General features: G+C 68.7%; 57 protein-coding genes (1 of these 57 only partly in view). 29 read left to right on the plus strand and 28 right to left on the minus strand.

Features of this window, described 5'->3' with window-relative positions; genetic code table 11:
• Positions 1 to 227 precede the first annotated feature (227 nt).
• Entirely contained in the window at positions 228 to 1,034 is an 807-nt protein-coding gene (locus RCR19_RS40980; protein ID WP_331270179.1) for an SDR family oxidoreductase, read from the plus strand.
• 156 nt (positions 1,035 to 1,190) lie between these two features.
• Here the strand turns inward: RCR19_RS40980 and RCR19_RS40985 are convergent, their stop codons facing one another.
• Together RCR19_RS40985 and RCR19_RS40990 are read right to left on the minus strand one after the other, a co-directional pair.
• On the minus strand, positions 1,191 to 1,751 hold the full coding sequence (locus RCR19_RS40985) for an SUKH-4 family immunity protein (RefSeq protein WP_331270180.1): 561 nt from the start codon (positions 1,749 to 1,751) through the stop codon (positions 1,191 to 1,193).
• A gap of 146 nt (positions 1,752 to 1,897) precedes the next feature.
• Entirely contained in the window at positions 1,898 to 2,317 is a 420-nt protein-coding gene (locus RCR19_RS40990; protein ID WP_331270181.1) for a nuclear transport factor 2 family protein, read from the minus strand.
• A 172-nt stretch (positions 2,318 to 2,489) separates the two neighbouring features.
• On the opposite strand from RCR19_RS40990, the gene RCR19_RS40995 reads away from it, so the two are divergent.
• Complete coding sequence (locus tag RCR19_RS40995) at positions 2,490 to 3,758, plus strand: FAD-dependent oxidoreductase (protein WP_331270182.1); 1,269 nt, start codon at positions 2,490 to 2,492, stop codon at positions 3,756 to 3,758.
• A gap of 89 nt (positions 3,759 to 3,847) precedes the next feature.
• Here RCR19_RS40995 and RCR19_RS41000 read toward each other — a convergent pair whose 3' ends face one another.
• From RCR19_RS41000 to RCR19_RS41015, 4 genes are read right to left on the minus strand one after another with little or no spacing between them, the layout of a single operon-like run.
• Positions 3,848 to 4,840: an ABC transporter substrate-binding protein gene (locus RCR19_RS41000; RefSeq protein WP_331270183.1), complete on the minus strand. Its 993-nt coding sequence runs from the start codon at positions 4,838 to 4,840 to the stop codon at positions 3,848 to 3,850.
• A gap of 10 nt (positions 4,841 to 4,850) precedes the next feature.
• On the minus strand, positions 4,851 to 5,873 hold the full coding sequence (locus RCR19_RS41005) for an amidohydrolase family protein (RefSeq protein WP_331270184.1): 1,023 nt from the start codon (positions 5,871 to 5,873) through the stop codon (positions 4,851 to 4,853).
• Positions 5,863 to 6,558: a 4-carboxy-4-hydroxy-2-oxoadipate aldolase/oxaloacetate decarboxylase gene (locus RCR19_RS41010; RefSeq protein ID WP_331270185.1), complete on the minus strand. Its 696-nt coding sequence runs from the start codon at positions 6,556 to 6,558 to the stop codon at positions 5,863 to 5,865. The genes RCR19_RS41005 and RCR19_RS41010 overlap by 11 nt, the downstream gene beginning before the upstream one ends.
• Positions 6,555 to 7,670: a zinc-binding dehydrogenase gene (locus tag RCR19_RS41015; RefSeq protein ID WP_331270186.1), complete on the minus strand. Its 1,116-nt coding sequence runs from the start codon at positions 7,668 to 7,670 to the stop codon at positions 6,555 to 6,557. Before RCR19_RS41015 ends, RCR19_RS41010 begins: the two co-directional genes overlap by 4 nt.
• Positions 7,671 to 7,754: 84 nt before the next feature.
• Between RCR19_RS41015 and RCR19_RS41020 the strand changes: the two genes are divergently transcribed.
• Entirely contained in the window at positions 7,755 to 8,702 is a 948-nt protein-coding gene (locus RCR19_RS41020) for an ABC transporter substrate-binding protein (RefSeq protein WP_331270187.1), read from the plus strand.
• Positions 8,703 to 8,734: 32 nt separating this feature from the next.
• Entirely contained in the window at positions 8,735 to 9,187 is a 453-nt protein-coding gene (locus RCR19_RS41025; protein WP_331270188.1) for an RpiB/LacA/LacB family sugar-phosphate isomerase, read from the plus strand.
• Between the two features lie 48 nt (positions 9,188 to 9,235).
• On the opposite strand, the gene RCR19_RS41030 is transcribed toward RCR19_RS41025, so the two are convergent.
• The 5 genes from RCR19_RS41030 to RCR19_RS41050 form a co-directional block, all read right to left on the minus strand.
• Positions 9,236 to 10,090 (minus strand): alpha/beta hydrolase, encoded by an 855-nt coding sequence (locus tag RCR19_RS41030; protein WP_331270189.1) that lies wholly within the window; start codon positions 10,088 to 10,090, stop codon positions 9,236 to 9,238.
• Positions 10,091 to 10,142: 52 nt separating this feature from the next.
• Entirely contained in the window at positions 10,143 to 10,976 is an 834-nt protein-coding gene (locus RCR19_RS41035; protein WP_331270190.1) for a 3-methyl-2-oxobutanoate hydroxymethyltransferase, read from the minus strand.
• A gap of 172 nt (positions 10,977 to 11,148) precedes the next feature.
• Positions 11,149 to 11,625 (minus strand): 3-methyl-2-oxobutanoate hydroxymethyltransferase, encoded by a 477-nt coding sequence (locus RCR19_RS41040; RefSeq protein WP_234381226.1) that lies wholly within the window; start codon positions 11,623 to 11,625, stop codon positions 11,149 to 11,151.
• Positions 11,626 to 11,641: 16 nt separating this feature from the next.
• Positions 11,642 to 12,928 (minus strand): Rieske 2Fe-2S domain-containing protein, encoded by a 1,287-nt coding sequence (locus RCR19_RS41045; protein WP_331270191.1) that lies wholly within the window; start codon positions 12,926 to 12,928, stop codon positions 11,642 to 11,644.
• A gap of 90 nt (positions 12,929 to 13,018) precedes the next feature.
• Complete coding sequence (locus tag RCR19_RS41050; RefSeq protein WP_331270192.1) at positions 13,019 to 13,342, minus strand: 2Fe-2S iron-sulfur cluster-binding protein; 324 nt, start codon at positions 13,340 to 13,342, stop codon at positions 13,019 to 13,021.
• Positions 13,343 to 13,485: 143 nt separating this feature from the next.
• Between RCR19_RS41050 and RCR19_RS41055 the strand changes: the two genes are divergently transcribed.
• The 10 genes from RCR19_RS41055 (at position 13,486) to RCR19_RS41100 (ending at position 25,825) form a co-directional block, all read left to right on the plus strand.
• Positions 13,486 to 14,250: a 2,3-bisphosphoglycerate-dependent phosphoglycerate mutase gene (locus RCR19_RS41055; protein WP_331270193.1), complete on the plus strand. Its 765-nt coding sequence runs from the start codon at positions 13,486 to 13,488 to the stop codon at positions 14,248 to 14,250.
• A 99-nt stretch (positions 14,251 to 14,349) separates the two neighbouring features.
• The gene (locus RCR19_RS41060) at positions 14,350 to 15,483 is read left to right on the plus strand and encodes an ethanolamine ammonia lyase-activating protein (protein ID WP_331270194.1); all 1,134 of its coding nucleotides are present in this window, start codon (positions 14,350 to 14,352) and stop codon (positions 15,481 to 15,483) included.
• A 25-nt stretch (positions 15,484 to 15,508) separates the two neighbouring features.
• A complete protein-coding gene (locus RCR19_RS41065; protein WP_331270195.1) occupies positions 15,509 to 17,176 on the plus strand; it encodes an ethanolamine ammonia-lyase reactivating factor EutA in 1,668 nt (555 codons plus the stop codon).
• A gap of 181 nt (positions 17,177 to 17,357) precedes the next feature.
• Positions 17,358 to 18,461 (plus strand): extracellular solute-binding protein, encoded by a 1,104-nt coding sequence (locus RCR19_RS41070; RefSeq protein WP_331270196.1) that lies wholly within the window; start codon positions 17,358 to 17,360, stop codon positions 18,459 to 18,461.
• A 40-nt stretch (positions 18,462 to 18,501) separates the two neighbouring features.
• The gene (locus RCR19_RS41075) at positions 18,502 to 19,611 is read left to right on the plus strand and encodes an extracellular solute-binding protein (RefSeq protein ID WP_331270197.1); all 1,110 of its coding nucleotides are present in this window, start codon (positions 18,502 to 18,504) and stop codon (positions 19,609 to 19,611) included.
• 6 nt (positions 19,612 to 19,617) lie between these two features.
• On the plus strand, positions 19,618 to 21,423 hold the full coding sequence (locus RCR19_RS41080; RefSeq protein WP_331270198.1) for an iron ABC transporter permease: 1,806 nt from the start codon (positions 19,618 to 19,620) through the stop codon (positions 21,421 to 21,423).
• Between the two features lie 18 nt (positions 21,424 to 21,441).
• A complete protein-coding gene (locus RCR19_RS41085; protein WP_331270199.1) occupies positions 21,442 to 22,578 on the plus strand; it encodes an ABC transporter ATP-binding protein in 1,137 nt (378 codons plus the stop codon).
• A 3-nt stretch (positions 22,579 to 22,581) separates the two neighbouring features.
• Positions 22,582 to 23,811: an MFS transporter gene (locus RCR19_RS41090; protein WP_331270200.1), complete on the plus strand. Its 1,230-nt coding sequence runs from the start codon at positions 22,582 to 22,584 to the stop codon at positions 23,809 to 23,811.
• 42 nt (positions 23,812 to 23,853) lie between these two features.
• Positions 23,854 to 24,921 (plus strand): cupin domain-containing protein, encoded by a 1,068-nt coding sequence (locus tag RCR19_RS41095; protein WP_331270201.1) that lies wholly within the window; start codon positions 23,854 to 23,856, stop codon positions 24,919 to 24,921.
• A 16-nt stretch (positions 24,922 to 24,937) separates the two neighbouring features.
• Entirely contained in the window at positions 24,938 to 25,825 is an 888-nt protein-coding gene (locus RCR19_RS41100; RefSeq protein ID WP_331270202.1) for an AAA family ATPase, read from the plus strand.
• Positions 25,826 to 25,896: 71 nt separating this feature from the next.
• Here the strand turns inward: RCR19_RS41100 and RCR19_RS41105 are convergent, their stop codons facing one another.
• Positions 25,897 to 26,907, minus strand: a complete 1,011-nt coding sequence (locus RCR19_RS41105) for a cupin domain-containing protein (protein WP_331270203.1) — start codon at positions 26,905 to 26,907, stop codon at positions 25,897 to 25,899.
• 118 nt (positions 26,908 to 27,025) lie between these two features.
• Entirely contained in the window at positions 27,026 to 27,814 is a 789-nt protein-coding gene (locus RCR19_RS41110) for an FCD domain-containing protein (RefSeq protein WP_331270204.1), read from the minus strand.
• 112 nt (positions 27,815 to 27,926) lie between these two features.
• On the opposite strand from RCR19_RS41110, the gene RCR19_RS41115 reads away from it, so the two are divergent.
• The 3 genes from RCR19_RS41115 (at position 27,927) to RCR19_RS41125 (ending at position 31,033) form a co-directional block, all read left to right on the plus strand.
• Positions 27,927 to 28,679 (plus strand): class II aldolase/adducin family protein, encoded by a 753-nt coding sequence (locus RCR19_RS41115; RefSeq protein WP_331270205.1) that lies wholly within the window; start codon positions 27,927 to 27,929, stop codon positions 28,677 to 28,679.
• 62 nt (positions 28,680 to 28,741) lie between these two features.
• Positions 28,742 to 29,839 carry a hypothetical protein gene (locus RCR19_RS41120; RefSeq protein WP_331270206.1) on the plus strand — a complete coding sequence of 366 codons (1,098 nt, stop codon included), beginning with the start codon at positions 28,742 to 28,744 and terminating at the stop codon, positions 29,837 to 29,839.
• 279 nt (positions 29,840 to 30,118) lie between these two features.
• A complete protein-coding gene (locus RCR19_RS41125; RefSeq protein ID WP_331270207.1) occupies positions 30,119 to 31,033 on the plus strand; it encodes a hypothetical protein in 915 nt (304 codons plus the stop codon).
• Between the two features lie 138 nt (positions 31,034 to 31,171).
• Here RCR19_RS41125 and RCR19_RS41130 read toward each other — a convergent pair whose 3' ends face one another.
• The 6 genes from RCR19_RS41130 to crcB form a co-directional block, all read right to left on the minus strand.
• Entirely contained in the window at positions 31,172 to 32,218 is a 1,047-nt protein-coding gene (locus RCR19_RS41130) for a Gfo/Idh/MocA family oxidoreductase (RefSeq protein WP_331270208.1), read from the minus strand.
• Positions 32,219 to 32,655: 437 nt separating this feature from the next.
• Positions 32,656 to 34,353: a hypothetical protein gene (locus RCR19_RS41135; protein WP_331270209.1), complete on the minus strand. Its 1,698-nt coding sequence runs from the start codon at positions 34,351 to 34,353 to the stop codon at positions 32,656 to 32,658.
• Between the two features lie 40 nt (positions 34,354 to 34,393).
• Positions 34,394 to 35,287, minus strand: a complete 894-nt coding sequence (locus tag RCR19_RS41140; RefSeq protein ID WP_331270210.1) for a hypothetical protein — start codon at positions 35,285 to 35,287, stop codon at positions 34,394 to 34,396.
• Between the two features lie 275 nt (positions 35,288 to 35,562).
• Positions 35,563 to 35,937 carry a CrcB family protein gene (locus RCR19_RS41145; RefSeq protein WP_220296032.1) on the minus strand — a complete coding sequence of 125 codons (375 nt, stop codon included), beginning with the start codon at positions 35,935 to 35,937 and terminating at the stop codon, positions 35,563 to 35,565.
• Positions 35,934 to 36,284 carry a DUF190 domain-containing protein gene (locus tag RCR19_RS41150; protein ID WP_331270211.1) on the minus strand — a complete coding sequence of 117 codons (351 nt, stop codon included), beginning with the start codon at positions 36,282 to 36,284 and terminating at the stop codon, positions 35,934 to 35,936. The genes RCR19_RS41145 and RCR19_RS41150 overlap by 4 nt, the downstream gene beginning before the upstream one ends.
• Entirely contained in the window at positions 36,281 to 36,766 is a 486-nt protein-coding gene (gene crcB, locus RCR19_RS41155) for a fluoride efflux transporter CrcB (RefSeq protein WP_331270212.1), read from the minus strand. The genes RCR19_RS41150 and crcB overlap by 4 nt, the downstream gene beginning before the upstream one ends.
• A gap of 351 nt (positions 36,767 to 37,117) precedes the next feature.
• Here crcB and RCR19_RS41160 point away from each other — a divergent pair, with 351 nt between their 5' ends.
• The 4 genes from RCR19_RS41160 (at position 37,118) to RCR19_RS41175 (ending at position 41,546) form a co-directional block, all read left to right on the plus strand.
• A complete protein-coding gene (locus RCR19_RS41160) occupies positions 37,118 to 37,612 on the plus strand; it encodes an inorganic diphosphatase (protein WP_331270213.1) in 495 nt (164 codons plus the stop codon).
• A 117-nt stretch (positions 37,613 to 37,729) separates the two neighbouring features.
• Entirely contained in the window at positions 37,730 to 38,530 is an 801-nt protein-coding gene (locus RCR19_RS41165; protein ID WP_331270214.1) for a GNAT family N-acetyltransferase, read from the plus strand.
• 623 nt (positions 38,531 to 39,153) lie between these two features.
• Entirely contained in the window at positions 39,154 to 40,881 is a 1,728-nt protein-coding gene (locus tag RCR19_RS41170) for an ATP-binding cassette domain-containing protein (protein WP_331270340.1), read from the plus strand.
• Between the two features lie 209 nt (positions 40,882 to 41,090).
• On the plus strand, positions 41,091 to 41,546 hold the full coding sequence (locus tag RCR19_RS41175) for a TerB family tellurite resistance protein (RefSeq protein WP_220296027.1): 456 nt from the start codon (positions 41,091 to 41,093) through the stop codon (positions 41,544 to 41,546).
• Between the two features lie 56 nt (positions 41,547 to 41,602).
• On the opposite strand, the gene RCR19_RS41180 is transcribed toward RCR19_RS41175, so the two are convergent.
• From RCR19_RS41180 to RCR19_RS41190, 3 genes are all read right to left on the minus strand, one after another.
• The gene (locus RCR19_RS41180; protein WP_331270215.1) at positions 41,603 to 42,535 is read right to left on the minus strand and encodes a M56 family metallopeptidase; all 933 of its coding nucleotides are present in this window, start codon (positions 42,533 to 42,535) and stop codon (positions 41,603 to 41,605) included.
• 6 nt (positions 42,536 to 42,541) lie between these two features.
• The gene (locus tag RCR19_RS41185) at positions 42,542 to 42,931 is read right to left on the minus strand and encodes a BlaI/MecI/CopY family transcriptional regulator (RefSeq protein WP_331270216.1); all 390 of its coding nucleotides are present in this window, start codon (positions 42,929 to 42,931) and stop codon (positions 42,542 to 42,544) included.
• A gap of 129 nt (positions 42,932 to 43,060) precedes the next feature.
• Entirely contained in the window at positions 43,061 to 43,282 is a 222-nt protein-coding gene (locus RCR19_RS41190; protein ID WP_331270217.1) for a twin-arginine translocase TatA/TatE family subunit, read from the minus strand.
• A 164-nt stretch (positions 43,283 to 43,446) separates the two neighbouring features.
• Between RCR19_RS41190 and RCR19_RS41195 the strand changes: the two genes are divergently transcribed.
• The 3 genes from RCR19_RS41195 to RCR19_RS41205 all read left to right on the plus strand — a co-directional run bounded on the left by RCR19_RS41195 (position 43,447) and on the right by RCR19_RS41205 (position 46,427).
• On the plus strand, positions 43,447 to 44,367 hold the full coding sequence (locus RCR19_RS41195; protein ID WP_331270218.1) for an ion transporter: 921 nt from the start codon (positions 43,447 to 43,449) through the stop codon (positions 44,365 to 44,367).
• Positions 44,368 to 44,691: 324 nt separating this feature from the next.
• Positions 44,692 to 45,162 (plus strand): TrkA C-terminal domain-containing protein, encoded by a 471-nt coding sequence (locus tag RCR19_RS41200; RefSeq protein ID WP_331270341.1) that lies wholly within the window; start codon positions 44,692 to 44,694, stop codon positions 45,160 to 45,162.
• 5 nt (positions 45,163 to 45,167) lie between these two features.
• Positions 45,168 to 46,427 (plus strand): cation:proton antiporter, encoded by a 1,260-nt coding sequence (locus tag RCR19_RS41205; RefSeq protein ID WP_331270219.1) that lies wholly within the window; start codon positions 45,168 to 45,170, stop codon positions 46,425 to 46,427.
• 777 nt (positions 46,428 to 47,204) lie between these two features.
• On the opposite strand, the gene RCR19_RS41210 is transcribed toward RCR19_RS41205, so the two are convergent.
• On the minus strand, positions 47,205 to 47,417 hold the full coding sequence (locus RCR19_RS41210; protein WP_331270220.1) for a hypothetical protein: 213 nt from the start codon (positions 47,415 to 47,417) through the stop codon (positions 47,205 to 47,207).
• A 1,768-nt stretch (positions 47,418 to 49,185) separates the two neighbouring features.
• On the opposite strand from RCR19_RS41210, the gene RCR19_RS41215 reads away from it, so the two are divergent.
• Positions 49,186 to 49,596 carry a hypothetical protein gene (locus RCR19_RS41215; protein WP_331270221.1) on the plus strand — a complete coding sequence of 137 codons (411 nt, stop codon included), beginning with the start codon at positions 49,186 to 49,188 and terminating at the stop codon, positions 49,594 to 49,596.
• Positions 49,597 to 50,229: 633 nt separating this feature from the next.
• Here RCR19_RS41215 and RCR19_RS41220 read toward each other — a convergent pair.
• The gene (locus RCR19_RS41220; protein WP_331263111.1) at positions 50,230 to 51,381 is read right to left on the minus strand and encodes an ISAs1 family transposase; all 1,152 of its coding nucleotides are present in this window, start codon (positions 51,379 to 51,381) and stop codon (positions 50,230 to 50,232) included.
• A 314-nt stretch (positions 51,382 to 51,695) separates the two neighbouring features.
• Here RCR19_RS41220 and RCR19_RS41225 point away from each other — a divergent pair, with 314 nt between their 5' ends.
• From RCR19_RS41225 to RCR19_RS41240, 4 genes are all read left to right on the plus strand, one after another.
• Positions 51,696 to 52,235, plus strand: coding sequence for a winged helix-turn-helix domain-containing protein (locus RCR19_RS41225; protein WP_331268430.1), 540 nt, complete (start codon positions 51,696 to 51,698; stop codon positions 52,233 to 52,235).
• The gene (locus RCR19_RS41230) at positions 52,232 to 52,753 is read left to right on the plus strand and encodes an IS630 family transposase (protein WP_331269621.1); all 522 of its coding nucleotides are present in this window, start codon (positions 52,232 to 52,234) and stop codon (positions 52,751 to 52,753) included. The genes RCR19_RS41225 and RCR19_RS41230 overlap by 4 nt, the downstream gene beginning before the upstream one ends.
• A 130-nt stretch (positions 52,754 to 52,883) precedes the next feature.
• The gene (locus RCR19_RS41235) at positions 52,884 to 53,225 is read left to right on the plus strand and encodes a hypothetical protein (protein WP_331270222.1); all 342 of its coding nucleotides are present in this window, start codon (positions 52,884 to 52,886) and stop codon (positions 53,223 to 53,225) included.
• A gap of 761 nt (positions 53,226 to 53,986) precedes the next feature.
• Positions 53,987 to 54,313 carry a hypothetical protein gene (locus RCR19_RS41240; RefSeq protein WP_331270223.1) on the plus strand — a complete coding sequence of 109 codons (327 nt, stop codon included), beginning with the start codon at positions 53,987 to 53,989 and terminating at the stop codon, positions 54,311 to 54,313.
• Positions 54,314 to 54,631: 318 nt separating this feature from the next.
• Here RCR19_RS41240 and RCR19_RS41245 read toward each other — a convergent pair whose 3' ends face one another.
• The 4 genes from RCR19_RS41245 to RCR19_RS41260 all read right to left on the minus strand — a co-directional run.
• On the minus strand, positions 54,632 to 54,979 hold the full coding sequence (locus tag RCR19_RS41245) for a hypothetical protein (protein WP_331270224.1): 348 nt from the start codon (positions 54,977 to 54,979) through the stop codon (positions 54,632 to 54,634).
• Between the two features lie 78 nt (positions 54,980 to 55,057).
• On the minus strand, positions 55,058 to 55,390 hold the full coding sequence (locus RCR19_RS41250; protein WP_331270225.1) for a hypothetical protein: 333 nt from the start codon (positions 55,388 to 55,390) through the stop codon (positions 55,058 to 55,060).
• Between the two features lie 39 nt (positions 55,391 to 55,429).
• Positions 55,430 to 55,666, minus strand: coding sequence for a holin (locus RCR19_RS41255; RefSeq protein WP_331270226.1), 237 nt, complete (start codon positions 55,664 to 55,666; stop codon positions 55,430 to 55,432).
• Positions 55,641 to 55,879 carry the end of a hypothetical protein gene (locus RCR19_RS41260; RefSeq protein ID WP_331270227.1) on the minus strand. Its footprint extends 457 nt past the window's final position, so 239 of the gene's 696 nt are visible here — the last part of the coding sequence; its start codon lies beyond the right edge, outside the window — the gene reads right to left on this strand; it ends in the stop codon at positions 55,641 to 55,643. Before RCR19_RS41260 ends, RCR19_RS41255 begins: the two co-directional genes overlap by 26 nt.

Raw genomic sequence — 55,879 nt, forward strand, 5'->3', positions numbered from 1 at the left:
GCCGTTCAATGCAACTGTCCGACGCCTCCATTTTATCGAAGTCGGCTGTTGCCTCAGATGGGGCTTCGGCCCCTGCGGTCGCCGATCGTTCGGCGCGCGTGGTCGCCGGACGGTCAGCGAGACCTCTTCCCGACACCACGGGGACGGCACCCGTCGACGTCCGACAACGAGCCGAGGCGGATGACTACTCTCAGTCAGCGAATGAAGCCGCGGTCCGAAAGGTCACCATGCACAACCACCACGGACAGGCCGCGCTGATCACCGGTGCGTCCTCGGGAATCGGCCGCGCGTACGCCGAACACTTGGCGCGGCGGGGTTACGACCCCGTACTGGTCGCCCGTCGCCCCGATCGGCTCGCTCGGTTGGCAGAGACCATCCACCATGACACGGGTCGGCGAGCCACCGTCCTGCGGGCCGATCTGGCGGACGCGAGCGACCTCGCCCGCGTCGAGACGGCCGTTCTCGAGCACAAGGGCCTCGCCGTCGTGGTCAATGCCGCCGGCCTGGGCGGACTGGCGCCGCTGCGCGAGGCGGACCCCGGGACGCTCGACGACCTCATCGCTGTCAACGTGACGGCCCTGACGCGTCTTTCCCGCGCCGCGCTGCTCGCGTTCGGCGGGAACGGCTCTGGAACGCTCATCAATGTGTCCTCGATCGGCGCCTTCCGTCCGCCGCCGCGTGGTGCCGCCTACGGAGCGTCCAAGGCTTACGTCCTGCACTTCTCCCTCGCCCTGCAGCAGGAGGTGGCGGCCACCGGCGTCCGTGTCCAGGTCGTGCTGCCCGGTCCCGTGCGCACCGAGTTCTTCGAAGCCGCGGGGACCTCGTCCCTGTTCCCCGACGAGTCGTTCGTCGATGCGGACGATCTGGTGCGGGCCGCGCTCGACGGGCTGGACCAGGGGGAGCTCGTCTGCATTCCGACACTTCCCGATATGGCGTCGTGGGAGGAAGTGGCCACACTTCAGTTCGCTCTGCGGGATGCGGCCGGGCTGCGCGGCGTCATCGCCGGGCGTTACGCTCCGCGGCGCAGCGGGTGACCTGTGCTGTCGCCTCCCCGCTCGCGGAGAGCCGGGAATCGGGTACGCGCGAGTGGAACCGCCACTCATGTCGACGTCCTGCCCTGCCTCCGGCGAACGAGTTGTCCTCCTGAGAGATGTCCCCCGATGACGTGTGGCGTCGGCGTCGACCAGTGGTCAGTAGAGCCACCGGTCGAGGTGTGCCGGCCAGAGGAACCCTGTATAGCCCTTGAAGGCGGCCGGGTCGATCTCTTCGAGCGCTCGAGCAAGGTGGCTCAACTCGGCCAGGGCCCGTTCTTCCTCGTCTTCGGAGAAGTATTCCTCGGGGTCGTCCGGCTCGCTCAGGAGTTCAGAGGCCGTAACGTGGCCGCCGTAGCAGTGGAGAGTCTGAAGCCATAGATCGACAGTGGAGTTGGCGAAGCAAGCCGCGCCATCCCGCGCAACGTAGTAGACCGCTCCGGTCTCCGGCTCGACGCCGAACGACGACCGCTCGGTCGGCACACCAAGGTCGGCATGCTCCGTCAGACGGTAGAGCGGGCCGCGAGGCGTCTGGAGAACCGGCTCATCCTCGCGCTGAATCACGACTCGCTCGATCAGGCGGGGAGTCACCGGGACACCTACCGCGATGAGCAGCGCCTTCATGCGCTCGGGAATGCGCCACCGAGCCACGACCTCTGGGTCCGCCCGTATGACGTGGCCACTGCCGGCCCACCTCGTCAGCCCGTCATGCGTCACCATCACACGCCCCTCGTCGGTCGCTTGCGGCGACACGATCCTGTCGGGCCGTCCCGGCTGCATCCACGTGTCGGGCTCGTCCCTGACCGGATGGTGACCGTTGCTTCGGCTCCCCGCGGCTCCCGGAGTACCGGACCCCTCGGCGAACCCTAGACCCGAGGCTCCGTCAATCGCTGGTACAGCTCCCAGGCGGCGCGTTCCACCCAGTTGTGCAGCAGCTTTCCGTCCTCGCGCACGGCCCAGACGGCCGTTCCGGTGAAGGAGATCGGCCGCTGGTCGGGGTCCGTGCCCAGGACGCCGTTGTTCCTGCCGCTCACTCGCCACCGTGATGCGACCCGGCTCCCGTCCTGGTTCTGGAAGGTCTCGATGACGTCGAACCTGAAGTCGTCGATCCTGCCGAGGAAGTCCCGCACCCAGGCCTTGAAGTTCTCCCGGCCCTCGATGCGCTCGCCGCCGCTCGTGATGACGAAGTCCTCGACCACGAAATCGTCGACCTTGTCCGGGTTCCGGGCCTTCCACACCTCGTTCCAGAAGGCTTCCACCACCTCGGTAGAGCTCGAGTACCCCACGAAATCCTCCAGTTGCGCTGTACCGTCGAAATGCTTGACATGCCTGTCAAACATAACTTGCGGCGCCGCGCACGGCAAACGAGCGGCGCAGGCCTCCAGCCGACGGGCCCCACCGACCCAGCATGCTTGGTATAATGGTCTGACATTAAAGGGAGTCGAGAGGGGCCACGCAATGTCGGGCGGAACGCTCATCGTCGGCGCCAGCCAGGCCGGACTCCAACTTGCCGTGTCACTCAGGCAGTTGGGAGACACCGAACCGATCACCCTGGTGGGTGAGGAGATCCATCCGCCGTACCAGCGGCCGCCCCTGTCCAAGGAGTTCCTGACCGGCCAGACGGACCTGGAATCACTCGCCCTTCGCACACCGTCCTACTACACCGATGCCGGCATCGACCTCGTCCCCGGCGAGCGCGTCACCGAGGTCAACCTCTCCCCTTCCGGCCGCCCCGGATCCGGTAGCGCGAAGACCCCGAGCGGACGTGTCTTCGCCTTCGACCGGCTCGCCCTGACCGTCGGGGCCGGACCCCGTCGGCTCGCCGTGCCCGGCGCCGAACTCGACGGAATCCGCTATCTGCGCGACCGTGACGACGCCGCGCACCTCAGGCAACGGCTGACCACCGCGTCGCGGGTCGTGGTCGTGGGCGGCGGCTTCATCGGGCTGGAGGCGGCGGCGGTCGCCCGCGGGTTCGGCAAGGACGTCACCGTCGTCGAGGCCGCCGATCGGCTGATCTCGCGGGCGGTGGCGCCCGTCGTCTCGGAGTTCTACCGGCGGGCACATGTCCGGCGCGGCACCAGGGTGTTGCTGTCCGCGGCCGTGGCGGGATTCGACGGCGAACGCGGGCGCGTCACCGGAGTGCGGCTCGCCGACGGCACTCGGCTGCCGGCCGATCTCGTGCTGATCGGTGTCGGAGTACTCCCGCGTACCGAGCTCGCCGAGCACCTCGGGCTCGAGTGCGACCGCGGCATCGTCGTCGACGCCGGGGCCCGGACCAGCGATCCGCATGTCGTCGCCGCCGGGGACTGCACCGTGCAGCCGCACCCCGTGACGGGCCTCGGCCGGGTACGGCTGGAGTCCGTGCAGAACGCCGTGGCCCAGGCCACGACCGCCGCGGCAACGCTCCTCGGCACTCCGGCGCCGCAGCGGGCGGTGCCCTGGTTCTGGTCGTATCAGGGCGATCTCAAACTGCAGATCGCCGGCCTGTCGGGCGGCTACGACCAGCACGTGGTGCGGGGTGACCCGGACAGCGAGCGGTTCTCCGTCCTGTACTACCGGCAGGACGAACTCCTCGCGATCGACGCGGTGAACAGCCCGGCCGACTACATGGCGGTACGCAAGGCCCTCACCCAGGGCACGACCGTCCCGGCGAGTGTCGCCGGTGACAACGGCACTCCTCTGAAGGCACTGCTGACCACCGGGCGGGCCGTGGTGCCGTCCTCCTGAACACCACACACCTCGCCTTCTTGAGGAGAGGGCATGCGAAGAGGCGTGAGGCTGACTGCCTCACGCCTCTTCTGCTCGAACGACGGCCGTCAGATCACCGCGGATTCGAGCGACTCGGGGGCGAAGAGCTCCTCCGGGCGCCACAGCCGCTCCGAGAGCCCTTGCTCGTGGTGGTAGCGCAGGAACGTGGTCAGCGTCTCGTGGTTGCTCTCCAGGCCGTAGGACCAGTAGTCCTGGCCCAGCAAGGCGCGCGCCTCCTCCAGTTGGGGGGTGAGCCAGGGCAGCATGAAGCGGAGGGCGGAGGTGTCGTACAGGTTGCGGTACGCCGCGTCCTTGGCCGCCAGCATGGCCTTGTAGAGGGACTGCGCGACCCAGGGATGGCGGTCGTAGACATCCCGCCTGATCACCACCACATGCATGATCGGGAAGATCCCGGTGTCGGCGTAGTAGTCCTTCTCGGCGGCGACGACGTCCGGGAACACCCTCCGTACACGCGGGTCCCCGGCGACGAACGGGCTCGGTACCCGCGGCGTGCACAGCGCGTCGATCTCACCCTCGGCGAGCATCTCGGCCAGGGTCCTGTCCTCGGGGATGCGGCTGATACGCAGCGAGTCCGGCAGTTCCACGCCCGCCTTCTCGATGCGGCCGGGCGTCTCCTGCCCGCCGGTCAGATAACTGACCGAGTCGAAGGGCACTCCGTACCGGTCGGCCAGGATCCCCCGCATCCACACACAGGCCGTCAACTGGTACTCCGGCGTGCCGATGCGCTTGCCCCGCAGGTCCTCGGGGGCCGAGATACCCGCGTCGGTGTGGCAGTACAGCGAGCCATGCCGGAACATGCGCGAGGTGTAGACGGGCAGCGCGACGAAGGGTGCCGGATCGGCGCGCAACGACAGTACGTACGAGGAGAGCGACAGCTCGGCCACCTCGAACTCCTGGTGGCGCATCATGCGGAAGAACGTCTCCTCGACGGGCAGCCGCAGATAGGTCAGATCGATGCCGTCGGGACGGACGGTGCCCTCCTCCAGGGCGCGCGTGCGGTCGTAGTCGCCGCAGGCGAAGGTGAGTTGCAGTCGGGACATGGGGTGGTCGTCACCTGCCTTCCGCTGTCAGGCGTGCGTCCAGACGCGGGTACACGCGCCGGGCGTTGGCCTCGTAGACCTTGTGCCGCTGCTCGTCGTCGAGTCCCGCCCGGTCGACGTAGCTCTTGGTGTCGTCCCAGGCGATGCCGGTCTGCGGGTCCGCGCCGCGCACGGCGCCCAGCATCTCCGAGGCGAACAGGATGTTGTCGGCTCCGATCACGCGGTGCAGCAGGTCGATGCCCGGCTGGTGGTACACGCAGGTGTCGAAGAAGACGTTGTTCATCAGGTGGTCGGAGGGGTCCGGCCGACCCAGGCGGACGGCCAGACCGCGGTAGCGTCCCCAGTGGTACGGCACGGCACCGCCGCCGTGCGGGATCACGAACCGCAGCGCGCGGAACCGGGCGAACAGGTCGCCCTCGGCGAACTGCATGAAGGCCGAGGTGTCGGCGTTGAGGTAATGGGCGCCCAAGGCATGGAAGTTGGGGTTGCAGGACGCCGAGACATGGATCATCGCGGGGACGTCCAGTTCGACCATCGTCTCGTACAGGGGGTACCAGAACGGGTCGGTGAGCGGGGGCGAGGTCCAATGGCCGCCGGACGGGTCCGGGTTGAGGTTGCAGCCGACGAACCCGAGGTCGTCCACACAGCGGCGCAGTTCGGCGATGGCGTCGTCGAGCGTACCGCCCGGCGTCTGGGGCAACTGGCACACGGCGGCGAAGTTCCGCGGGAACAGCTCGACGGCCCGGTGGACGAGGTCGTTGTTCACCCGCGCCCAGGTACGTGCGGTCGCCGGGTCCGGGACATGGTGTTCCATGCCGGATGCCTTCGGCGAGAAGAGCATCAGGTCGCCGCCGCGTTCCCGCAGCAGCTTCAGCTGGTTGGTCTCGACGCTCTCCCGGATGGCGTCGTCGCTGATCGCGGCGGGTTCGGGGACAGGCAGCGACGGGTCGGCGAGACGGGCCAGCTGCGCGTTGCGAAAGGCCTGGTGGGGCCGGGGTGCCGTGGTGTAGTGGCCATGTACATCAATGATCATCCGCGGTCTCCCGGTCGACGTAGGTCAGGCCCTTGTGGGCCAGGCGCTCACGCATCGAGTTGACGTCGAGGCTCAGCTCGCCGTTCGCATAGCGTTTGCGGCTGACGGCCTCCTTCTCCTCCCGCGCCCGGCAGCCGTCGAGCACGGCCCGGGCGTCGTGCCGCGGCACGACGACCACACCGTCGTCGTCGGCGACGACGACGTCGCCGGGCCGGATGTGCTGTCCGGCGCAGACGATGGGGGTGTTGACGTCACCGAGGGTCTCCTTGACCGTGCCGAACGCGCTGATGTGCCGCGCCCATACGGGGAATCCCATTCGCTGCAGCTCCGCCACGTCACGGCAGCCGGCGTCGATGACCACTCCGCGCACACCGCGCGCGGAGACCGCGGTGGCAAGCAGGTCCCCGAAGTAGCCGGCCTGGGAGGGCGAGGTCGGGGAGACCACGAGGATGTCGCCGTCCCGGCACTGCTCCACGGCGACATGGATCATCCAGTTGTCGCTGGGCGGCACGCTCACCGTCACGGCGGTGCCCGCGATGTGCGCGCCCGGCCACACGGGACGCAGTGCGGGGTCGAGGAGCCCGGTGCGGTGCTGGGCTTCGTGGACGGTGGCCACGCCGAACGCCGCCAGGGCGTCGACAGTGGCCCGCTCGGCGCGAACCGGGTCGCGTACGACGATGCTCATGCGGCCGCCCAGGGCAGGAGCGAGACGTGCACGGCGTCCTCGCCGCTCTCGCCGCCGACCGTGCGGATGGCACGGTCGACCTCGGTGAGGGGGAAGCTGTGGGTGCTGAGTTTCTCCAGGGGGAAGCGGCCCGATGCGAGCTGCTCCAGGGCGAGTTCGCAGGAGCGGTAGCTGTGGCCGCGAGCGCTTTTCAGCGCGATCGACTTCTCCGTCAGCTTCTTCATGGGGAAGTCGGGGAACGCGGCCAGTTCGCCCTGGACCACCATCGTGCCCTCACGCCGCTTGAGTGCGTCGATGCCGAGCAGCACGGGTGCGGTGCCCGCGCCCGCGGTGCAGTCCAGGACCACGTCGACCCCGCGCCCGCCGGTGATGTCCAGGACGCGGGAGAGGGCGTCCTCCTGGGTGATGTCGATGACGTGGTCGGCACCCAGCTCGCGGGCCAGGGACAGGCGCGCCGCGTCCCGGGTGGTGCCGGTGACGATGATGAGGGAGGCACCGGCCTGCTTACATGCGACGACTTGGGACAGCCCCTGCTGTCCGGGGCCCTGGATGAGGACGGTGGAGGCGTAGCCGACGCCCGCGGTGACCAACGCCCACTCGATGCCGTTCGACAACGGCGTGACGAGCCCTGCGAGTTCGGCCGACACCCCGTCGGGCACGCGGTGGGTGACCGAGTTCCACGGCAGATAGAGGTACTGGGCGAAGCCGCCCCACAGGTGGTACGGGTGGTTCGCCGATGTGTAGCCGTAGCGGCGGGCGTCGGTGTTGGTACGCCAGTCGGTGGCCTCGCAGTGGCGGTACTCGCCCCGGTGGCACCACTCGCAGCGATAGCAGCCGACGTAGTGCTCGACGAACACCCGGTCCCCTTCGGCCAGGCCCTTGCGTTCGGTGAAGGTGCGGCCGGCCTTCGCGATGACGCCCACGTTCTCGTGTCCCATGATCACGGGGTCGGTGAACGGCGGCTTTGCGTACATCTTCACGTCGGTGCCGCAGATCCCCGCCACCTCGACCTTCAACAGGGCTCCGTCTTCGGGTATGTCCGGCATCGGGAACTCCCGCAGCTCGGTCCGGCCGGGCGCCGTTCTTACCGCCGACAGCACCTGTTCCGCCATGACGTCGTCTCCTCACGTTCGGGGATGTCCCGCCGGAACGACAGTCTATGGACTTATGGACTAACCATGCTACCTTTTCGAGTCATGGCCGTACCTCAACTCAGGACCGTGACCCGGACGCAGGGCAACAACGAGGCGCTCAAGACGGGGGTGGTCACGCCCCGCGGCTTCCGCTTCGAGTTCGAGGAAGTCCCCGTTCTCGTCGACGCCTTCCGGCGCATGGTGCGCGGGCTGGAGTTCGACGTCAGCGAGATGGCACTGACCACGTATCTCGTCGCCAAGGCGCACGGCGCACGGTTCACCGCCGTGCCCGTCTTCCTGGTGCGCGGTTTCCACCACGGGGCGGTCTTCCATGACCCGGCGTCGGATGTGCGCAGCCCCAAGGACCTCGAGGGCCGCAGGGTCGGCGTCAGCCGGGGCTACACGGTGACCACCGGCGTCTGGGCGCGCGCGGTCCTCCAGGAGGAGTATGGCGTGGACCTCGACAAGGTCACCTGGGTGCTGTCGGGCGACGAGCACGTCGCAGCGTACCGGCCCCCGGCGAACGTCGTCCCCGTGGACTCCGGTGGTTCGCTTGAGGACGCGCTGCTCGCCGGGGACCTCGCCGCGGTGATCGGACCCAGGCCGGCGTCCTCGGCCCTTGCTCCGCTGATCCCGGAGCCCGCAGAGGCGGGCTTCACCGCCCTGCGTGAACGCGCCCTGTACCCGATCAACCACCTGATCGTCATCCGTGACGAACTGCTCGCGGAACAACCCGAGTTGGGTGCTCTGGTCTTCGACGCCTTCGCCCGGGCCAAGCAGCTCTACGTGGACCGGCTGCACAGCGGAGGCGTCAACTCCCCCACCGCTACGGACCGCATGTACCGGCGGGTCCTGGAGGTGACCGGCATGGATCCGCTGCCGTACGGCCTGGAGCCGAACCGCGCCGTGCTGGAACAGCTCATGCGGCACGCGGTGGACCAGCACATCCTCGAACGGCCGCTTCCCCTGGAGGGGTTGTTCGCCGAGAGCACGCGCACGCTGATCGCCTGAACGCACGCTCACCGTCAGCCGAAGGGACCCGTATGCGCATCGCCATCGCCGCCGACCACAACGGCTACGCCCTCAAAGTCCGGCTCACATCCTGGCTGACCGCGCAGGGGCACACCGTCGACGACCGCGGCAGCCACAGCGAGGATACGGTCGACTACCCGCTGCTGTGCGCGGATGTGTGCCGGCAGGTGACCGAAGGTCACGCCGAGCGCGGGATCGTCCTCGGTGGAAGCGGACTCGGAGAGACCGTCGCCTGCAACAAGATCCGGGGGATTCGGGCGGGGCTGTGCCACGACCTGTGGAGCACCCGCATCTCCCGCGGAAACAACGACTCCAACGTCCTTGTCCTGGCCGCCAAGATCCTGGCACCCGAGGACGCCGAGGACATCGTCGGGACATGGCTGACGACACCCTTCAAGGGCGGGGTGCACGCACGGCGGCTCGAGCAGATCGCCGCGCTGGAAGAGGAGTCGGCGCGCACCTGAGCCAGGGGCCCGGCCGCGCCTCCCCTCCCGGCCGGGCCCCTTCATCTCTTAAGTCCGCACTCCCGCCAGGAACTTCAGCACCCGTGTCGGCGCCGACTCCTCGGTCTGCTCGGCCACCGGAACGTCCCAGTACTCGTTGTCGGGCAGGCATTCCTGCAGATACCTGGCGGCCGACGGCGCGTGCGACGTGTCCTCGCCGGGGACGATCAGCACCGGTACGTCCAGCCCGAGCAGATCTTCCGGTTCGGGACCCGGCACGGTGTCCCGGTCGAACAGCAGCCGCGCCATGCCGGTGACCGTCGCCCGGTAACGGTCGAGGTCAGTCCGTGCGTAGGCGTCGGCGAACCCGGCGTCGGTCCGGATCACCCGGGCCCAGGGGCCGACCCGGGGATCCTTCGTGAAGCCTGCGTCCGAGCCACGCGCGAGGGACACCACCTGCGCCAGTCCGTGCTCGTCGGCGTACACCGCATGACTGCGGAATCGATCGTGCTGTTTCATCCGGTACTTCACCCCGCCCGCGGGCGAGTACAGCACCATGCTCAGCACCCGCTCGGGGTGGGCGACCGCGAATGCGGCGACGGTGGAGCAGCCGACGCATCCTCCCATCAGGTGCGCCCGCTCGATGCCGAGGTGGTCGAGCAGGCCGACACCCTGGCGGACGTAGTCGGCCCAGGAGATCCGCTCCAACCGTCCCCCCGACCGACCCGACTCACGCCGGTCGAAGGTCACACAGGTGTAGTTCCGGGCGAGGTGGTCGAGCAACCGCAGGCGCCGGTAGACGCCCACGGTCCGCCAGCCCTCCAGGCTGGAGTCGAAGCCTCCGGGGGAGAACATCAGCAGCGCCGGTCCCGAACCGGTGACCTCGTAGCGTGTGGGAATTCCGTCGATGACGGCGGTGGGCACGGTCGTTCGCTCCTTTCGCGTGATGCAGGCCGACCCGATGGCCGGCCGGTTGTCAGGTCGCCGGCGGGACGGGCACACCGCCGGCGACCTGGCGTGCCGCTCGCACGTCCGCGGTGTAGGCGGTGATCGCGTCGAGCGTGATCCGGGCGACGTTGGCATAGGTGTCCGGGGGATCGTCGAGGGCGGACGCGGCATAGCCGATGGCCGCGTGGGCCATGCGCATCCGCCCGTCGAGCCAGGGACCGCCGCCGAAGCCGCCGAGCACCGGGATGGAGACGGCCTCGGCCACGGCCGCGCCCACCACCGGCCCGGAGTTGGTGAAGTTCAGCAGGGCGGCACCCGCCTCCTGAAGCCGTTCGGCCTCCGCGACGAGGGCGTCCTTCATCTCCACCGGCACCTGGTCGGCACTCGAGGGAATGGCGCTGTACTCCACTCCGTACCGCAGTGCCGTCTGCGGGGTGATCCCGAACTGGGCGAACACCGGGATGCCCGCGCGGGTGATCGCGGTGACGGCATCGGGGAAATCGGAGGCCGCGTCCACCTTGACCATGTCGACTCCGGCCTCCTTGACGAACCGGATGGCCGCCCTGACCGCGCTGTCCGTTCCCTCCTGCAACGGGCCGAAGGGGAAGTCGGCGCTCACCAGGGCCCGTCGCACACCTCTGCGTACCGCCTGGGCGACGGTTATCATTTGATCCATCGTCACCTCGAAGGGGTTGCTCTGCCCCCACAGGTTCACGCCGACGGTGTCGCCGACGGAGACCAGGTCGACACCGGCCCGGTCGACGATGCGCGCGATCTGGTAGTCCCAGGCCACGACACCGACGATCTTGCGCTTCTCGTCCTTCATGCGCTGCAACCCGCGCAGGGTGACCTTCTCGGGCATACGGGTCCTCCTAGGGCCTGTCGTTCGGATCACGCCGACGTCGCGGGCCGCGGCACACGCATCTGCCGCGTTGTCGCCGACCTCCTCCGCCTTGCAACTGCACGCACCACACCCCGCTCGGGCCGGCCGAAAGGCGCAGCCTCTCCCAGCCGACCCGATCCAACGACAGGATCTAGACCCTGAGGGCCGTGAGCAGTTCGAAGGCGTCGCCCTCGTCGGCGGACAGCAGCAGCACGCGGGCATAGGGACGCAGAGCCGCGACGGCGTCGTCGGCCTCGAAACCGTCGCCAAGGATCACGCCCGCCGTGGTGATCCCCCGCCGGCCGCAGATCCTGCCGATCGCGGCCGCCGCGGCCCGGCCGCCGTCCTCCGTGGCGAGGACGACGACCACGTCGGTGCCGGCGAGAACCTCGTCGAGCGGAACGGTGGGGCCGTCCAGCTCGTGCAGCAGGCCGTCGCCGTCCCGGACCTCGCGGCTGGTGTAGAAGCGGGCATGGGCCCAGGACCGCTGGGCGAGACGGCGGACCACCGACGCGGCCCGATCGTCCAGCGCCACGACCCGTGCGGCCCGGGCCGGGGCGATGGGTACGTCGATCCGGAACCGGGACTCGCTCGCCGAGGCCGCTCGGGCGCTCTCACTCAGATGCATCGACGCGGTCGTCATGTCACACCGAGGTCTGAGCGACGCCGGGGGTCACCTTCACCGCGTCACGGCAGGAGTCCAGGAAGGACTCGGCCTGCGGCAGTACCACCGCCGCCGACCGCACCCGTTGGTGCGCCGGATCCACACCGGGCGGCGTGACGCCCTCGTCCCGCAGTGCGATAGCGGCCTTGCGCAGTTTCTGCCGGGCCTTGATGATCCCGCTGTCGGCGGGGACGAGCCGTTCCTTGGAGCGGTCGACGATGGGCCCCATGCTCTCCTGGAGGGAGGCGTCCTGCATGGCGATGCCCGCCACGCCGGAATAGGTCTCACCGCGCTTCTGCGCCTCGCGGTCGATCAGATAGTCGTTGTCCATGTTGGCCATGGGCCGGTACGTGCCGGGGATGTTCTTGCTGTGGACGCCATGACCGTCGATCATGGCCTGCCGTTCGGTCTCGGTGAGGGCCCGCACGGGGTGGTAGTCGAAGGAGTATGTCCAGCAGTTCTCGTCGTCGATCGGCACCCAGAAGTGGCCGTGCACCGGGTGGTCACCGCGCGGCGGGACCATGGTGAAGGCGGGCATGACCCAGGGCGTGATCCGCCAGTAGTACTGTCCCTCCTCGGCGTTGCGCCGAGCGCCCACGAACAGGCCGCCCACGCTGTCGGCGACCTCGAAGAAGGGTTTGGTGTCCTTCAGGTTGTACTCGTTGCCCTTCGCGCCCTTGAACAGCGGGTCGGTCTTCAGTCCGCCGGAGTGCAGGAAGGTGACATGGCTGGAGTCGATGCCGCCTTCGAAGGCCTGGAGCCAGTTGCACTGCTGCCAGCGCTTGGAGGTGTAGGTCTGCTCGGCCGGGACGTGGACCCACTCGAACTCCGGGAGCGGGGGCCGGGTGGCCGCGTCCCCCATGTGGGTCCACAGCACGTCGCCTATCTTCACCAGGGGGTACGACGTCAACTGGACGTTCTGGCAGAAGCTGCTGTTGTCGGCCTCCGAGGGGACCTCGATGCACTGGCCGGTCACGTCGTACTTCCAGCCGTGGTACGGGCAGCGCAGCCCGGATCCCTCGTTGCGGCCGAACCACAGGGAGGCGCCGCGGTGGGCGCAGAACTCGTCGATGAGGCCGTAGCGCCCTTCGCTGTCGCGGAAGGCCACCATGCGTTCGGACAGAAGCTTGACGCGTACCGGCGGGCAGTCGTCCTCCGGGAGTTCCTCCGCGAGCAGCGCGGGGATCCAGTACTGGCGGAACAGTTCGCCCATCGGCGTTCCGGGTCCGGTCTGGGTGAGCAGCTCGTTGATGTCTTTTCTGAGCACGGCCATATCCCTTTCAGGTACTGACCCGCCGGCGGGTCGTGGACATCGGTGCGGAGCTCGGTGTGGAACGGTGCGTCGGCCGCCCGGCGCTCACGGCTGTTCCGGGGGGATGTCGACGGTGATCCCGTCGAGTTCCCGGGTGAGACGGATCTGGCACGACAGACGGCTGGTCTCCCGGCGCTCTGCCACGGCCAGGTCGAGCAGGTCGTCCTCCATGTCGCCCGGCGGTCCGACCAGCGGCGCGAACTCCTCGCGCACCCACACATGGCAGGTGGCGCAGGACTGGTTGCCGCCGCATTCGGCGACGATCCCGGGAACACCGTTCTTCACCGCAGCCGCCATGACCGAGTCCCCGACCGTCGCATCGACGGTGTACTCGGGACCGTCGCTGCCGACGAAGATCACCTTGGGCAAGGTCCCTGTTTCCTCTCGCGATCGGCGGAATCCACTGCGAACGGGCATGCCGCTGGGGCCGCACTCCGTTCGGTGGTCTGTCCATTAGACCAGAATGCGGAAAGGGGGAACAAGAGACGGGACGAGGGATCACAATCGGCGGCATGGGAACACTGATCCTGCTCCGCCACGGCGAGAGCGTCTGGAACGCCAGGCAGCTGTTCACCGGCTGGACCGACGTCGGCCTGACCTCCCACGGAGAACAACAGGCCCAACGATGTGGTGACTTGCTGCGCGAGGCGGGTCTTGTGCCCGACGCGGTGCACAGCTCGGTCCTGACCCGGGCGGTGCGAACCGCCGACCTGGTCGCCGGGAGCGCCGGCGCCCACAGGGCGCGGACCACCGCACACTGGCGGCTCAACGAACGCCACTACGGAGCCTTGCAGGGCCGGGAGAAGGGCGACGTCCTCGAGGAGTTCGGCGAGGAACGCTTCCGGCTCTGGCGCCGCTCCTACGACGCCGCCCCGCCGCCGGTCGCCGAAGGCGCCCCGGGAGACGTGTCCGACGACCCGCGCTACGCGGACGTACCTCGTTCCCTGCTGCCGCGCACGGAGTCGCTCGCCGACGTCACGGCCCGGCTGCTGCCGTACTGGCATCAGGCCGTCGTACCTGATCTGCGCGCGGGCCGCACCACGTTGCTCGTCGCGCACAGCAACTCGCTGCGCGCCCTGGTCGCCCACCTGGACCGAATGAGCCGCGAGGAGGTGCCGGGCCTCAACATCCCCACCGCCATGCCCCTGCGGTACGACCTCGGAGAGGACTTGAAGCCGCGCGTCCGGGGCGGGTGCTACCTGGAACCCGCGGCCGCCGCGACGGCGGCCGCGGAAGTGGCCGCAGAGGGATTCCGATCATCGCGCGCGACTCGTTGACGCCCTTCAGTAGTGGACTTATGGTTCTACCAATCCACACCCCCTATTTCCCTGTCAGCGCACGTCATGTCGCAAGAGCCGACCAGGAAGGGCCGCCGAATGGCCAAGGATGCGCTCGTCAACGACTCCCTGGCGGCGAAGTTCGCCACCGAGAAGGAATCGCCCTACACCCGCTGGGTCGCCGCCGAAGGGCTCGACATCATCGCGGCCCACTACATCCCCGATCTGCGTACCGTCGAGCTGAAGCCGTGGGAACGACGCGGCGGCCGGGGTGTCTTCATCAACCACGAGGCCACCCGCACCTCCAACGACTGCTACGTGTGCGAGATCCCGGCCGGCGGCGCACTCGCCCCCCAGCGGCAGCTGTTCGAGGAGATGATCCTGGTCCTCGAGGGCCAGGGGTCGACGAAGGTCTGGAACGACTCCGGCGCCGAGGTCACCTTCGAGTGGCAGGCCGGATCGATCTTCGCCATTCCGCTCAACGCCCATCACCAGCACTTCAACGGCTCCGGCCGCAAGGCGGCGCGCTTCGTCTCCTCGACGAACCTGCCTCCCGTCATCAACCTCTACGGCGACCCGGACTTCGTCTTCAACACCCCGAGGGACTTCCCGGACCGCTTCGACGGCGAGCCCGACTACTTCTCCCCCAGGGGCGAGCAGAAGGGGCTGCTGCTCGACACGAACTTCGTCGCGGACGCGGTCAACCTTCCGCTGATCGAGGCGAAGGAGCGGGGCGCGGGTGGTGGGCACATCCGCTTCGCGATGGCCAAGGGGTCGATGAACAGCCACATCTCCCAGTTCCCGACCGCCACGTACAAGAAGGGGCACCGGCACGGACCCGGCGCCCACGTCATCATCCTCTCCGGCGAGGGCTACAGCCTCATGTGGCCCGAGGGCGAGGAGCCCCGCCGCTACGAGTGGGGGCCGGGCGCGTTGATCGTCCCGCCGAACATGTGGTTCCACCAGCACTTCAACACCGGTGCTGAGCCGAGCCGTTATCTGGCCTTCAAGCACGAGGTCGTGTCCGTACGCAACGCTCAGGGCGTGCCGAAGGCCTGGATCAGCCGGCGCATCGGTGGCGACCAGATCGACTACGCCGACGAGTCGTCCTATGTGCGTGAGACGTTCCGGGAGGCCCTGGCCAAGCACGGGATGGAGCCCAGGATGGACGCCGTGTACGAGGCGGAGCTCGCCACGCTCCCGCCGAGCCCGGAGCAGTCGGCCACCGTCTGACACAGGAAGTTGAGGAGCGGGAACCGTGCGGCACGCCGAAGACCACAACCATGACGACGGGGTGCGCACGGTTCACTCGGCGTACCTCCCCGACCACGACCACGTGCACGACGACGACGTGGCCGGGGCGCTCGAGGACAACCCGATCTGGCAGCAGGACAACGTCACCCTGCACAGCGTGGGCATCGACATCGGGTCCTCCGGCACCCAGGTCGTCTTCTCCCGCCTGCATCTACGGCGTATCGGCGAGGATCTGACGAGCCGGTACCTCGTGGTGCGGCGGGAGACCCTGCACCGCTCCCCGGTGGAACTCACGCCCTACGCGAGCGACGAGTACATCGACGCCGAGGCCCTCGGCGCGATCATCGACGTGGCGTACAAGGAGGCGGCCGTCGATCCGGCCGACGTCGACACCGGTGTCGTGATCCTCACCGGCGAGGCGTTGCGCCGGCGCAACGCGGAGGCGATCGCCGCCGTCCTCGCCGAGCGCGGGGGCGAGCTGGTCAACGCGAGCGCGGGCCACCACATGGAGGCCATGCTGGCCGCCTACGGATCGGGAGCCGCCAAGGCGTCGTACGACACCGGGCGGCGCATCCTCAACGTCGACATCGGAGGCGGGACCACCAAGCTCGCCGTGCTGGACCGGGGGCGGGTCGTCGCCACCGCCGCCGTGCACATCGGTGGCAGACTCCAGGTGGTCGACGCCGAGGGACGTATCGTCCGGCTCGATCCGGCCGGCCGTGTGCATGCCGAGCGGGCCGGGTTCGTGGGCTGGACGTGCGGTGACACCGTCCGGGGCGAGGAACTGGACCGCGTGGCCGAGGCGATGGCGGACACGCTGGTCGAGGCCCTCACCGCGGCGGCGCCCGGCGCACATGTCCGGGACCTCCTCCTCACCGAGCCGCTGCCCGAACTCGCCCCGGTCGACGGGGTGATGTTCTCGGGCGGGGTCGCCGAATACGTCTACGGCAGGGAGCGTACGGACTTCGGAGACCTCGGTCGCCGACTGGGACGCGCCCTGCGCCGGCGGCTGGACGACGGTGCACTGCCGTATCCCTTGCTTCCGCCGGGCGAGTGCATCCGCGCTACGGCGGTGGGCGCATCGGAGTACAGCGTCCAGCTCAGCGGCAACACCGGGTTCATCTCGGACCCGGACGCATTGCTGCCGCGCCGCAACCTGCAGGTGCTCAGGCCGGCGTACGAGCTCGGCGAGAGGGTCGACAGCGGTGCGGTCGAGTCGGCGGTCCGCCGGCATCTGGTCGCCCTGGACGTCGCGCAGACGGGTGCGGACATCGCCCTCGCCCTGACGTGGAGCGGGCCGCCGAGCTACGACCGGCTGCTGCCCTTCGCACGCGGCCTCCGGGACGCGCTCGCCGAACGGTTCGCGCAGGGACGACCGTTGTACGTCGTGCTCGACGGCGATGTGGCACTCACGCTCGGCCGGCTGTTGCGGGACGAGCTGGACGTCACCGTCGATCTGCTCGTCATCGACGGGCTGAGCCTGCGGGACTTCGACTACGTCGACATCGGACGGGTGCGCTTCCCGTCCCGCACGGTGCCGGTCACGATCAAGTCGCTCGTCTTCGGACCGGATCCCGGCCGACCCCCGCTTCCCCATGACCCGAAGCCCAGGGGTGTGAACCCCTCGTCCCCGGGCCGTAACAATAAAGTAAAGCTCTTGTCCGATGGTTAGACCATAAGACCGACCCTGCTGTTTTATGCAGGAACCCGGCACTCGGACGGACGCGAACCGCAGCCGCAAGCCGCTCCGCCGACGACTCACCACCCGCCGTCGGCGCGACCGCACCGCTCCCCCACACTCTGTGCCCTTCCCGTCCGCCCTCGAGCCATCCGCCTCGTCCAAGGAGTGTGCGATGCGTCAAGGTGCTCTCCCCGTCGGCCTTCTGGTCGGCGGCCTCCTCCTCACCGGCTGCGGCGCTTCGCCGACGACGGGAACCGCCGGCTCCGCCCCCGACAAGAACCCCTACGCCGCGTACGAGTCCCTCACCGGCAAGGAGCGCACGGACAAGCTCCTCGCCGACGCCAAGAGCGAGGGCGGCGTACTGGACCTGTACACCTCCAACACCGACATCCAGGACCTCGTCGACGGGTTCCAGAAGGCCTACCCGGGAGTCAAGGTCCACGCGTTCCGGGCCAACTCCGAGACAGTTCTGCAGCGTGCCCTTCAGGAGAACCAGGCGAACAAGCCGCAGAACGACGTCATGGACACCAATGACCTCGAACTGCGGGCCCTGGACGGCCAGCACCTCCTCCACGCCTACAAGGGCCCCGCCGAAGCAGGTCTGAAGGACACCGCGAAGAACCTCGGAGGATGGACGGCCGAACGGTTCAACGCCTTCGTCGTCGGGTGGAACACCGACAAGGTCAAGGCGGGCCAGGAACCGCAGGACTTCGCCGACTTCGCCGACCCGAAGTGGAAGGGCAAGCTCTCCGTCGAGGTCGGCGACTGGGACTGGTACGCGTCGATGCACACGTATCTGACCGAGGAGAAGGGCATGAGCCCCTCCGCCGTGGACGCCCTGTTCAAGAAGATCGCCGCCAACGTCAAGGTCGTCAAGGGCCACACTGTGCAGGGTGAATTGCTCAGCGCCGGCCAGTTCGCCGTGGCCCTCTCGGTCTACAGCCACACCGTCGACAAGGCGGCCAAAAAGGGCGCGCCCGTGGCCTGGCGGCCCGCCGTCGAACCGGTGATCCTCCGCCCGAACGGCATCGCACTGATGGCCCGACCACGTCACCCGGCCGCTGCCCTGCTGTGGACCGACTGGGTGCTCACCGAGGGCCAGAAGATCATCGCCGAGTCGCTGCGGATCCCGGCGGCCAAGAGCGTGCCCGGCTACAAGGACCCGATCCCGGCCGGCACCACCACCTACAGCCTCTCGAAGACCGCCGAGACCGACACCAAGAAATGGAACACCGCCTACGACGCGCTGCTGCGCGGCGTCCCCACGGCGGGCTGACCGCACTCCCCCTTCACGCCCTTCTCCAGGAGAGCACCGCATGAGGACCCGTAACACCACCCTCGCCCTGGCCGGACTACTGGTCGCGGCCGCCACCACCGGATGCGGCGGCGCCGTCACCACGGCGTCCAACGCCAAGGCGGACGGCACCTACGCGCAGATCGCCGCCCTCCCCAAGGACCAACAGGTCGCCAAAGCCAAGGAGCTCGCCCAGAAGGAGGGCAGAACTCTCTCCCTCTACACCTCGATGACCGCGGACATCGCGACCCCGATCGCGCAGGCCTTCGAGAAGCAGTACGGCATCCACGTCAGCGTCTTCCGCGGCAACTCCGAGACGGTCCTGCAGCGGGCGCTGCAGGAGGCCCAGGCCGGCAAGCCCGGCGCGGACACGGTGGAGACCAACTTCCTGGAGATGACGGCCCTGTCCGACAACAACCTCCTGGCGGACTTCAACGGCTCCTCACTCGACAAGGTCGAGGCTGCCGGCAAGTTCGCGCACTGGACGGCGAGCCGGCTGAACGTCTTCCAGCCCGCGTGGAACACCGACCTGATCAAGCCCGCCGACGAGCCGCACAGCTGGGAGGATCTCGCCCTGCCCAAGTACAAGGGCAAGCTGACGCTCGAGGTCAGCGACAGCGACTGGTTCGAGAACGTCACCAAGTACTGGCTGGACCAGGGCAAGTCGCAGGCCGAGGTGGACAAGCTCTGGAAGGCCATCGTCGCCAACTCCAAGGTGTCCAAGGGGCACACGACGATGATGCAGTTCCTCTCCGCCGGCCAGTCGCCGATGGAGGCGATGAACTACACCTACATCACGGACCGCGCCGCCGAGAAGGGCGCCCCCGTCACCCACCTGCCGCAGGGCGGGGTGTCGAAGATACCCGCCTTCGCCCGGCCCAACGGCGTCGGCATGATCAAGAACGCACAGCATCCGGCCGGCGCCTGGCTCTTCTACAACTGGCTGCTGACCGACGGCCAGAAGGAACTCGTCAAGCTCGGGCTCACGCCGTCGACGAAGGTCCCCGGGGACAAGAGCCTCAACGGCCTCACCCTCGTCCCCTTCGATGTCAAGGGCCTCAGCAAGGACGACGGCTCCTGGGACAAGAAGTACGACGCGCTGCTGCGCGGCGCCGCCACGACGGGGAGCTGACCACCGATGACCCTCGCACCCACGTCCACCACCGCCCGGGACGACGGCCCCGAAGCCCGTCCCGGACGCACACCACAGCCCGCGGAGGACCGCAGGACGCACCGGCTGCTGCGCCTGCTGCGGCGCCCGCTGTCCCTGCAGGGCCTGCTGGTCGGCGGCGCGGTCGTCGTGGTCGGATACCTGGCGATCGTGCCCCTGGGCTATCTGATCCACGACACCTTCCTCAGCGCCGACGGCAGCGGCCTCTCGTTCAACGCGTTCGCACGTGCCTACGGCGGCAACTCGCAGTCCGGCGAGATGATGCTGAACTCGCTGTGGTTCGCCCTCGGTTCTGCCGCACTCGCGCTCGTCCTCGGCACGGCCCTGGCGTATGTGCAGGTACGGACGGACACCCCGTTCAAGGGACTGTTCTTCGCGGCCTCGCTTGTGCCGCTCATCGTGCCGGGCATCCTGTACGCCACCTCGTGGATCTTCCTCGGGGATCCCTCGAGCGGGCTGCTCAACTCACTCGTCTTCAAGCCCCTGTTCGGCACCTCCCCGATCAACATCTACAGCGTCTGGGGCATGATCTGGGTACAGGGGCTGCACCTCGCCCCGGTGGCGTTCCTGCTCATGGTGGCCGCCTTCCGGGCGATGGATCCCTCGCTGGAGGAATCCGCCGCCATGTCGGGGGCCAACCGCCTCACGGTCCTGCGCCGGGTCACGGTTCCGCTGCTGCGGCCCGCCATGATCTCCGCGGCACTGCTGATGTTCGTGCAGTCCCTGGAGAGCTTCGAGGTGCCCGGACTGCTCGGACTGCAGAACGGCATCTATGTGTTCACGAGCCGGATCTACTTCGTCCTGCGTGCCTACCCCATCGACTACGGAGCCGCCGGCGCCTACGCCATCGGACTGCTGGTCATCGCGGCGGTCGGCGTGCTGGTCTCCAGCTGGCTCCAGCGCTCCTCGCGCAACTTCCAGACGGTGACGGGCAAGGCGTTCCGGCCTCGCCCGGTCGAACTGGGCAGGGCGCGTCCGTTCGTGGGCGCCGGAGTGATCCTCTACTTCCTGCTCACGGTGGTCCTGCCGGTCGCCGTCCTCGTGTACGCCTCGTTGCTGAAGTACTACGCCGCACCGACCCGCAAGACCCTCAGCCAGATGAGCCTGGCCAACTACCGTGCCGTCTTCGACATGCCGCTGGCCTTCACGGCGCTGAAGAACTCGCTCATCGTGGGCGTGGGTGCCGCGACAGCGGTGATGCTCCTGACCGCGATCGTCTCCTGGGTGGTCCTGCGCACCAGGGCCCCGGGCCGACGGCTGCTCGACCTGCTGGCCTTCACCCCCATCGTGATCCCCGGTCTCGTGCTCGGTCTGGCGCTGTCGTTCGTCTATCTGCGCATGTCGCTGCCGATCTACGGCACGCTGCTCATCCTGCTGGTGTCGTACTGCACGCGGTACCTGCCGTACGGCATGCGCTACTCCTCGTCCGCGATGGCGCAGATGTCACCCGAGCTCGAGGAGTCGGCGGCGGTGTCAGGCGCCTCGTGGTTCCAGACCTTCCGCCGTGTGCTGCTGCCGCTGATGAGCGGCGGCATCCTGGCCGGCTGGGTCTACATCCTCGTCGTGTCCTTCCGTGAGCTGTCCAGCACGATCCTTCTGTACAGCCCCGGCAAAGAGGTGCTGTCGGTGCTGATCTGGGAGCAGTTCGAGAACGGCCAGTTCACCACCCTGGCCGCCCTGGGCGTCTGCATGGTCGTCCTGCTCGTCGTCCTCGTCTCCATTGCCTACCGCCTGGGTGCCCGCTTCGGGCTGCAGAGCGACTCCGCGAACTGATCGAAGGGACCTTCAGCGATGTTGACGGTCGAATCCCTCAAGAAGAGTTACGACGACACCGCCGGGCGTGCCTCCGGGCGGCGATCCGACGCGGGCACGCGTGTGTTCGCCGTCGGCGGGGTCGACTTCGAGGTGCACGACGGCGAGTTGTTCACGCTGCTCGGCCCCTCCGGCTGCGGAAAGACCACCACCCTGCGCTCCGTCGCGGGACTTGAACGCCCGACGGAGGGCCGGGTGACACTGGGCGGGCGCGTGCTGTTCGACTCCAAGCACGGTGTCAACATGCGCGCCAACCAGCGCGGACTCGGCATGGTCTTCCAGTCGTACGCCATCTGGCCGCACATGTCGGTCTTCAAGAACGTTTCGTTCCCGCTGGAGGTGATGCCCCGCGCCAAGCGCCCCGGCCGCAAGGAGATCGAGGACCGCGTCGGCCAGGTCCTCGAGGTCACCGAGCTCGGCGCATACGCGGCCCGGGCCGCCACCAAGCTCTCCGGCGGCCAGCAGCAGCGCCTGGCGCTGGCCCGCGCCCTGGTGACCCGGCCGGAGCTGATGCTCCTGGACGAACCGCTGTCCAATCTGGACGCCAAGCTGCGCGAGACGATGCGTTTCGAACTCAAGCGTCTTCAGCGGGAGCTGAATCTCACCGCGATCTACGTCACCCACGACCAGTCCGAGGCGCTGGTGATGTCGAACCGCATCGCGGTGATGAACCAGGGCCGTATCGAGCAGATCGGCAAGCCCCGCGAGATCTACACCAAGCCGGCCACGCGGTTCGTGGCCGAGTTCATCGGCACCTCCAACTTCATCGAGGCGAAGGTCGTCTCGGTGTCGGGCGGTGAGGTCCAGGTGGACGCGGCACAGGGCCGCCTCGTGGCACACGGGGTGGAAGCGGCGCCCGCGGTCGGCGACACGGTGCTCATCTCGATCCGCCCCGAGTGCGTCGACCTGTCCCGCGAGCGGCGGGGCGACGTGCCCAACGAGTGGTCGGGTACGGTCCTCACCCGCGCCTTCATGGGCGACGTCGTGGACCACATCGTGGGTGTGGGCGATCTGGAGGTCCGCAACCGTTCCAATCCCAATCTGTCGATCCCGCCGGGAACCGAAGTGCACTTCTCGGTCGCCCCGGACAAGGTGACCCTCGTCCCGGTCGACTGACCGATGGCGATACCCGAGGTACTGCGCAACAGGGACTTCGACCTCTACTGGGGCGGCGTCGTCTTCTCCCAGATCGGGACCAGGGGCGCCGTCGCCGCCAACCTCTACCAGGTCTACCAGCTCACCGGCTCGACCGCGCAGGTGGGACTCGTCGGTCTGGCCCAGGCGGTGGCCCTGCTGGTGCTGTCACCGGTCGGCGGGATCTACGCCGACCGGCTGGACCGCCGACGCCTGCTCCAGGTCACCCAGGGCGTCGCGCTGCTGGTGTCGGCGGCCCTCGCCGCGATCACCCTGGCGGGTGCCGCCACGGTGTGGTCGGTCGTGGTCTCGTCGCTGCTGGCGACGGCGGCCGCGACGTTCGACCAGCCCGCGCGGCAGGCGCTGATCCCGGCGATGGTGCCGCGCGAACGGCTCGTCGAGGCGTTCGCGCTGCTCAACCCGTCGCGCGAACTGGCTATTTTGGTGGGCCCCGCCTTCGCGGGTGTGCTGATCGCCGTCGGCGGCCCGGGGGCGGTGTACGTCTTCGACGCCGTCACCTACGCCGCGCTCGTCGTCGTCCTCGCCCTGCTGCGGGTGCCTCCCCTGGCGGGCGACGGCGAGCGGCGGTCCCTGCTGGGTAGCCTGCGCGAGGGCGTTCGCTACGTGGCGGAACGGCCCGTGGTCTGGCAGTTGATGGGCCTGGACATGACCGCCACGGTGTTCGGCGCCTACCGGGTGCTGCTGCCCGCCTTCGCCGCGGACGTCCTGCATGTGGGCGCCACCGGCTACGGACTGCTGTCCGCGGCCCCCTCGGCCGGCGCGTTGATCGGCTCGGTATGGGTGTTCCGGCTGGTGCGCACGGCGCGCGCCGGCCGGATCGTGCTCTGGGGCACGGCGGCCTACGGCCTGGCCGTGGTGGGCCTGGCCCAGTCGCGCACCTTCCCGGTGGCGGTCGCCATGGCCCTCGCCCTGGGGGCGGCGGACGCCGTCGCGACCACCGTCCGCCATGCGGCGGTACAGGTGGAGACGCCGGACGAGCTGCGCGGCCGAGTCTCCGCCATCTACCAGATGTGTTCGCGCGGCGGTCCGGCGATCGGCGATTCGGTGATGGGCCTGGCCGCGGGCGCGCTCGGCCCGGTTCTGGCACTGACCCTCGGTGGTCTGGTCCCTGCCGCCGTGTCGGGCGCGAGTGCGGCCCGCAGCCGCACGGTACGCGAGTACAGCGTGCCCACGGCCCAGCCGGCCACCTCCTGATCCTCCGACTCCGTGTGCATTTCGTTCTGTTGGGAGACACGCTTGAGTACGCACACCACGACCGAGGTCACTCACTACCACGTACAGAAGCGCCGACGAGCCGCCTTCATCGAGGAGTGGCGGAAGAACCAGCGCACCGTCGTCGCCCTCGAGGACGTCGAGATGCACCCCACCGAGCGGGGCAGCCGTGTGGGCGTCTACGTCGGAGCCGACGGTGACCGGCCCACCCGCACCATGGACGCGCTGGCCCATGAACTGGACCCGGGGACCGTGACCACGCTGCACCGTCACTCATGGGATGCCATGGTGTTCGTGGTGGCCGGCCGGGGCTGGACCGAGATCGACGGCAAGCGCATCGACTGGGGGCCGGGCGACTCGCTGCACCTGCCTGCCTGGTCCTGGCACCGCAGCGGCAACGAGGGCGAGACCACGACGCGCTACCTCACCTTCTCCAGCGCGCCGCTGCTGGAGACGATGGGCATGGCCGTCCTCGAGGACGCGGGCCACACCCCCGTGTCCGAACTGCCGCCGCGCCCGCCGTTCTCGCCGGGTCGTGACGGTGCCGACCCGTACGCCACGCGGCTGCGGCGGCTCGCCCGCGACCAGGAGGCCCGCCGCTCGGGCCGGCTGCACACCAGCTGGGACGAGCTGGAGCTGCGCAACACCCCGCGCGGCACACGCACCACGTTCCTCCTGGACCGCGCCATCGGCTACCAGGCCTCCGGCATCACGATGGCGATGTTCGAGATCGCCCCGGGCCGGGCCCAGTCCATGCACCGGCATCCCGGCGAAGCGTGGCTGTATGTCGTCGAGGGCAGCGGCGAGAGCTACCTGGGCGCAGAGCCGGAAGGCGGCGAGCGGCACCCCTGGAAGAAGGGCGACATCATCGTCGTCGACCACTTCCTGTGGCACCAGCACATCAACTCCGCGACGGACCGCACGGCCAAGGTGGTGCGGATCCATATGTTCGACAGTCTGCTGGAGACGATGCGCGCCCTGTGCGATCCGCTGGTGCTGTTCGAGGAGCCGCCGGAGCACATCCGGGATGCGCAGGCCGGTGACCCCACGACCGTCCAGTGGCCGGCGCTCACGCGCCCCACCTGGCCGTGAACGGGGGGCGCAAGCGGTGAGCACTGCGTTGCCGCACGGCGTCGCCGGGATCCATGCGCTGCCCGCCGACCACCATGACGGGCCGTGGGACTCGGTCATCATCGACCCACGGGTCAAGGAGAGGCTGCTCGCGACCGCCGTCCTGGTGCTCAGGCACGGGCGGCGGCTCGCGGGTTCGCCCGTGGCACCGCACGGTCTTGTCGTGCTGGCCGGACCGCCCGGCACCGGCAAGACGACGCTGGCCCAGGGGCTCGCGCAGGCCGCCGCCCGCACTCTGGCCCCGCACGGTGCGACGACGCTCGTCGAGGTCGATCCGCACGCCTTCCCCAGCGAGATGCTGGGCGAGAGCCAGCGCTCCGTCTCACGGCTGTTCCGCGAGACGCTCCCGGAGCTGGCCGCCCGCCGGCCCCACACCCTGGTCCTCGTCGACGAGGTCGAGGCGCTCGCGGTTCGGCGCCACGCGGCGTCCTTCCACACCAACCCGGTCGACGTCCACCGGGCCACCGACGCCGTGCTCAGTGGTCTGGACTCGTTGCGGGCGCAGCGCCCCGGCACCCTGCTCGTCGTGACGACGAACTTCGCCGAGGCCGTCGACGAGGCGTTCCTCTCGCGCGCCGACCTCGTGGTGCACACCGAACTGCCCGACGAGTCGGTGGTCCCGCTGATCGTGGCCGACTCGCTGCGCGGTCTGGCGGCGCAGTGGCCCGAACTGGCTTCGCTGGCCGAGGACACGGCAGTGCACCAGCGGGTGGGCAAGCTTCTGACCGGTCTGGACGGGCGCCGGATCCGCAAGACCGTGCACGGGGCGCTCGCGCTGCGTCTGGAGACGGCCCGGGAGCCCGCCCTGTTGAGCGTCGACGACCTCGTCGCCGCCGCGGAGGAGGCAGCGACGGCTCGCCCGTGACGGGCATGTGCAAGGAATGACTTCGGCCCCACACTCAGTGGCACGGTGTGGGGCCGAAGTGTTCCGGTCGGTCAGGCGTTCTGCCCGGCCCGGTACTCGGGAGCGTCCTCCATGAAGTGCACCGTGTCGTACCCGAGGTGCTTGAAGACGCGGTTCTGCGCCGACAGCAGCCGCAGCGGCGTGCCGTCGTAGGAGAAGAGCTGGCACACGTGGTTCTGCGGCACATACACCGTGTCGCCCTTGGTGATCTCGTGCCGGGTCGGCTCCAGGGCGACCCGCGCGTAGTACTTCTCGGCGATCTCCGCCTCGACCTCCCACTGGAGGGCGTACCCGCTGCCGTCGAGCACGTAGTACACCTCGTCGGCCATCTTCCAGTACTTGCCCGAGCGGCTGCCGGCGGGGATGTCGAGCTCGAAGGCGTCGATGGAGAAGATGCGGGCGTCGGTGCGTTCCGGCGAGGACATCACCCGGACGCGGCCGAGCGGGGTGTTCTCCCAGGTGGTGTCGGCCAGGGAGATGACCTTCTTGCGGTCCGTGACGCCGGGTGTCCAGATCCGGGACCAGTCCTCGCGGGGCCCGAACTCGGCCTCGCGCTCGACCGGGCCGCTGCGGCCCTGCTGCCACAGGCCCATGAACATCCAGGTGCTCTTGGCCTTCACCACCAGGGCGGTGGCCGTCTCGTCGTAGGGGTTGAAGTGGCGGTGCACCGAGTCGGTGTGGACGAAGACGAGGTCGTCCTTGGTCCAGTCGTAGCGCTGGTCGTCGTGGATCTCGTAGCCCCGGCCCTGGAGGATGTAGAAGGCCGCCTCGTTCTGGTGTCCGTGTCCGTGATTGCTTGACTCGGGCGGCAGTTCGACGAAGTGGACCTGGATCGTCTGGGTGAGGAAGTCCTCGTCCCCGGGGCCGACCCTCCACCACGTCCGGGACTTCTCGCTGTCGCCCGAGTGCGCCACCTTCGCGTCGTCGACGACCACGGAGTCGTCGCGGACCCGCTGGACGGCGAGCTGCCTGCGACGGTACTCACCGAGCCCGTACGTCTCCGAGGTCAGGCCGCGGACGAAGACTCGTCCCTTCTTGCCCATGGTGCCTCCTGTGATGGCCGAAGCCTTTCAATCGCCTTATGGTCTAACCATAATGCCTTCGCCGGGAGCACAAAAGAGCCCCGGGCCCAACCGGACCCGGGGCATGGCGACTTCGGGATCACTTGCGCCGGCCGTCGCCCTTCACCCGGGAAGCGGTCCGCTGCAGGTGCGTACGCATGATCTCCGTCGCGGCCTCGGCGTCACGTGCCGCGATGGCCTCGACGAACTTGCGGTGCTCCTTCGATCCGCGGTGCCCCATCTGCGGTTCGATGCTCTGCGCCTCACGCAGACTCATCAGCAGCGGTCCGTGGAAGGACTGGACGAGCATCTCGATCGCGCCGTTGTGCGTGCACGCGGCGACCCTGGTGTGGAAGTCCGCCGACATCTCCATGTCGTAGGTGCCCTGCTTGACGGCCTCCGCGTGCTCGTCGCACAGGGCGCGAAGCGCGTCGAGGTCCTCCTCCGTGGCGCGCTCGACGATGAGGGGCACGATGCCGAGCTCGAAGACGAGCCGGGCCTCGGTGACCTCGGTGGCGGTCAACGGCGACAGCGACAGCAGATCCGCGAGCCCCTCACCCACGCGCCGCGACGACGGAGCCGTCACGAACGCGCCGCCGCGGGCACCGAGCCGGATCTCGACAAGGCCGCTGGCCTCCAGGCTGCGCAGCGCCTCCCGAACGGTCACCCGGCTCACCCCGAACTGCGTACACAGCTCGCGCTCGCTGGGCAGCCGGTCACCGGGCTGCAGGCGCTCCTCCTTCAGGAGCATCCGGATCTGGTCGACGATCAGCTGCGAGACACGACTGGAGGAGACCGCCTTGAACAGCCCCTCGGCCGGGGCGGCCGCCTTGACGGGGTTCTCGGCTTCGGTGTCAGCACGCTGAGCCTGGCTGGGTCGCGATGGCATGTGCGCATTGTCCCATGACCAGGAGCTTTATTGACGCCCTTCGTCGCAATGGCTTAAAGTCATACCAACAGGCCAATACAGTGGACGCGATCCAAGGGGTGTGCGAATCCAGGTGGAGTCCTACGAAGCACTTCGTGACCGCGTCGCCATCGCCTGCCGTGTACTCGCCGTCACGGGCCTCGTCGAACACATCCTGGGTCACGTGAGCGCCCGGACCGGCCCGGAAACCCTGCTGATACGCGGACGCGGACCCGCCGAGCGCGGGCTCGCCTACACGGTCGTCGAAGACGTGCAGCAGGTCGACCTCGCCGGCACCGGTACGACCCCCTCCGGATGGAAGGCGCCGAGCGAACTGCCCATCCACACCGAGATCCTGCGGTCTCGGCCGGAGGTCACGGCCGTGGTGCACGCCCATCCGCCCGCCGTGGTCGCGGCGTCCGTGGCGGACCTGCCCTGGCTCCCCCTCGTCGGCTCGTACGACATCCCGGCCGCCCGGCTCGCCCAGGACGGGATCCCCGTCTGGCCCCGCTCGGCCCTGATCCGCAGGCGCGACCTCGCCGAGGAGATGGCGGACCACCTCGGGGACCGCCCCGTGGTCGTACTGCGGGGGCACGGACTCGTGGCCGTCGGCACCGGCGATCCCGCCCACGCCGTCGCCGAGGCCGTCACCCGGGCCCTGGCGGTGGACTCCCTGGCGCGCACGACCCTGGCCGTGGCGGCCACCGGGGCACCTCTGCACCCGATTCCCGTCGAGGACATCGACGAACTGCCCGACCTCGGCCCGGCGTTCAACGTATCGGCGATGTGGCGCCATCTTGAGGCCCGGGCGGAGCACGAGGGCCCGAGCGTACCCCTGCGTCCCTGAGCGGCCCCGCGGTACTCACCGGCACCGGCGCACGCCCTCCCCGCACGGCCGAACGGAGGATCATGCTCGTCCTGAACAACGAGGTCACGGCCGCCGTACTCACGATGCCCGACGTGGTGCGCGCCCTCGATGAGTCGTACCGGGACCTGGCCGAGGGGATCGGTGTGTGCCGCCCACGCATCGATCTGGCCCTGCCGGTGGACGACGAGCGCGTCTACCAGTGGGGGACGATGGAGGGCGGCTCCGCGCGCAGCGGCTATGTGGCCATCCGGATGAAGTCGGACGTACTCACCGAAGCCGGTCCCCCCGGCAGTCGCACCCAGGAGAAGTACTGTGTGCGCCCCGGGATGTTCTGCGGCCTGGTGCTCCTGCTGGACGCCCGCACAGGAGAGCCCGTCGCGCTGCTCAACGACGGGCTGCTGCAGCACCTGCGCGTGGGTGCCGACTCGGCCATCGGCGTGCGTCTGGGTGCCCGGGAGGACGCCCGCGTGCTGGGCCTGCTCGGTTCCGGCGGTATGGCGCACAGCCACATCGAGGCCCTCCTGACCGTCCGCCCTCTGGAACGGGTGCAGGTCTACAGCCCGACCCGTTCCCACCGCGAGCGCTTCGCCGCCCGGATGCGGGAACTGCACGGCCTCGAGGTGGTGGCGGTCGACGACCCCGAGAGCGCCCATCACGGCGCCGACCTCGTGGCCGGCTGTACCGACGCGGTCGGCGACGTCGTCCTGGGCCACCGGCTCCGCCCGGGCACACACGTCACCTGCATCGGCGGACGCCCGGACCCCCACGCACGAGAGCGCTTCGACGTGTGGCTGCGGCTCGGCAGCGCCAGCGTGCCGTCGTCGGCGCCCGACTGGGCTACCGACGACGAGTACGTGACCTACCGTGCCCGCCCGGAGGCCGCCGTCTGGGACCTCCATCAGCACGGCAGAGGATCGCGCCGGCCTCCTAACGGCACACGGGTCGTCCATCTCGAGGACGTATTGGCCGGACGTGCCCGGGCCAGGGACGACGACCGCCAGGTGACGTTCTCCGAACGCGGCAACATCCAGGGCGCCCAGTTCCACGCCCTCGCAGCGATCGTCTACGAGCGTGCCCGTGAACGTGGCCTGGGCCACGAGATACCCCGCGAGTGGCTGTTGCAGGACATCCGCGACTGAGGACACTCACCCGCAGCTCCCGGGCGGCCACGGATACTTCCACATGCCGGGCACCGGCTGAAGCAGCCGTCTTCGAGCGCGCCTTCACGTACCCCACGGCGAGTCGGCAGGCCTGCCGAACCGACACTTGCAGCCCACACCGCCGAGACATGACCTGCCGCACAGGCCGTCGGGTCGCTGAGGCACTGTTCGACGGATCATGGACGGGGGCGTATGGGGATCTGCGGATCGTTGCTGCGGCAGTGGGACCTGTCGGAGTGATGTGGCACCATCCCTGCCATGGTCGACCTCCTGGATGACGTGGGCTGGTCCAGGCTCTTCCATGCCATGGGGCCCGCCCACGACACGCCGCGTCATCTGGCAGCGCTTCTCGGCGGCGATGACAGTGCGCTCGTCGACGGGTACTCGCATCTGTGGTCGACAACGCTTCGTCCCGAAGGCAAGGTCTGGCCGGCGACGGCGCCCACCGCGCTTCTTGTTGTCGAACTCTTGAACCATCTGTTGTCGGCGTCCGACGATCCTTCACTGCCGGACGCGATGCTTGCCTACCTGTACGCGGTCGGCGTCGCCGCCGACCTCGGCGACCGGGCCGCGGAGATCCGCGCCCGGGTCGAGGACCGCGCTCAGGAGCTGCGGGCCTGGACCGACAACTACCTGTCCACCGATGCCGACGGCCGGTCCCGGACGTGGCAGGACGGGACCGGCCTGGGCGAACTCGTCCTGGATCAGGCCACGCTCGCCTGCTTCGACCTGATGCCCACGCTCCTGCGGCAAACGCTGCCGCACCTCGCCTCGGAACGGGTCGCCCGCAGGACCTGTGCCGCTGCAGCAGTCGGGGCGCTGGCCCGCCACCCATCTGCCTCGGCGCAACGTCCGGTGTTGCTGGAGCGGTTGGCGTCGATGGCCCGGGCTTCCGAATCCCCCTACGAACTGGCGACGCTGCTGGTCGGCATGGGCCACCTCGGCGGCGACACCCGTTATTGGCTCACCCACCCGAATGCAGGCGTTCGGGGCTGTGCGGCTCTCGCGCCCGTCCTTGCCGGAGACGACACGGCCGAGCGGGTGCTGCTTCGACTGGCCCAGTCACCGCGCGCGTTCAGTCAGTCCTTCGACGACATGGCTCCACCGCTGCAGTTCCAGTTCGAGCCCTATCAGGGCCTTCTCAGAAGGTGGTCCGTCGTCACGGAGGACTGAACCCGCTCCGGCCGACCCTGATGACCGAGGGCCATGCGGCCAGTGACAACTCCCACGTTGCCGTCGGCGTACCTCCGCGTTGGCGCTGCACGGTCGCACCTTGTTGGATACGGCCGTTCAGCAGTCGCCGGAGCACGTTCACCGAGCCGGGGCCTGGCCCTTCGTCCCGCCGCGCAGCGGCAGCCCGGAGGCACGGTAGATGCTGTCGAGGACGCCCATGTTCGTCACCGCGTCCCTGGCGGAAGTGAGGACCGGGCCGCCGTCGAGGACGGCGGCGGCGAACGCCTCCAGTTGGCAGGCGTAGCTCGACGGGTTCCGCGGCACACGCTCATGCCGCACCGTGCGCCCTCCCCCGTCGCGTGGCGCACGGATCGTCAACCGGTGGTAGAGCTGGGGCATCAGAAAGTTGGTCACGCTCAGCTCGCCGCCCGAGCCGACCGCCCGCGCCCGGATCGACAGCACATGACGCGACCACATGGACGCCCGGACCCGTCCGGTCACCCCGTCCGGGAATTCGAGTTCGGCGCTCATGGCACGGTCGATGCGCGGGTCCTTGCGCAGCGTCAGCATCCTGGCCGAAATCACCGCGGGATCGCCGTTGCCGAGCAACCGGGCGACGTGCACGGCGTAACAGCCTGCGTCCATCGTCGCGCCGCCCGCAAGTGCGTAGTCGTACCGGATGTCACTCAACCGGGGCAGCGGAAAGCACACTTCGGCTTCGACGTGACGCAGCTTTCCCAGTTCGCCGCCCGCCACGATCGCCCGCATCCGTTCGGCGAGCGAGTGATGGCGGTAGTGGAAAGCCTCCATCACCACCAGGCCGCTGCGCTCGAACGCGGCGTCTGCGGCGTCCGCGACGCGTTCGGCTTCGGCACGGTTGGCGGCGAACGGCTTCTCGCACAGCACGTGCTTGCCGGCCTCGAGGGCTTTCAGGGTCCATTCGGCGTGCAACCCGTTGGGCAGGGGCACATACACGGCGTCCACCTGCGGATCGGCAAGCAGCGCCTCGTAATCGGCGTGCACCACCGGGACGCCGTGCTTGCGGGCGAACGTCTCGGCGCGTTGCCGGTCCCGAGCCGCGACGGCGGTCACGGTGACGCGCGGCATCAGACGTGCGGGCTTGATCAGCGCGCTCGGCGCGATGGCGGCCGCACCGAGCAGGCCGATTCGAAGGTCCCTGGACACGGGGATCAGTGTGCCAGCCGTGCCGGTGGATGCAGAAGCGGGAGCCGGCGTCGAAAGCGCTCCGGTTACGGGGCGGCTGGCGGCGGCCAACAGCCTTCCCCGGCAAGGCCGTCGCGGGAGGGCGCACATCCGGCCGTCCATTCCCGTTCGTCCGACGTACGAGCCTGTGACTCCGTCGTATTTATAGCGATTTGTGCTTCACTGTCCGCATCGTATGTGCCGCTCCCTGTCCGCAGGGACGAAGGACCCGCGCTACCCCAGCGCCGGATCTTGAACCCGACTGGGGATTGCCCAACACCAACGAAGGGACATGGAGGATGTCGAATCACTTCGCCGGTCTCAGCCTCGGCCCGCCACTCGGAGACCAGCGACTCTACCTCTGCGACCTCTTCGCGTTCCAATCCCTCACCGACTCTCATCCTCAACGCCAACCGTTCTTAGCGTTGTTGGCCAGTCGTGGCCAACTCACCTGAATCCGGACATGAGGTGGTCCGGTGACCTCGCGAACGGTCTTCGAGGTCGGGGAACAGCGTGAGCTGGTCACCTTGGCGCAGTCGGGTCTTGTCACCTCCGTTTGGCGTGCCCGCTGTCCTGGGTGGGCTCACGGTCCCACGCATCCTCCGGACCCGCGCGGTCTGGCCGGTAGCTCTCCGCTGTCCGATCCTCTGATCGGGAGCGGTCACACCTGGCCGTCGCCGTGCTCGGTGCCCGAGTGCGCGTCGTCCAATCGTCACGCCGGCGCCGTGATGCCGCGTGACGGTGATCTTCAGGTGCTGCTGCTGGAGTGGATGCTGCCAGTGCTGGCCGCCCCAGATCGAGGTGTAGGCGGGATCTACTGCGATCACCACAAGGCCCTGGTGGAAGGCCATGCCTCGCAGTCGTTCCCGGAAGCGGGCGGTGGGGATACCGGCCACGGTGCGGCGGAACGTCTTCCCGCGTGCGCCTCGGCCCATGGTCTCCCGGCCGACAGCGCGGGCGTCGTCGAAGCCCAGGTTCTCCACCGCGATCCCGGCGCAGCTGTGCTCCTTGGCGATGCGGATCAGCTCGGTGACCGCGGCGCGGAGCCGTCCGTCCCGTTGCGAGGCGGGGCCCGACATCTCCAGCGGCACGGTAATGGGGGCGCCGAAGGGGTTGCCGTGCGGGTCGAGCAGGTAGGCAGCCAGGTGATCGGCGTTCAGGTCGACACCGAGCAGGCGTTCGCCGGATGCCTGGATCTCCTTGGGTGTGGGCAGCACGACAGGATCGCAGGACCACGAGGCATCCAGGTACCAGCGGTCACGCGCGGGGTCGTACACGATGTCGTAGCGGACGGCCCGGTTGGCCATCGCCCGGTCCAGCCACTCCTCACGGCGGTGCGAGAAGGTCACGGTGCAGGCCAGGTTGTACCGGCCCCGGGGGTTGTTGGCCAACTGCCGCAGCGGCTCGGGCAACACGATCGACACCTGGCCCGTCTCCGGATGGACGCTGATGGTGTAGTTCCCGAAGGGGGCTCCGGATTCTCCGTCGGCGGTGAGGAACAGTCGCTCAGCCACCCAACGCTGCCGCCACTCCTCGACGGTGAGTTCGGCCTTCTCCAGGTTGTGCCGCAGTTTCGCCAGGCGGCGGCCACCCACCACGATCGAGGGGCGCCCGGATTCGATACGGGCCTCCACCACGGTTAGCCGGGTGGTGAGGATCTGTAAACGGCGCTGCTTCTCGTAGCGCTCTGCCTGGTTGGCGTAGCCTCGCGTCGTGCCCGCGCGTTTGCCACAGGGTGCGGAGAGACGGCGGGAGATCGTGCGGATAGCGCGGCGCAGGTAGGCGCGCTCATCGAACAGGACGCGCATGCTGAGCTGGTATTGGTCCTGCGAGGCGCGGGTCATGGCCCCCGCCCAGCGGGACGACGACACAGCGGTGAGGTTCTTCTTCCGGGCAGCGCGCTGGTTGTCCTTCGCGTTCACCCTGCCGACCGACACGCGCTCGGCGAGGTCGGCCCGTTGGTGGTGCCCGAGATGCTCACCGACGCGCCACAGAACCTCGGCCTCTTCGGTGGTAACACGCAGCCGGTCGCGGATACGGGCACCGGTCGGTGCGGCGACGGTGAAGGGGGCCGCGAGCGGGCGCAGCGCGCGCTTGTTCTTACGACGTCGCGACATGCTCGCGGCCCTCCCTCCGGTGCCTTCTCGCGGATCGGTGTCAGTTGTCTACGGGATAGGCGTCGCGGTAGCGGACACCCGGCTCGCGCGGGATCGGTTCTCCGCTCTCGTGGTCGATGCAGTGAGCCTCGAAGGTCTGCTCCTCGGTTAACGGATGGAATGTGCCGTCCGCCAGGTACCAGCAGCGAAGCTCCTTGACGGGGATCTTCGTCCCGTTCGCAGCCGTGTGCGAGATCGCGTGAGTGAAGGTACGGACGGTGATGCCCAGTTCGTTTCTGTCGTGGACCGTACGGTGCAGTCCGGCAGCCACCAAAGGGTTTTCGATCTCGACGGAGCCGTCCTTGCCGATGGTCACGCCGGTGCTCCAGCCATTGCTGAAGGTCACCAGGTGATGACCCGTGCCGGCGGGAGCGACCAGGTTGTTGAGCGTGAGCTGGACGGGGCTGCCGGGTTGGATGGCGAGCGCGGCAGCAGCAAGATCCCGGGCCTTGGTGAAGGAGGCGATCTGCTCGTCGCTGGGGAATTCGTGCCGCCAACCGGTGAACGATCCGACCGCGTTGTGGCCGATCGCGGTAACCATGCCCGCGCTGCGGGGCGGCTCGTAATCGCAGGCACCGCGCCCGCAGTACAGGCCCTCCCAGTCCTTCCGGTGAAGCGCTGTCGTGGGCTTGACCTCGATCGAGAATCCGCAGCCGGGGCAGACGATAGCGACCTTCCCGGCCTGATTCTTGGCCCTGGCACTGGACCGCTTCTGCTTCTCCAGCAGAAACCAGTCTGGTGGTTCCTCATGCCACCGCGCTATGTCCTCCCGGGCAGGAAACTGCTTTCCCTTCCGCTTGAGCAGCCGCCGAGTAACCCACTCGCAGTCGCCACCGAGCGCCTTGCGGATCTCCTCGATCCTTGCGCGGCCCTGATGCAGGGAAGCCTCCTTCATCAAATCGCAACTCGCTATTCAAACAGTACATATGGCCAAACCTCACTAACAACTCTCCATCCTCACGGCCGACTCGACCGGCCCGTCAGCGCACAGGCCTGCGCTGACCTGAAGACGTGCAACCGGCCGGAGAAGGAGGTGACGATCACCAGCATGTCCCGCGCCAGGTCTCCATCTCCGCTCCCGTGCGACCGTGTGTAAGCCGTCGGCACCTTCGCCGGGAAGTGGCTGCCGAGCCGAGGCCTCGCAGCCGGGCGTCGCCCACCGCGTCGCGGTCAGGCCCAGATCGACTGGGCCAGTGCGGCGCCGGTGAAGGCGGCGCCGAGGCCCGCCACGATGCTGGCCACGGCGTTCGCCGCGGCGAAGAAGCGGGCGCCCTCCTCGGCGAGTCGCAGCGTCTCGTAGGACAGCGTGGAGTACGTCGTCAGCGCCCCGCACAGACCGGTGCCGATCAGGAGTTGGAGGTTGGACGAGATACCGCCGGCGAGGACCGCCCCGGTGATGAATCCGAGGGTTGTGGAGCCGACCACGTTGACGGTGAAGGTGCCCCATGGGAAGACCGTGTCGTGCCTCGACTGCACCGCCCGGTCGGTCAGATACCGCATCGGTGCTCCGACGAGGGCGCCCGCGATGACCAGGAGCCAGTTCACGCGCTCTCCTTCTTGTCACGGCTGTAGCGGATGACCTCGCACTCGTCGAGGATCACCAGGCCCTCACCGACCAGTTCGTCCAGCTCGGGCACGAAGGCGCGCACACGGTCCTCGGAATCCACGATGACGATCGCGACGGGCAGGTCCTCGCTCATCGACAGCAGCCGCGAGGTGTGGATCAGGGAACAGGCACCGAATCCTTCGATTCCGCGGAACACACTGGCGCCGGCGAGACCGGCGGCGTGTGCCCGGTGCACGATCTCCGAGAAGAGGGGCTTGTGATGCCAGGTGTCGTTCTCGCCGATGAGAATCGTCATCCGCAGGGCGGTTCCGGTCAGCCTCGTCATGACTGCCTCCACTCGACGACGCGGCGGGTCAGGTTGGCCCCGCTCCACACAGCCGCCAGCGCCGCCAGCATGGTGGCGGCCAGGTAGAGAAGCCCGAGGGGAGCATGGCCGCCGTCGACCAGGCGCTGGATGTCCACCGCGTAGGTGGAAAAGGTGGTGAAGCCGCCCAGGACGCCGGTGCCGAAGAAGGGCCTGACCAGCCGGTGAGCCGCCCACACATCAGTGATGATCACCATGAAGACGCCGATGACGGCGCAGCCGACGACGTTCACCCAGAACGTCGTCCAGGGAAACGCCCCCGGTGCGGTCGGCCACAGCAGAGCCGCCCCGTAGCGGGCGCAGGCGCCGACGGCACCGCCGACCGCCACGGCCGCGACGACCGGCCACTGTCCACGGCGCAGCTCACGCCGCTGCGCGGGCACCCGCAGATCGACGTCCGGATCGGTGGGTTCGTTGATCACGTCGGATCGGGCCTCTCCCATACAGGTCTCCTACTCGCACAGCGCCGGGCATGCCCAGGACGCACTCGATTGCAAGCAGGGACCGTTGGCGGCGACATCACCGCGGTTGGGTACGGCGGGCCCCACCGCCGTGCGGCCCATGGGGCCGCTGTTGCCACCAGGGTAACGTGACGTGGCGGCGTCGCTCGACAGGGCCCCCGAATCCCGCGGCGGAGATGCCTCGGGCCACGACCGGCGCCCTTTGAGGGGATCGCGTCGGCGCGGGACACTGGCGGTGGGACGCGGATCGTGATTAAGGCTTGCCGCAACCGCGTCCGCGAAGCACTGACGGCCTCTACGCGGACCAGGACCTGGTGACCGGAGGTGGTGGCGATGCCCAAGATCGCCATAACGGTGGACGCGACCGTCGCGAGCAGCATCCGGTGCGACGAGGAGATCGCCGGGCCTTCCGCGTACCTCGAGCCGGAGGCGCACGGAACAGCGGGCTGGCCGGTGGGGCACGGTTCCGTCGTGAACACACTCGGTGACGACGGCCGACCCCTCGAAGCGCTGGTGCTGATGTGCGAACCGGCGCTCCCTGGTGACGCCCTTCAAGCCCGGCCTGTCGCGACACTCCACCTCTCGACGCCGGGGCGCGCGGTGAACGAGGTGCTCTGTGTCGCCGAAGCCCCCTGCTTCGGTGACCTCGCGGACAGCCGCGACCTTCCTCGCTGGCACGCGGAACCCGGTGCATGGGCCGAGGCGCTCGCCCGACTCACTCCTGGCCGCACCTATCGGGTAGCCGGATGCGGGCCGGCCCGGGAAACCGAAGAACTGCTCTCCGCTGCCCGCCAGTGCTACCTGCGGCTCACCGGCTGCCTCGAGTGAGAACCCTTCTGGTGCCGGCGAGTCCCCGCCGTGAACCGGATGCTCACGATCGACCTTGGGTGTGCCCAGCGGCGGTGCCCGAAGCGACCACGACGGGCCCGACCATAGGATCGGCACATGAACGCCGATCTCCTCGAGCCGTCGCGTGTGGACGCCGCCGCGCGGGCCTGGGGCGCCGCACTGCTGCACATCGCCGGCGCCGACCCCCGCATGCGCCGGGAGGCCGGCCGGGACGAGACCTGGATGGTCGTCACGGGCAGCCCCGCGCCCTCCGTCAACGGAGTCTTCTGCCTCGCCCGTGTCCCGGCGCCTGACCAGGTCGAACTCCTGGCCGACCGGGCGGCGAGGACGGCGGCGCAGTACGCGGGACCGGTGTCCTGGTCGGTCCAGGTGCGCTCCCACCCCACAGAGGCGATCGTACGGACGGCAGCCACACACGGTCTCACGGCGCAGTCCTGGGAGCCCTTCATGGTGCGCGACCTCGAGGCCGCGCCGCAGAGCGCACCCTCCGACTCGCCGCTGCGGATGCGAGCCGTCGACGGATCGGAAGCCGACCTCTACGCCGCCACGCTGGGCGCCGGCTTCCAGGCACCCAAGGAGATCTTCACCCCCCTGTTCACGGCTGCCGTGCTGGACGCCCCCGGTATCACCGCCTACCTCGGCGAGATCGACGGCATCCCCGTGGCCACGGGGATGGGCATCCTCCTCGACGGTCATATCGGCGTCTTCAACATCTCGACCGCGGCGGCACACCGCAAGCGGGGATACGGGGCCCTCATCACCGAGCACGTGGTGCGCCAGGGCCATCACCAGGGCGCGCGAACCGCGTACCTGCGCGCCAGCGACATGGCGGTGTCCATGTACGCGTCGCTCGGCTTCACCCTCGCCGAACACTGGACGTACCTCACCGCCCCCTGACCGACGGGCGCCGGATCCCGGCGACGCAAGAGCTCGGCCGCCGAAGACGTTCTTCGAAGGCCGACGGTGACACGGCCCTCGAGGCGGCCGGCGAACGGGGGCGGCTCGGCTCGGGGCCTCACCACCGCCTGTTCGGCCGACGCCACCTCCTCGCCAAGTACTTGTACCCGCACCGGGAGTTGAAGAGCCCGGTGCGGTCCGCGTCCCGTGGACCTCCGGCCCGCCGGAACACCCCGCCACCGCCCCACTGGCCCCCTGGGCATCCGCTCCGGCGTTTCGGCCACGCCCTCGTGCGGCAACTCCCCGGCGGATCCCGGGTCCATGCCGCCTACACGGGCCCGATTTCGCTTCTCCATGCGGATTTCGAGCCGACCGAAATACGTGTGTTCGAGTCGCGGGCCGGTTTCGTTGGCCTCCATGTCGCCGCAGCGCGTCCTCGACATCGATCCGGAGGAGCCCCATTGGCCTCGACAGAAACCGCACACGACCAGGCCGGCAGTGTCCCCGCACCACCGCCCGCCGAGATCACTTACACCGGTGAGTACTCCATCAACCCGCTCGGTGAGGCATCGTTCGGCAAACTGTGCGCGCAGATCCCGACCGTGCTGCGCCGCATCGTAGCTATGGCCTGGCGCATCGACCGGACGGCCGTGGCCCTGTTGCTGGCCTGCCCGGTACTCGTCGGTGTCGCCGCCGCGGTCCTCCTGGCTGCGACCGCTCGGGCCATGCACCCACTCCTCACGGACGGAACGGTCACCGACCGATTGCACCAGGCAGCCCCCGCGCTCGTGGTCGTCGGGATCGCCGCGGGCCTCGCGCGCATCGCCGGCACCGTCGCGACCTATGCCGAACGACGCATCACGCCGCGTCTGACGACCGAGACGGACACGGCCCTGGTGGAAGCGGTCTGCCGTGTCGAGGCCTCCGCGCACACCGTCGACGGCTTCTCCGATCGTCAGGAAGCCGCGGAGATGGGCGTCATCCGCACCCACGTCATGGTCACCGACGCTCAGCGCTTCCTGTCCGCGCTCGTGAAGATGGTCACCGCCTCGGCGGCGATCTCCGTGCTCAACCCCCTGCTGCTTCCGCTGCTGCTGCTCGCCGTGCTCCCCGCCGGTGTCGGCGCGATCCTGACCGCGCGGGTGGACTACGAGATCCACTACGCCAACGTGGCCGACCGCAACGTGCGCGGCATGATGCGCTGGTGGTCCACCACCCCGAAGTACGGCGACGAGGTCCGTGCGAACTCGATGACGGACTATCTCGTGTTCTGGTACCGCTCCCTGTCCGAGCGCTGCGACACCCGCACACTGGCAGCCGCGCCCCGCACCCTGCGCATCGGCCTGCTTTCCTCGCTGGCCGCCGGGGTGTTCCTCGTCGCCACATGGGGCGCACTGGCGTGGCTGGCGGTGACGGGCAGGATCGCACTCGCCCTTGCCGCGACCGCGGTGGTCGCCGTGCAGACGACACTCGCCGCCCTCTCCCAAGTGATCATCAACGGCGCCGCCCTCTTCCACACCAGCCTCTACCTGACCGACATGCAGGCCTTCCTCGACGACGCGTCCGCACGCGCCCCGAGGCGCGGGGCTTCCCAAGTCGACACGCCGGTGGCCGAGATCCGCCTGGAGGAGGCCGTCTACCGGTACCCGGGCAAGGACAAACCCGCGGTCGCGGGCGTCTCGCTCACGCTGCGCCGCGGTGACATCCTCGCGGTCGTCGGCGCCAACGGCTCCGGCAAGTCCACGCTCACGCGCCTGATCACCGGGATCTACCTGGCCGACAAGGGCCGTGTCACATGGAACGGCATGGACCTCGCCGAGGTCGACCCGCAGTCCGTCTGGCGACAGACCGGGCTCGTCCCGCAGATCTTCGCACAGTGGCCGCTGCGTGTGCGGGAGAACATCACCCTGGGACAACCCCGCACCCACCACGACGACCCCGTGTGGGAAGCCGTCGACGCGGTCGGCCTCCGCGAGGCGATCCAGGATCTCCCCACCGGCCTGGACACCCTCCTCGCCCGCGAGATCTTCGGCGGTGCCGAACTCTCCGGCGGGCAGTGGCAGCGCATCGCCTGTTCCCGTGCGCTGTACCGGCGTCCGGCCCTGCTCATCCTGGACGAGCCCACCTCACAGATGGACCCGCGCGGAGAGCACCAGGTCTTCGAGCGGATCAAGGCGATCGCGGCCGACCGCATCACCATCGTCGTCACACACCGCCTGGAGAACACCAGACTCGCCGACCACATCGTCGTCCTCGAACACGGCCGCATCACCGAACAAGGCCGCTACGACGACCTCGTCCACGCCGGTGGCCTCTTCGCCGAACTCCTCGCCCTGTCCAGCGATCGCTGACCCTCGGCATCGCGGCGGCCGATGCCGAAGGCGGCGCGGTCGCGGCCGAAATCGTCGACGCAATGGGCGACTTCCCGAAAGACATGCCGAGAGCGAAGGTGGACCCGGAATCGATCTGTCGCCCCTTGCAAGCTTCTACAAAAATGTAGAATCACGGGAGTCCGGGCTGCGCATGCGGCGCGGACTCCCGTTCGAGACCTGGAGCGCTCATGGCCCTGTGGGACCGCATCAAGGAATCCGCTGCCACCATGCAGACCCAACTGGTGGCGAAGAAGAACGATCTGAAAAGTGGCGCCTTCCGCGACGCATCCATGGCGATGTGCGCGCTCGTCGCGGCCGCGGACGGCACCATCGACCCGTCGGAGCGGCAGCGCGTCGCCCAGCTCATCGCCACCAACGAGGTGCTGCAGAACTTCCCCGCCGACGACCTGCGCCGTCGTTTCGAGGACAACCTCGCCAAGCTCACCGCCGACTTCGCCTTCGGCAAGGTCAGCGTGCTGCAGGAGATCGCCAAGGCGAAGAAGAAGCCCGCCGAGGCCCGCGCCGTCATCCAGATCGGCATCGTCATCGGCGGCGCCGACGGCGACTTCGACAAGGACGAGCAGGCCATCGTCCGCGAGGCGTGCTTCACCCTCGACCTTCCGCCGCACGAGTTCGACCTGTAACCGCGACGCACACTCGCGACATGAGCCGTGCCGCCTCGAGCGGCACGGCTCATCTGCTACAAGGGCGTGGCCGCCTTGAGCACAAGGAACAGGGTGACGGCGGAGTTCGCCGACGACAGCGCGGACACCATGGTGCCCGCCGCGGCGGTCCACACCGCCAGGCCCACCGCGGTGAAGACGGGCGGCCAGGCACGCACGGCGGGAGGCGGCCCGAGCAGCGCGGCCACCCGGCGCGGAACAGGACCGGCCGAGGCCACTCCGGCCAGAGTCGCCGCAGGGGCACCCCTCGAGACCAGCGCCGCCCTGCCGATCGTCTGCGCCATCATCCGACGGCTTCCCAGCCGGGCCGCCGCCTCCTCGTCCGCCCACCGCTCCACGGTGTAGGACACCGCCGAACACAACGGCCGAAGAAACCGGTTCGCCTGCGCGGCCAACTGCACCACCAGCAGGAACCGGTGATGGTGAGCGGTCAGATGCACCCGCTCGTGGGCGAACAGCGCTCGCCGCTGCGGCCCGTTCAGGGTGGCGAGCATGGCCGTGGACACCACGACCCGGCCCCGGCGGCCCCCGGGGAGCGCATACGCATAGGGCACCTCGTCCGGCAGCACCGCCACCGACATCCTCGGCAGCCCGGCGAGCGCCTCTTCGGCCCGCCGCCGGACCCGGTGGTGGCGCCAGAGCACCCGCGAGCAGGCGGCCATCACGACGAACAGGGCGGGAATGGCGGCCGTTCCCGCGACTTCGTCGCAGGGGACGGCATCACGGACCTCCTCGTCCGACCAGCCGTCCGGCAGCGGGTTGCCCGGCAGTTGGGCGGTGCCCACCACCATCAGCAGCGCAAGGCACACCGTGCTGCACAGGGCCAGGACCCCCGCCGCCACCGACAACAGCCAAGTCGCGGTCCGCGGGTGCAGATGCTGCTCGGCCAGCCGCGCCACCGGCCACGCGGTCAACGGCAGCACCAGGGGCAGGAAGACGAACACCCCCATGAGGCTTCAGGCTTCTCCTTCCGGGCCGAGTGGGCCCAGCAACTGCCGCAGGAGACGCTCGTCGTCGGGCTCCAGCGAGGTCACGAAGCGAGCCAGCACTGCCTCCCGGTCGCTCTCGCCGTCGAGCAGCTTGCGCATCTTGCGTGCGGCGAGCCCGGCCTGGTCCGAGACCGGCGTCCACACAAAGGACCGGCCCGCCCGCTCCCGGGTCACCGCCCCCTTGTCCAGCAATCGGGTCAGGATGGTGACCACGGTCGTGTAGGCGAGATCTCCGCCGAGACGCTCCTGCACCCAACCTGCGGGCGCAGGGCCGCGCGCCTCGCGCAGGGCCGACAGGACGAGCCCTTCCAGCTCACCCTGCCCTCGCCGCCGGGGACGCTGTCGCCGGTCGCTCACGTCCTCTCCCTTCCGCCGGTCACCACGCCACAAGCTGTAGATGGTAGAGCCCATGGGCGCACCTTCCGCCGAGTTACGGGAGCCAACTCCACGTCAGTTCCGGCCACGTCGGTCCGGTCGGGCGCGGAGTCAGTCCCGAGAGGGCCGGTCGTCGCGGCGCAGAACGGTGCCTTCGACGACCCGTCCGGCGTCCGACGCCGCAGCGGACTCCTGTTCCTTCAGCGCCCTGGCCTCGCTCTTGAAGATCCGTGTGGCCTTGCCCGCGGAACGCGTCAACTCGGGCAGCTTCTTCACCCCGAGCACGACGACCACCACGAGGAGCACAAGCGCCAGCTCACTCAGGCCGAACATCAGATCAACTCCCTCTCCGCGAACGGCGACCGGCCTGCACATCGGCACGAGCCGCTGTCTACTACATTACTGTAGAAGTCTTGCGCAGAGCGTGATCTCTCAACAAGCCCGCCTTCCGGCCCGGATGGCCGGGAACAGGGTGCTGCACGGAGGAACACAGCGGGATGACGGACGGTGCTCCGACGATGCGGCCGACCCCCTTACGGACCTCCACGGCACGATGGTGCCGCACCGTCACCGAGGCACGGTGGTTCGCCGGTACCGTCTTCTGCCTGATCATCGCCAACGCCGCGCTGCTCGGCATGGAGACGTACTCCGGAGTGGCGACCGCCTGGCGCGGCTGGTTGGGTCTGGCGGAGCACGCCTGCGTGGCCGGTTTCACCGCGGAGATCCTGTTGCGTCTGGGCGCACACGCCGACCGACCCCGCGACTTCCTCCGCGATCCGTGGAACCTCTTCGACCTCGCCGTCGTACTGAGCACCTTCCTGCCCGTCGTCCGCGAGAACACCACGGTCCTGCGGCTGCTGAGACTGGCCCGTGTGCTGCGCACGGCCCGGTTCCTGCCCCAGCTCCGCATCGTCCTCGTCGCGGTCGCCCGCAGCCTGCCCGGCACCGTCAGCTTCCTCCTCGTGGGCGCCCTGCTGCTGTATCTGTACGCGATGGTCGGCTGGGTCTTCTTCGCCCACCACGACCCGGAGCACTACGGCTCAGTCGGCCGCGCAGCCCTCACCCTGTTCCTGCTCATGACCCTCGACGGCATCACCGACGCCGTGCACGCGGGCCTCGAGGTCTCCCGCTGGAGCCTCCTCTACTACGCCTCCTACGTCCTGCTCGCTTCCTTCGTCCTCGTCAACGTCCTCATCGGAGTCGTACTGACCTCCCTCGAGGAAGCCCGCGCCATGGAACAGGACCCTTCACCGCCGGCGCCCCGCCCGCCATCCGCCCCGGCCAGGCAGCAGGCGCTGCTCGAGCGCGTCCTCATCGCCCGCCGCGCCCTGAACGACCTCGAACGCGAGCTCGCCGGCACATCGGCGCCCTCACCCGCTGCGGACCGGCCCGTCCCGTCCGCTCGCGGGCACACGTAGCCCGTGCGGGCGGATCCGCGACGACCGCGACCCGGGCCGAGTGAGATAGATCACCTCGATGTCGACGCAGCAGTGTCCGGGAGCCCCAGCCGCGTTGACCGACCGGCAGCGCCCGAAACCGCCGTACCAAGGGTGTCGACGATGAAGCGGCACCTCCTCCGGCCTTCTCGCTCATGAGCCGCGGAGCCCGCTGCCGGCCGACGGTCGGCGGGTGGGCACCCTCGGTGGTTTCCGAGGCAGCCGTTAAGGTGGCATCAAGATTTTCCAAAGAGACGGTCAAGAACATCCGCTCGGACAGGAGGGGCAACCGTGGGCACCACGCGAATGAGCAGTACGCCGTTGCCGGGGATCGGCGTGCGTTACGACCTCACCACGCGAGAACAGCGTCGACTGTCGGTGGTGGCCCACCGAGACGGTTCACGAACGCTGAGTGCCTACCAGGATGACGATCCGGACGCGTGTGCTTTGTCGGTGCGACTGACCTCCGGAGAGGCGGAGACGCTCATCGATGCGATGATGCCGCAGCATCACAGCTCGAGTCTGCTGTCGACCACCGAGCTCGGACTGGTCGCCGAGCGGATCGAGTTGGCGGCGACGTCGTACTGGAACGGACGGGTGCTGGGCGAGACGCGGATGCGTACGGAGACCGGAGTGTCGATCGTGGCCGTGCTGCGCCGCGCCGAGGCGATCCCCTCTCCCGGACCGGACTTCCGGTTGGCCGGCGGTGACACGCTCATCGTGATCGGCACGCGTGAAGGTGTGGATGCCGCGGCCTCGATCCTCGGACGGGACTGATCGCGGTGCACTCCTCTGCGGTGTTCCTGACGGAGTTCGGCGCGATCATCCTCGGTCTCGGCCTGCTGGGCCGATTCGCCGCGCGCTTCCGGTTCTCGCCGATCCCTCTGTATCTACTGGCCGGTCTGGCCTTCGGTGAGGGCGGGCTGCTCCCACTGAACACGAGCGAGGAGTTCGTGGCGACCGGCGCCGAGATCGGCGTGATCCTGCTGTTGCTGATGTTGGGCCTGGAGTACACGGCCAGCGATCTGGTCTCCAACCTCAAGACCCAGTACCCGGCCGGGCTGGTCGACATGGCGTTCAACGCGCTACCCGGCGCCGCGATGGCGCTGTTGCTCGGCTGGGGCCCGGTCGCGGCGGTCGTCCTGGCCGGTGTCACCTGGGTGTCCTCGTCCGGCGTGATCGCCAAGGTACTCGGCGATCTCGGGCGACTCGGCAACCGTGAGACTCCGGTGATCCTGAGCATCCTCGTACTGGAAGACCTGTCCATGGCGGTCTATCTGCCGATCATCACCGCGCTGCTGGCCGGGACCGGACTGGCCGCAGGTGGCATCACGCTGGCCATCGCGCTCGGCGTCGCAGGGTTGGTGCTGCTGCTGGCCGTGCGCTACGGACGGCACATCTCCCGGTTCGTCTCCAACGAGGACCCCGAGAAGCTGCTGTTGGTGGTGCTGGGTCTGACCCTCCTGGTCGCGGGCGTGGCCCAGCAACTCCAGGTCTCCGCCGCCGTCGGCGCGTTCCTCGTCGGTATCGCCCTGTCCGGCGAGGTCGCCGAGGGGGCGCACAACCTGCTGGCGCCGCTGCGGGATCTGTTCGCCGCGGTGTTCTTCGTCTTCTTCGGACTGCACACCGATCCGTCCAGCATTCCACCGGTGCTGCTGCCCGCGCTCGTCCTGGCCGCCGTCACCGCACTCACGAAGATCGCCACCGGATACTGGGCCGCGAAGCGAGCCGGAATCTCCGTCAAGGGTCGCTGGCGCGCGGGCGGCACGCTGGTGGCACGCGGTGAATTCTCCATCGTCATCGCGGGACTTGCGGTCACCGCGGGGATCGAGCCCTCGCTCGGCCCGCTGGCCACTGCGTATGTGCTCATTCTGGTGATCCTCGGCCCCCTCACCGCCCGCTACACCGAACCGGTGGCCCTGCGTCTGACGGCCCGGCTGACTCGGTCGGCACCGAGGGACAGGACACCGGCCGAAGTTCCCGCAGCACGCGAGGAGCTGCGGGAAACGGTGGGCGGACAGGACACCGCGGGTAGGCGCTGAAGACGGTCGCGGCCATCGATCTCCTCGGGGAGTGAGCGGGTCCTCGGCCCGGCGGACGCTGACGGGCCCGTTCCGCAGTGGCGGGCCGGCGTCCACCTCGGCGGCCTCGGCCTCCGCGAGGGCCTGATACGAAGCAGCCACGAGTTTCGCCAGGTCAGAGGGTGGTTCAACGCCGACGGCCGAAGCCCCCGCACAGTGGTCCCTCCACGACGCCTGAGCTGCGAGGATGCTCAGATTCCGCATCTTCCCCGATCGTCACCGATTCTCACGCCTGGATGATCCCTCATGCTCCCGCGGGAACATGAGGGATCATCCCTGCCGCGTCTCCCGCACAATCGGATGCCCACAGGGTTCTGACCTGTGTCTTTCCGCCCCACCCCAGCCCACTCCGGCCAGTACTACGCACCTGACGCCAGGTCGACCGAAATGGGTAGCGCGCACGAGGGATAGAAGCCGACCGAACGCATCGTCGAATCGATGGAGCCCACTGATCCCGTTCCGTGGTCCACATCGCTGCATAGGCCGAGAGGTCCTGTTCACTCATGGCCACCCCCTGAGCGGCACCGTACCGCGCGGCCGGTGCGGAGCCTCAATGTCCCACTCCAGGGTTGTGGAGCACTAGTTTGGAAGATCGCGTATGCGGATGCGGTCTGATCTGGCAAGACGCTGACCTGCGCGTTCCTGGGACGTTCGCCGGTGTTCCCCGCTGTCCCCCGTTGGCCGCCGCCCCGTCGGGCACGGTGGGGACACGAACCGCGACCTGCATGCCGTCGACGGTTACGGACGGTCCGACGGGTCATGACTGGGCGCTGTGAGGTCCACCCATATCCACGGCTTGTGATGCCACGTGCGCACCTCGCCTATGACGAGGTCGACGGTCACTCCCACAGGCGCCAACTCCTGGGCGAGCCGCTGCACTCCCGGCTCGCGGCTGCGGCGATAGATGTCCAGCGAGGCGTCTACAGGCTCGTATCCGTTGAGCTCCGCCATGAGCCCCCATGGTTCGTGACTGGTGATCGTTGCTTGGACTGTCTCGCCTTGGCGAAGCTCTCTGAGGGGGCGCCCGGGTTCATCTGCCATGACGGCATCATCCCTCCTAAACCCACCACTTACTCCAGCTCCCATCCCGTACGCCGTCGACCCACACACCGTGGAGCGGGCGTGGTTCATGGCGTCCGGGTGGAGCGCGCCACTGTGCGAACGACCTGGCCGCCATGGGCCGCGTCTGCTCGGCTCTGCCTGGGCCGATGGCGGACGGGACGGAAGCTCCCCGCACACCACTACGGGCTCACGGTCGGCGACGGCGCCCCCTCCATCCCGGTGCCGGCCGATCCCCCGCCGGAGGCACTGCCTTGACCGCGGGCCGCTCTCTGCGGTGATCGACTTATGGCCACCGACCCTATCCACATGTGGGCGCACGTCGGCGCAGCGCGGGCGAAGCGGGCCGGACGCAGGAGCGTCGCCCGCAGCGGAGCCGGGAAGCGCGCCCGGCGCAGCGGAGCAGAGCAGAGCCGGGGCTTGATGAGGTAGAGAAACCCGTAACAGCCCTCGGCGCCCATCGCCTAAACGCATCGCCTAAATGCAGGGCAGACGGTCTGTTCGGTGTTCGGAGCCAACCGGGTGAAGGGCATACAGGCGCCAACCTGCCCGACTTCTAATAGCATTGACTGACCAGGCCACGCTTGGCTCGTCCCCGATCTACGCCCAAGCCCTGGCCGGCGCCCTCGTTGACCGCGGTAGTGATCTATGGCGGCCAGGCATGCCACCGGATGCACTTGCGTCTGTCTTGGACCACCAGCGGCCCAACCAGGAACTAGTTTCGCCCGTTTGCCGACACCGCGAATGCACTGCGAAAACCTGACGGCATTTCAGTATGGGCCCGTGTCAAGAACCCGGAATGACTGCACGGCTGTCTGAGACATCGCCCAGGAAGGTAGGAACGTACGTGAAAGTCCGACTCAGACGGGAAAGTGGATCCCCAGGTCTGATCTCCCGGTTGCTGTTCGCGATGCTGCTGGCGCCCCTGTTTGCCCTGACGCCCACGCTCGCGAACGCCCAGGGCGTGTGGCTGACGTTGCCTCACCTGAACACCGCCCGCCAAAGCCTGGCGGGGGCCACGGCGCCCTGCCCGAAGGGTGTCGCGGGGCTGAGTGGGACCTGCGTGTACGCGATCGGCGGCAACGACGGAACCGGCGTTGTCGGAACCGTGGAGGCGTACAGTCCCGCTACAAACAGGTGGGTGGCCCTGCCCTCGATGCCCACCGCCCGCCAAAGCCTGGCGGGGGCCGCCGCTCCCTGTCCAAAGAGTGTCGCGGGGCTGAGTGGAACCTGCGTGTATGCGATCGGCGGCGCCGATGGCGCCCAACCGTCTCCTAACCAGCTGAACACGGTTGAGGCGTACAGCCCCGCCACAAACGCGTGGGTGACCCTGCCCCCCATGCACTCCACCCGTGACGGCCTTGCCGGAGCGACCGCGCCTTGTCCAAGGGGCGTGGCGGGGCTGAGCGGAATCTGCGTGTACGCGATCGGCGGCGCCAACCGCAGCGCAGGAGCCACACAGTTGAACACGGCGGAGGCGTACAGCCCAGCCACGAACTTGTGGGTGACGTTGCCCTCGATGCCCACCGCCCGCACCGCCCTCGCGGGGGCGGCCGCGCCCTGCCCGCAGGCGGTTGCTGGAGGTGGAAGTGATACGCCCCGCGAGCCCGGCGGGCGACGCAGAGCAGACCCTGATACCGAGGAAAGAAACGAGACCTGCGTGTACGCCTACGGCGGCTTTCCCGGCGGCGGTGCCCCTGATGATCTGCATCGCGCGGCGGAGACCTACGTTCCCACGGCTAATGTCTGGGCGACGTTGCCCTTGATGCCCACCGCCCGCCAAGACCTGGCGGGGGCCGCCGCGCCCTGTCCGAAGGCCGCGGCGCAGACGTGCGTGTACGCGGTCGGCGGCATTGACAATGGCGTGGCTCTCGCCACGTTGGAGGCTTACATTCCCACGGCCAATGTCTGGGCCACACTGCCCTCGATGCCCACATCGCGCTTTGCGCTAGCAGGGACAGCCGCGCCGTGCCCCGACGACTTGGACCGGACGTGCGTCTACGCCATCGGTGGCCGCAGCGACGGAGTCCTCCCCCAGGACACGGTGGAGGCCTTCGACATCGAAAAGTGACGCCAGCCCGGCCCCTGTAGGCGGCGTCACGGCTAATTCCGGGCGCCGCCGAGCCGGACATCACTGACCCCGCCCGGAACGCAGAACTGTAGCCCCACAGGTTCAGGAAGTCTCACCGAGGCCTACGGCACGAAGAACCGCACGACAGGCTAGGAACCGGAAAGCATCAACTGACACAGGTCCGTCAAAGCTCAACTGATCCTAGACACTCTGCGCCCTACGGGTGTCCGATCTCGGTTGATGCTTGACAGTTCGATCCCAGCTGATGGTTGGCAGTGGCCGTGATCGGCTTTCTGTGCGCGTCGTTGCGGCGTGTGCGGGGAGGCCGGGATTGGCGCTGGTGGAGTTATCCGATTGTCGAGCAGACCTTCGCCCTACTGCACCAGTTCAAGCGCCTTGCAGTCCGGTGGGAACAACGGCTCGACATGCACGAAGCCCTCGCCTCCCTCGCCTGCGGACTCATCTGAAGGTGCGGCGCTTCGGCCGGGGAGCCGGGTCGGACCCGGCGGGGGCGGTGCTGGTCATGAGGGGGTGGTTCTCCTGTCGTGCCCTGTCAGGCTAACCCGACGAAGCGGGATGTCTCCCCCAAGGCCAGGGCGATTGCAAAGTCCGATGATCCGGGGTTGATGCTGGTCAGCTGAGTCCGAGGAGGGTCAGCGGTCGCTCGAAGGGTCGGAGGGCCATCTCCCGCAGTCCGGCCGCGATGTTGGTGTGGCCGGCGGCACGGAGCTGGTTGATGGCGAAGCTACGGAGGGCGGCCATGTTCTCTGGGCCGTGTCCGGTACGGATCTTGGAAGCGTCCTCGCGGTAGGTGGTGTCGCGTACAAAGTGGAGCCGGTTTTCGATCACCCACTGTGATCTGACGATCTTCGCGATCCGTTCCGGGGAGGCTTGCCTGCTGCTCAGATCGGTGATGAGGTAGACGGTCTCGCGGCTGCGTTTGGCGGTCGTGACGCTGGTGCGGTGCCGCACGATCTTCGCGACCTGGACGGCGTGCGGAAAGTCCACGCCGAGCTCGGTGACGGTCAGCGCCTGCACCACCCGGGTCTCCAGGCGTCCGTGTCCTGTGGTCCGGTCGTAGAACTTCGCGGTCGCCTCCTGCCAGGGCAGGGTGCGCAACTGCTCGTACAAGCCCTTCTGGTTCTTCTTCACGGTGAACGCGTAGTGGGCCCTCTTGCCCTCCACCAAGAATCGGGCGTGATCACGCTGGGTGTGCAGGGCGTCTGCAGTCACGGTGATGCCGGTCAGGTCGAAGGGTTCCAACAGGGCGGCGAAGCAGGTGATTTCGTTTGTCTTGTCCGGCACTCGCAGCTGGGTGACGGTCTGCCCGCCGCCGGTCATCGCAGCCAGCAGGTGGGCGGCCGGGGTGGTGCCACGGCGCGAGCCGCGGGCGCTCTTGCCGTCCACAGCCAGCGTCTCGCTCCCATCCGGCTCGCATCCCAGCAGGTCGGCCAAGCCTCCGGGGCAGGTGTGCAGAATGACCCGGCGGATCGTCGCTCCACTCGGTGCCACCCGCACACCGAGCGCGGTGGCAGTGCGGGCCTCGAGCCGGGTCAGGACGTCCTGCGGCGCGTTCTTGGCCCACTGCCCGATGGCCGCGAAAGACTGTGCTCCGGCGGTCACTGCCGAGCAGGCCACCAGCAGCACCGCCACGAACGGGTGACGCTTCCCGCGCCGCGAGCGGGGATCAGCCAGCGTCTGCAGCCGCAGCGCCAGCGGACCGATCGACCGATGCTGACGGCTGGGCGACTTGGTCAGGCAGACGGTGGCAGACTGGCGGCACATCGAAGCTCCGTTGGGCGAAGGCGACTTGGGAAGGTCACCTCCACAACGGAGCTTCGTTGCGTTGCGTCGCGCACCGTAACCTGCACACTTACAAGATCACTCAGACTTTGAAATCGCCCTGCCCCCAAGGCTGACAGAGAGGGATCAGCGACCACACTTCATCCGAAACGATCCACGGCTGCGACTCCCTCTTCCCCACGACAGACCCAACGAGCAACCAGACCGAAAGTCACATGATCAACAGCTTCTGTTACTGACCTTTTCGGAGTGTTGTCGGGGGTGACGATTGGTCAGTTTGGCGATAGGCCAGTGATATGCGGTATGCGCAAGGGGGCGGGCTCCAGCCTCACGAGCAGGTGGCACGGGAGCGGATTCGGATGCTGGCTGCTGATGCGTTCGAACGCGGTGAGGACAACCCCGTCATCGCCAAAGACCTGCGTGTCAGCCGCCGATCGGTGGAACGCTGGAGGCGGTCCTGGCGGGACAGCGGCAGAGACGGCCTGCTCTGTTCCGGGCCGGCCAAAGCCCGAAAGGTGAGTGAGGAAGACTTCGCCGCACTCGAGGAGGAGTTGCTCAAAGGGGCAGTCCTCCACGGGTGGCCGGACGAGCGGTGGACGCTGTCACGCATTCAGTTGCTTCTCGCGCAGGTGACAAGAATCCAGCTGTCCATCCGTGGAGTGTGGGAACTACTGCGTTGTCACGGTTGGTCATGCCGCCAGCCGGCACGGCGGGCTGTCGAACGCAACGAAGCGGCAGTCGCGGGATGGATCAAGGAGACGTGGCCGTCGGCAAAGCCACTGCCGCGGCGCTCGGGGCCTGGCTCGTCTTCGAGGACGAGGCCGCCGTCTCGATGACGTCGCACCGCAGTCGCACATGGGCCCCGCGCGGGCCCACTCCCACAGTCCAGTTCAACGGCGGCTCCCGTGGACGTGTCACGCTCGCCGCTCTTGCCTGCTACAAGACCGGCGAACGCAGTCGGCTGATCTACCGGCCGCGCGTCCAGGGACATCTGCGAGGCGATCACCGGGGCTTCACCTGGCAGGACTACCGCGACCTGATCGTACGGGCCCACCTCCAACTCGGCGGCCCCATCATGGTGATCTGGGACAATCTCAATGTCCATCGCAGCACGGCGTTACGGCAGTGGGCGGCCGGACAGGACTGGCTCACCATCGTCCAGCTGCCCACCTACGCTCCCGACCTCAACCCGGTCGAAGGTATCTGGTCACTGCTGCGACGCTCCACCACCGCCAACATCGTCTTCACCGATAGAGACCACTTGGTCAGGGCCGTCCGTTCCGGCATGCGCCACATCCAACACAGACCCCAACTCATCGACGGCTGTCTCACCGGAACTGGACTGCCACAATGAATGCGACAACACTCCGAAAAGGTCAGTAGGACCTCTTAAGCCTGTCTGGCGGGGCTGTCGCATTGCTGCTCTTGATGGAGTCTCATCCTCCGCGGATGCTCCCTTGGTCGTCTGACCTTGGGGGTTTGGGATGCGGTGTGAGATCTGCAAGGGTTCTCCGGTTCAGCAGCTGCGCGGCTACTGGGAGGGTCTTCCGGCGGAGTCGCCGAACAGGACCAAGTTCGCTCCGCCGGAGGTGGTGGAGGCGAAGTTCTGGGCGGTCGCTTTAGTGGTCATGGTGGGCGTGTTCGTGGCGATTTCGAGCCTCTGGGTGGGGCTGCTCATCGCGTTGGGTGGTCTGCTGTGGGGGGCGTGGATGCCCGGGCAGGTGAAGGCGTATCGGATGCGGCTGGCCGACTACAACGCGCGGAAAATTTGCCTGGTGGAGTACCACACTTTCATCCCGGTGCCGATCCTCGAGACCGACGTGTAACCGGACATGCGGAAGGGCCCCGCCGGGAGATCCAGCGGGGCCCTTCGATGTCTCATCCGAGATGTGTCACCTGGAGCACGGTGATCGTCTTGAAGGCGTCTCCGATGAGGATCACCGCGAACGCCTGCTCGGTGATCACCATGCGTACTACGTCGTCGTTTTCGCCGTAGGGTTCGGTGGCGTTGATGGGGTCGTGGCAGGTGTCGGCGAGGCCGAGTGTGAGGGCTTCGCTGGCGGTGGGGCATTGCCTCGTGGACGGCTTCGGCTGCCGGGTCGTACTTGAGCCGGTAGATCACGGGGCTCCTCAGTGATCGGGCATTCCTAAAGGAGTGCGACGAAACCACTGGACGGCGGGCAGCGATTCTCGGTGTATCCGGTTCGATACGACTTGGGAGACGACTATGATAGTCAGGCCGCACCGCGAGCACGGATGTGTGCCGCGTCGTCGAGGACGCAGTCGGTCGCGTCGACCCACTCGCCGGCTGGCTCTTCGCCGCGCGCCTCGGCTGCGGCGACTTCTCGCCCGCGCTCGACGGCGGCCACCGCGTCCTTGGCGATCCGCTCCCAGCGGGCGAAGACGGTGAGGAGTTCGTGTGCCGGCGCCCGGTTGATCTCGCCAAGGAAGCGCCGGGCAGGCCAGGCCTAGCGGACGCTGTCGGGGATCGAGGCGCGCTCGCCGGTGTTACGCGCCGGGGCCGCCGACGGTGCGGCGGCCCGAGAAACGGGCACGGCACTAGGGTGCAGCAATGAGGTTGCGCGGGGTGTTTATCGCATTGTTCCTGTTCCCGCTGGCGTGGGGGGTGATCACCTTGCTGAGGGCCGGGGCGGCCTACGGCGTCCCGGACTGCCCGGGGGTCCAGCTGGACGAGGACGGCGAGGACCACCCCGGTCGCATGCGGCAGGGCTATACCTGCGCGCTCGACTACAACGTCAACGGCGGCGATTCGACCGGCACGGCCACGTACGATCAGCTCAAGTACGCTCAGGAGGTGAAGCGCGTCGACCTCTTGGGCCAGGGCCTGCTGTACACGCTGTACGGAACGGCGGGCACGGCCGTCACCGTGATCGCCACCCGGTCACGGCACTAGAGCGACCGAGCCCGATCCGGAACCCCGGCCGGCGGTGAGAGCCGCATCGGCTTCAGCGCCAGCGGCCGGGACGCCAAGACGCGAGCCTCTCCCCCATTGCGTACACGGCGGGCGTCCGCGCGCACGTCTCGGCGCAGTCCCGGCAGCTGATCGGCTCGTCGCGCCCGCGCGTGCACACCCGCTGCCCGCCAACGAGCGCATGCCGGCGCATCGCGTGCCTGCACACCGTGCACGCCTCCATGTGAGTGGCGCGTCGGATCTGGCGGCGGGACCGCTCCGCCTTCGGGTAGGTCCTGCGGTTGGGCCGGGTGTAGGGCCTCATGACGCTCCCTCGCTGGCCGGCACGATTCCAGCGGTCCTGATCGCGCTGAGGACAGGGCTGAGCTGCTCCAGCATGTCCTTCATGCGGCGGACGACTTCCGTCATGACGTCCTGATCGGGGGCGCCGAGCCTGCCCGTGGCGAGGTCCACGAGGTCCTCGTTGCTCAGCTCCTTCAGCCAGGCCGCGCGACGCTCGGCGGGCGGGACGCGCGCCACCGCTACCAGTCTGGCGGCCGCGGCAACGAGGGACCGCTCACCGTCCTCGGTGAGCTCCACCGCCATGGCCCCATCCGGGCCCGAGGACAGGGCAGCGATGTCGCGGCCCGACAGGTACAGCGTCGTCAAGAGGCACCTCCGGTTTCGTGCAGCCGCACAGAATGCCACAACCGGAACGCCCACCCCCGGAGTCGGGTGGGCGTTCGATCAGGTGCCGGTCGGTTCGCCCGGCGGATCGGGCGGCTCGGTGTGGTCGGGGTCCGGGCACAGGAACGCCAGCCGCTGGTTCGCGAGGTCGACGGCATCACGCAGCGACTGGCCGCTGTTGGGCTGCAGCTCGTGTTCGACTCGGCTCAGCCGGGCGGCGAAGCCGTGCATGCGCTCGAGGACGCCCGGCCGGCCGGGAACGCCGGGCCGGTCCTCCTCCCCGTACCAGTCGTCCATGAACAGCTCCACCCGGCGGAAGAACCGCAACCCGGCCCGGACGACCCGCCAGACGGCAGCGACAACGCCCACGAGTGCCGTGAGCACACCACCCACCGTCAGGACGCTGTTCCAGAGTCGCGATACCGGTCTCGATCACCCTCGCTCCCCGCCTAACCGGGGCGAGTGCCGCGCCTTCCACCCGGCGCCGAAGGTGAGGATGCCCGGAATGATCGACAGAACCAGCGGGCTGATCCAGTCCGGCAGCGGATCGAGCAGGCGCGTGTTGTCCTGGACTGCTGCGAGGACCGCGAGAAGCCCGGCCGATGTCAGGTAGGACGTGGCGGTGGCCACGGTGACCTTCGCTTCAACAGGTGCGTTCTGGGCTCCCACAGCTCAGCTCTCCTTCCACACCAGCGCCGTAAGGACGGCACCTCGCGACCTCGATCTCGGGCGGGCTCTGGTTGAGGAGCCGGACCCGAATGCTGCGGCCCGACCCGATCCGCTTGGTCAGCGGCACGATCCCGTAGGCACCGCCGGGAGTGCCGATCACCTCGTGGATGGGGTGCACCTGCTGAAGCTCGTCGCCCTCCCACTCGCTCATGC

Source organism: Streptomyces sp. WAC07094 (assembly GCF_036320405.1).
GTDB lineage: Bacteria > Actinomycetota > Actinomycetes > Streptomycetales > Streptomycetaceae > Streptomyces > Streptomyces lannensis.

What these genes read in the sequence shown, in the direction of transcription:
- RCR19_RS40980 (WP_331270179.1), top strand. Translation starts at nt 228, where the DNA reads ATGCACAACCACCACGGACAGGCCGCGCTGATCACCGGTGCGTCCTCG.
- RCR19_RS40985 (WP_331270180.1), bottom strand. Translation starts at nt 1,751, where the DNA reads ATGGTGACGCATGACGGGCTGACGAGGTGGGCCGGCAGTGGCCACGTC.
- RCR19_RS40995 (WP_331270182.1), top strand. Translation starts at nt 2,490, where the DNA reads ATGTCGGGCGGAACGCTCATCGTCGGCGCCAGCCAGGCCGGACTCCAA.
- RCR19_RS41000 (WP_331270183.1), bottom strand. Translation starts at nt 4,840, where the DNA reads ATGTCCCGACTGCAACTCACCTTCGCCTGCGGCGACTACGACCGCACG.
- RCR19_RS41005 (WP_331270184.1), bottom strand. Translation starts at nt 5,873, where the DNA reads ATGATCATTGATGTACATGGCCACTACACCACGGCACCCCGGCCCCAC.
- RCR19_RS41010 (WP_331270185.1), bottom strand. Translation starts at nt 6,558, where the DNA reads ATGAGCATCGTCGTACGCGACCCGGTTCGCGCCGAGCGGGCCACTGTC.
- RCR19_RS41015 (WP_331270186.1), bottom strand. Translation starts at nt 7,670, where the DNA reads ATGGCGGAACAGGTGCTGTCGGCGGTAAGAACGGCGCCCGGCCGGACC.
- RCR19_RS41020 (WP_331270187.1), top strand. Translation starts at nt 7,755, where the DNA reads ATGGCCGTACCTCAACTCAGGACCGTGACCCGGACGCAGGGCAACAAC.
- RCR19_RS41025 (WP_331270188.1), top strand. Translation starts at nt 8,735, where the DNA reads ATGCGCATCGCCATCGCCGCCGACCACAACGGCTACGCCCTCAAAGTC.
- RCR19_RS41035 (WP_331270190.1), bottom strand. Translation starts at nt 10,976, where the DNA reads ATGCCCGAGAAGGTCACCCTGCGCGGGTTGCAGCGCATGAAGGACGAG.
- RCR19_RS41040 (WP_234381226.1), bottom strand. Translation starts at nt 11,625, where the DNA reads ATGCATCTGAGTGAGAGCGCCCGAGCGGCCTCGGCGAGCGAGTCCCGG.
- RCR19_RS41055 (WP_331270193.1), top strand. Translation starts at nt 13,486, where the DNA reads ATGGGAACACTGATCCTGCTCCGCCACGGCGAGAGCGTCTGGAACGCC.
- RCR19_RS41060 (WP_331270194.1), top strand. Translation starts at nt 14,350, where the DNA reads ATGGCCAAGGATGCGCTCGTCAACGACTCCCTGGCGGCGAAGTTCGCC.
- RCR19_RS41070 (WP_331270196.1), top strand. Translation starts at nt 17,358, where the DNA reads ATGCGTCAAGGTGCTCTCCCCGTCGGCCTTCTGGTCGGCGGCCTCCTC.
- RCR19_RS41075 (WP_331270197.1), top strand. Translation starts at nt 18,502, where the DNA reads ATGAGGACCCGTAACACCACCCTCGCCCTGGCCGGACTACTGGTCGCG.
- RCR19_RS41080 (WP_331270198.1), top strand. Translation starts at nt 19,618, where the DNA reads ATGACCCTCGCACCCACGTCCACCACCGCCCGGGACGACGGCCCCGAA.
- RCR19_RS41085 (WP_331270199.1), top strand. Translation starts at nt 21,442, where the DNA reads ATGTTGACGGTCGAATCCCTCAAGAAGAGTTACGACGACACCGCCGGG.
- RCR19_RS41090 (WP_331270200.1), top strand. Translation starts at nt 22,582, where the DNA reads ATGGCGATACCCGAGGTACTGCGCAACAGGGACTTCGACCTCTACTGG.
- RCR19_RS41105 (WP_331270203.1), bottom strand. Translation starts at nt 26,907, where the DNA reads ATGGGCAAGAAGGGACGAGTCTTCGTCCGCGGCCTGACCTCGGAGACG.
- RCR19_RS41110 (WP_331270204.1), bottom strand. Translation starts at nt 27,814, where the DNA reads ATGCCATCGCGACCCAGCCAGGCTCAGCGTGCTGACACCGAAGCCGAG.
- RCR19_RS41120 (WP_331270206.1), top strand. Translation starts at nt 28,742, where the DNA reads ATGCTCGTCCTGAACAACGAGGTCACGGCCGCCGTACTCACGATGCCC.
- RCR19_RS41125 (WP_331270207.1), top strand. Translation starts at nt 30,119, where the DNA reads ATGGTCGACCTCCTGGATGACGTGGGCTGGTCCAGGCTCTTCCATGCC.
- RCR19_RS41135 (WP_331270209.1), bottom strand. Translation starts at nt 34,353, where the DNA reads ATGTCGCGACGTCGTAAGAACAAGCGCGCGCTGCGCCCGCTCGCGGCC.
- RCR19_RS41140 (WP_331270210.1), bottom strand. Translation starts at nt 35,287, where the DNA reads ATGAAGGAGGCTTCCCTGCATCAGGGCCGCGCAAGGATCGAGGAGATC.
- RCR19_RS41150 (WP_331270211.1), bottom strand. Translation starts at nt 36,284, where the DNA reads ATGACGAGGCTGACCGGAACCGCCCTGCGGATGACGATTCTCATCGGC.
- crcB (WP_331270212.1), bottom strand. Translation starts at nt 36,766, where the DNA reads ATGGGAGAGGCCCGATCCGACGTGATCAACGAACCCACCGATCCGGAC.
- RCR19_RS41160 (WP_331270213.1), top strand. Translation starts at nt 37,118, where the DNA reads ATGCCCAAGATCGCCATAACGGTGGACGCGACCGTCGCGAGCAGCATC.
- RCR19_RS41165 (WP_331270214.1), top strand. Translation starts at nt 37,730, where the DNA reads ATGAACGCCGATCTCCTCGAGCCGTCGCGTGTGGACGCCGCCGCGCGG.
- RCR19_RS41170 (WP_331270340.1), top strand. Translation starts at nt 39,154, where the DNA reads ATGGCCTGGCGCATCGACCGGACGGCCGTGGCCCTGTTGCTGGCCTGC.
- RCR19_RS41175 (WP_220296027.1), top strand. Translation starts at nt 41,091, where the DNA reads ATGGCCCTGTGGGACCGCATCAAGGAATCCGCTGCCACCATGCAGACC.
- RCR19_RS41180 (WP_331270215.1), bottom strand. Translation starts at nt 42,535, where the DNA reads ATGGGGGTGTTCGTCTTCCTGCCCCTGGTGCTGCCGTTGACCGCGTGG.
- RCR19_RS41190 (WP_331270217.1), bottom strand. Translation starts at nt 43,282, where the DNA reads ATGTTCGGCCTGAGTGAGCTGGCGCTTGTGCTCCTCGTGGTGGTCGTC.
- RCR19_RS41195 (WP_331270218.1), top strand. Translation starts at nt 43,447, where the DNA reads ATGACGGACGGTGCTCCGACGATGCGGCCGACCCCCTTACGGACCTCC.
- RCR19_RS41200 (WP_331270341.1), top strand. Translation starts at nt 44,692, where the DNA reads ATGAGCAGTACGCCGTTGCCGGGGATCGGCGTGCGTTACGACCTCACC.
- RCR19_RS41210 (WP_331270220.1), bottom strand. Translation starts at nt 47,417, where the DNA reads ATGGCGGAGCTCAACGGATACGAGCCTGTAGACGCCTCGCTGGACATC.
- RCR19_RS41220 (WP_331263111.1), bottom strand. Translation starts at nt 51,381, where the DNA reads ATGTGCCGCCAGTCTGCCACCGTCTGCCTGACCAAGTCGCCCAGCCGT.
- RCR19_RS41225 (WP_331268430.1), top strand. Translation starts at nt 51,696, where the DNA reads ATGCGGTATGCGCAAGGGGGCGGGCTCCAGCCTCACGAGCAGGTGGCA.
- RCR19_RS41230 (WP_331269621.1), top strand. Translation starts at nt 52,232, where the DNA reads ATGACGTCGCACCGCAGTCGCACATGGGCCCCGCGCGGGCCCACTCCC.
- RCR19_RS41235 (WP_331270222.1), top strand. Translation starts at nt 52,884, where the DNA reads ATGCGGTGTGAGATCTGCAAGGGTTCTCCGGTTCAGCAGCTGCGCGGC.